Origin of the sequence: Parafrankia soli, assembly GCF_001854695.1 — a bacterium.
In the GTDB taxonomy this organism is placed as follows: domain Bacteria; phylum Actinomycetota; class Actinomycetes; order Frankiales; family Frankiaceae; genus Parafrankia; species Parafrankia soli.
The window spans coordinates 1-57,671 of record NZ_MAXA01000069.1; the positions used below are offsets into that span (position 1 = coordinate 1).

General features: G+C 73.2%; 56 protein-coding genes (1 of these 56 running past the window's edge). 3 read left to right on the top strand and 53 right to left on the bottom strand.

The window, feature by feature from the left end; genetic code table 11:
• The 11 genes from BBK14_RS41210 to rimP all read right to left on the bottom strand — a co-directional run.
• On the bottom strand, positions 1 to 87 hold an 87-nt coding region (locus BBK14_RS41210), incomplete at its 3' end, for a helix-turn-helix domain-containing protein (RefSeq protein WP_131802193.1).
• Positions 88 to 89: 2 nt separating this feature from the next.
• Positions 90 to 239, bottom strand: a complete 150-nt coding sequence (locus BBK14_RS34865) for a hypothetical protein (protein WP_198541206.1) — start codon at positions 237 to 239, stop codon at positions 90 to 92.
• Between the two features lie 96 nt (positions 240 to 335).
• Positions 336 to 1,265, bottom strand: coding sequence for a bifunctional riboflavin kinase/FAD synthetase (locus BBK14_RS07720; protein WP_071060550.1), 930 nt, complete (start codon positions 1,263 to 1,265; stop codon positions 336 to 338).
• 54 nt (positions 1,266 to 1,319) lie between these two features.
• The gene (gene truB, locus BBK14_RS07725) at positions 1,320 to 2,225 is read right to left on the bottom strand and encodes a tRNA pseudouridine(55) synthase TruB (protein WP_071060703.1); all 906 of its coding nucleotides are present in this window, start codon (positions 2,223 to 2,225) and stop codon (positions 1,320 to 1,322) included.
• A gap of 8 nt (positions 2,226 to 2,233) precedes the next feature.
• Positions 2,234 to 3,328 carry a DHH family phosphoesterase gene (locus BBK14_RS07730; protein WP_071060552.1) on the bottom strand — a complete coding sequence of 365 codons (1,095 nt, stop codon included), beginning with the start codon at positions 3,326 to 3,328 and terminating at the stop codon, positions 2,234 to 2,236.
• Entirely contained in the window at positions 3,325 to 3,909 is a 585-nt protein-coding gene (gene rbfA / locus BBK14_RS07735; RefSeq protein ID WP_071060558.1) for a 30S ribosome-binding factor RbfA, read from the bottom strand. The genes BBK14_RS07730 and rbfA overlap by 4 nt, the downstream gene beginning before the upstream one ends.
• Before the next feature lie 268 nt (positions 3,910 to 4,177).
• Positions 4,178 to 4,507 (bottom strand): DUF503 domain-containing protein, encoded by a 330-nt coding sequence (locus tag BBK14_RS07740; protein WP_071060706.1) that lies wholly within the window; start codon positions 4,505 to 4,507, stop codon positions 4,178 to 4,180.
• A gap of 77 nt (positions 4,508 to 4,584) precedes the next feature.
• Positions 4,585 to 7,713 carry a translation initiation factor IF-2 gene (infB, locus tag BBK14_RS07745; protein ID WP_071060560.1) on the bottom strand — a complete coding sequence of 1,043 codons (3,129 nt, stop codon included), beginning with the start codon at positions 7,711 to 7,713 and terminating at the stop codon, positions 4,585 to 4,587.
• A 231-nt stretch (positions 7,714 to 7,944) separates the two neighbouring features.
• On the bottom strand, positions 7,945 to 8,370 hold the full coding sequence (locus tag BBK14_RS39765; protein WP_241831279.1) for a YlxR family protein: 426 nt from the start codon (positions 8,368 to 8,370) through the stop codon (positions 7,945 to 7,947).
• Between the two features lie 34 nt (positions 8,371 to 8,404).
• On the bottom strand, positions 8,405 to 9,490 hold the full coding sequence (gene nusA / locus BBK14_RS07750; RefSeq protein WP_071060562.1) for a transcription termination factor NusA: 1,086 nt from the start codon (positions 9,488 to 9,490) through the stop codon (positions 8,405 to 8,407).
• Complete coding sequence (rimP, locus tag BBK14_RS07755; protein WP_071060564.1) at positions 9,487 to 10,428, bottom strand: ribosome maturation factor RimP; 942 nt, start codon at positions 10,426 to 10,428, stop codon at positions 9,487 to 9,489. Before rimP ends, nusA begins: the two co-directional genes overlap by 4 nt.
• A 295-nt stretch (positions 10,429 to 10,723) precedes the next feature.
• On the opposite strand from rimP, the gene BBK14_RS07760 reads away from it, so the two are divergent.
• Complete coding sequence (locus BBK14_RS07760) at positions 10,724 to 11,335, top strand: hypothetical protein (protein ID WP_241831281.1); 612 nt, start codon at positions 10,724 to 10,726, stop codon at positions 11,333 to 11,335.
• Positions 11,332 to 11,790 carry a DUF4439 domain-containing protein gene (locus BBK14_RS07765; protein WP_071060569.1) on the top strand — a complete coding sequence of 153 codons (459 nt, stop codon included), beginning with the start codon at positions 11,332 to 11,334 and terminating at the stop codon, positions 11,788 to 11,790. The genes BBK14_RS07760 and BBK14_RS07765 overlap by 4 nt, the downstream gene beginning before the upstream one ends.
• Before the next feature lie 98 nt (positions 11,791 to 11,888).
• Here the strand turns inward: BBK14_RS07765 and BBK14_RS07770 are convergent, their stop codons facing one another.
• From BBK14_RS07770 to rpsB, 16 genes are all read right to left on the bottom strand, one after another.
• Positions 11,889 to 12,908, bottom strand: a complete 1,020-nt coding sequence (locus tag BBK14_RS07770; protein WP_071060571.1) for an HAD family hydrolase — start codon at positions 12,906 to 12,908, stop codon at positions 11,889 to 11,891.
• Positions 12,909 to 12,919: 11 nt separating this feature from the next.
• Positions 12,920 to 13,375: an RrF2 family transcriptional regulator gene (locus BBK14_RS07775; protein WP_020458805.1), complete on the bottom strand. Its 456-nt coding sequence runs from the start codon at positions 13,373 to 13,375 to the stop codon at positions 12,920 to 12,922.
• 103 nt (positions 13,376 to 13,478) lie between these two features.
• Positions 13,479 to 14,564, bottom strand: a complete 1,086-nt coding sequence (locus tag BBK14_RS07780) for an ABC transporter permease (protein WP_071060573.1) — start codon at positions 14,562 to 14,564, stop codon at positions 13,479 to 13,481.
• The gene (locus BBK14_RS07785) at positions 14,554 to 15,315 is read right to left on the bottom strand and encodes an ABC transporter ATP-binding protein (RefSeq protein WP_071060575.1); all 762 of its coding nucleotides are present in this window, start codon (positions 15,313 to 15,315) and stop codon (positions 14,554 to 14,556) included. The genes BBK14_RS07780 and BBK14_RS07785 overlap by 11 nt, the downstream gene beginning before the upstream one ends.
• 230 nt (positions 15,316 to 15,545) lie before the next feature.
• Complete coding sequence (locus tag BBK14_RS07790) at positions 15,546 to 16,619, bottom strand: ABC transporter substrate-binding protein (RefSeq protein WP_071060577.1); 1,074 nt, start codon at positions 16,617 to 16,619, stop codon at positions 15,546 to 15,548.
• Positions 16,620 to 16,901: 282 nt separating this feature from the next.
• Positions 16,902 to 17,753, bottom strand: coding sequence for a GNAT family N-acetyltransferase (locus BBK14_RS07795; RefSeq protein ID WP_071060578.1), 852 nt, complete (start codon positions 17,751 to 17,753; stop codon positions 16,902 to 16,904).
• 16 nt (positions 17,754 to 17,769) lie between these two features.
• Positions 17,770 to 18,924, bottom strand: a complete 1,155-nt coding sequence (gene ispG, locus BBK14_RS07800; protein ID WP_071060580.1) for a flavodoxin-dependent (E)-4-hydroxy-3-methylbut-2-enyl-diphosphate synthase — start codon at positions 18,922 to 18,924, stop codon at positions 17,770 to 17,772.
• Between the two features lie 199 nt (positions 18,925 to 19,123).
• Positions 19,124 to 20,305: a M50 family metallopeptidase gene (locus tag BBK14_RS07805; protein WP_071060582.1), complete on the bottom strand. Its 1,182-nt coding sequence runs from the start codon at positions 20,303 to 20,305 to the stop codon at positions 19,124 to 19,126.
• On the bottom strand, positions 20,305 to 21,600 hold the full coding sequence (dxr, locus tag BBK14_RS07810) for a 1-deoxy-D-xylulose-5-phosphate reductoisomerase (protein ID WP_241831282.1): 1,296 nt from the start codon (positions 21,598 to 21,600) through the stop codon (positions 20,305 to 20,307). Before dxr ends, BBK14_RS07805 begins: the two co-directional genes overlap by 1 nt.
• A 250-nt stretch (positions 21,601 to 21,850) precedes the next feature.
• Positions 21,851 to 23,263 (bottom strand): CE1 family esterase, encoded by a 1,413-nt coding sequence (locus tag BBK14_RS07815; RefSeq protein ID WP_071060584.1) that lies wholly within the window; start codon positions 23,261 to 23,263, stop codon positions 21,851 to 21,853.
• Positions 23,264 to 23,265: 2 nt separating this feature from the next.
• The gene (gene rlmN / locus BBK14_RS07820; RefSeq protein WP_071060586.1) at positions 23,266 to 24,423 is read right to left on the bottom strand and encodes a dual-specificity RNA methyltransferase RlmN; all 1,158 of its coding nucleotides are present in this window, start codon (positions 24,421 to 24,423) and stop codon (positions 23,266 to 23,268) included.
• Positions 24,424 to 24,474: 51 nt separating this feature from the next.
• Complete coding sequence (locus tag BBK14_RS07825; protein WP_241831284.1) at positions 24,475 to 25,536, bottom strand: phosphatidate cytidylyltransferase; 1,062 nt, start codon at positions 25,534 to 25,536, stop codon at positions 24,475 to 24,477.
• 177 nt (positions 25,537 to 25,713) lie between these two features.
• On the bottom strand, positions 25,714 to 26,271 hold the full coding sequence (gene frr, locus BBK14_RS07830; RefSeq protein WP_020458794.1) for a ribosome recycling factor: 558 nt from the start codon (positions 26,269 to 26,271) through the stop codon (positions 25,714 to 25,716).
• The gene (pyrH, locus tag BBK14_RS07835; RefSeq protein ID WP_071060590.1) at positions 26,268 to 27,065 is read right to left on the bottom strand and encodes a UMP kinase; all 798 of its coding nucleotides are present in this window, start codon (positions 27,063 to 27,065) and stop codon (positions 26,268 to 26,270) included. The genes frr and pyrH overlap by 4 nt, the downstream gene beginning before the upstream one ends.
• 309 nt (positions 27,066 to 27,374) lie before the next feature.
• Complete coding sequence (locus tag BBK14_RS07840; protein ID WP_041253727.1) at positions 27,375 to 27,989, bottom strand: translation elongation factor Ts; 615 nt, start codon at positions 27,987 to 27,989, stop codon at positions 27,375 to 27,377.
• A 245-nt stretch (positions 27,990 to 28,234) separates the two neighbouring features.
• Entirely contained in the window at positions 28,235 to 29,146 is a 912-nt protein-coding gene (gene rpsB, locus BBK14_RS07845) for a 30S ribosomal protein S2 (RefSeq protein ID WP_071060592.1), read from the bottom strand.
• A gap of 1,036 nt (positions 29,147 to 30,182) precedes the next feature.
• Between rpsB and BBK14_RS07850 the strand changes: the two genes are divergently transcribed.
• The gene (locus tag BBK14_RS07850; protein WP_071060594.1) at positions 30,183 to 30,998 is read left to right on the top strand and encodes a M23 family metallopeptidase; all 816 of its coding nucleotides are present in this window, start codon (positions 30,183 to 30,185) and stop codon (positions 30,996 to 30,998) included.
• Between the two features lie 128 nt (positions 30,999 to 31,126).
• Here BBK14_RS07850 and BBK14_RS07855 read toward each other — a convergent pair whose 3' ends face one another.
• From BBK14_RS07855 to rsmD, 26 genes are all read right to left on the bottom strand, one after another.
• Entirely contained in the window at positions 31,127 to 32,011 is an 885-nt protein-coding gene (locus tag BBK14_RS07855; RefSeq protein WP_338045440.1) for a tyrosine recombinase XerC, read from the bottom strand.
• A 188-nt stretch (positions 32,012 to 32,199) separates the two neighbouring features.
• Positions 32,200 to 33,426: a DNA-processing protein DprA gene (gene dprA / locus BBK14_RS07860; RefSeq protein WP_071060598.1), complete on the bottom strand. Its 1,227-nt coding sequence runs from the start codon at positions 33,424 to 33,426 to the stop codon at positions 32,200 to 32,202.
• Entirely contained in the window at positions 33,423 to 35,012 is a 1,590-nt protein-coding gene (locus tag BBK14_RS07865; RefSeq protein ID WP_071060601.1) for a YifB family Mg chelatase-like AAA ATPase, read from the bottom strand. The genes dprA and BBK14_RS07865 overlap by 4 nt, the downstream gene beginning before the upstream one ends.
• On the bottom strand, positions 35,012 to 35,368 hold the full coding sequence (locus BBK14_RS07870) for a YraN family protein (RefSeq protein ID WP_071060603.1): 357 nt from the start codon (positions 35,366 to 35,368) through the stop codon (positions 35,012 to 35,014). The genes BBK14_RS07865 and BBK14_RS07870 overlap by 1 nt, the downstream gene beginning before the upstream one ends.
• A 197-nt stretch (positions 35,369 to 35,565) precedes the next feature.
• Complete coding sequence (locus BBK14_RS07875) at positions 35,566 to 35,862, bottom strand: DUF2469 domain-containing protein (RefSeq protein WP_011606858.1); 297 nt, start codon at positions 35,860 to 35,862, stop codon at positions 35,566 to 35,568.
• Positions 35,859 to 36,581 (bottom strand): ribonuclease HII, encoded by a 723-nt coding sequence (locus tag BBK14_RS07880; RefSeq protein ID WP_071060710.1) that lies wholly within the window; start codon positions 36,579 to 36,581, stop codon positions 35,859 to 35,861. Before BBK14_RS07880 ends, BBK14_RS07875 begins: the two co-directional genes overlap by 4 nt.
• Positions 36,582 to 36,586: 5 nt before the next feature.
• Positions 36,587 to 37,882 (bottom strand): signal peptidase I, encoded by a 1,296-nt coding sequence (gene lepB / locus BBK14_RS07885; protein WP_071060605.1) that lies wholly within the window; start codon positions 37,880 to 37,882, stop codon positions 36,587 to 36,589.
• Between the two features lie 192 nt (positions 37,883 to 38,074).
• A complete protein-coding gene (gene rplS, locus BBK14_RS07890) occupies positions 38,075 to 38,431 on the bottom strand; it encodes a 50S ribosomal protein L19 (RefSeq protein ID WP_020458783.1) in 357 nt (118 codons plus the stop codon).
• A 563-nt stretch (positions 38,432 to 38,994) separates the two neighbouring features.
• Positions 38,995 to 39,885, bottom strand: a complete 891-nt coding sequence (gene trmD, locus BBK14_RS07900; protein ID WP_071060609.1) for a tRNA (guanosine(37)-N1)-methyltransferase TrmD — start codon at positions 39,883 to 39,885, stop codon at positions 38,995 to 38,997.
• A gap of 100 nt (positions 39,886 to 39,985) precedes the next feature.
• Positions 39,986 to 40,723, bottom strand: coding sequence for a ribosome maturation factor RimM (gene rimM / locus BBK14_RS07905; RefSeq protein WP_241831287.1), 738 nt, complete (start codon positions 40,721 to 40,723; stop codon positions 39,986 to 39,988).
• Between the two features lie 57 nt (positions 40,724 to 40,780).
• Positions 40,781 to 41,014: an RNA-binding protein gene (locus BBK14_RS07910; RefSeq protein WP_006544182.1), complete on the bottom strand. Its 234-nt coding sequence runs from the start codon at positions 41,012 to 41,014 to the stop codon at positions 40,781 to 40,783.
• Positions 41,015 to 41,455 carry a 30S ribosomal protein S16 gene (gene rpsP / locus BBK14_RS07915; RefSeq protein ID WP_026240110.1) on the bottom strand — a complete coding sequence of 147 codons (441 nt, stop codon included), beginning with the start codon at positions 41,453 to 41,455 and terminating at the stop codon, positions 41,015 to 41,017.
• 256 nt (positions 41,456 to 41,711) lie between these two features.
• The gene (gene ffh, locus BBK14_RS07920; protein ID WP_071060714.1) at positions 41,712 to 43,277 is read right to left on the bottom strand and encodes a signal recognition particle protein; all 1,566 of its coding nucleotides are present in this window, start codon (positions 43,275 to 43,277) and stop codon (positions 41,712 to 41,714) included.
• A gap of 452 nt (positions 43,278 to 43,729) precedes the next feature.
• Positions 43,730 to 45,025, bottom strand: a complete 1,296-nt coding sequence (ftsY, locus tag BBK14_RS07925; RefSeq protein ID WP_071060611.1) for a signal recognition particle-docking protein FtsY — start codon at positions 45,023 to 45,025, stop codon at positions 43,730 to 43,732.
• Between the two features lie 196 nt (positions 45,026 to 45,221).
• On the bottom strand, positions 45,222 to 49,013 hold the full coding sequence (locus BBK14_RS07930) for a chromosome segregation SMC family protein (protein WP_071060613.1): 3,792 nt from the start codon (positions 49,011 to 49,013) through the stop codon (positions 45,222 to 45,224).
• Positions 49,014 to 49,535: 522 nt separating this feature from the next.
• Positions 49,536 to 49,733 carry a hypothetical protein gene (locus BBK14_RS07935; protein WP_018504552.1) on the bottom strand — a complete coding sequence of 66 codons (198 nt, stop codon included), beginning with the start codon at positions 49,731 to 49,733 and terminating at the stop codon, positions 49,536 to 49,538.
• Positions 49,734 to 50,251: 518 nt separating this feature from the next.
• Positions 50,252 to 50,563, bottom strand: coding sequence for an acylphosphatase (locus BBK14_RS07940; protein WP_071060615.1), 312 nt, complete (start codon positions 50,561 to 50,563; stop codon positions 50,252 to 50,254).
• 517 nt (positions 50,564 to 51,080) lie between these two features.
• The gene (locus BBK14_RS07950) at positions 51,081 to 51,857 is read right to left on the bottom strand and encodes a DUF2786 domain-containing protein (RefSeq protein WP_071060716.1); all 777 of its coding nucleotides are present in this window, start codon (positions 51,855 to 51,857) and stop codon (positions 51,081 to 51,083) included.
• A gap of 272 nt (positions 51,858 to 52,129) precedes the next feature.
• Entirely contained in the window at positions 52,130 to 53,023 is an 894-nt protein-coding gene (gene mutM, locus BBK14_RS07955; protein WP_071060718.1) for a bifunctional DNA-formamidopyrimidine glycosylase/DNA-(apurinic or apyrimidinic site) lyase, read from the bottom strand.
• A gap of 15 nt (positions 53,024 to 53,038) precedes the next feature.
• A complete protein-coding gene (rnc, locus tag BBK14_RS07960) occupies positions 53,039 to 53,980 on the bottom strand; it encodes a ribonuclease III (protein WP_071060617.1) in 942 nt (313 codons plus the stop codon).
• A complete protein-coding gene (locus BBK14_RS07965; RefSeq protein ID WP_071060619.1) occupies positions 53,977 to 54,963 on the bottom strand; it encodes a phosphate acetyl/acyltransferase in 987 nt (328 codons plus the stop codon). Before BBK14_RS07965 ends, rnc begins: the two co-directional genes overlap by 4 nt.
• Positions 54,964 to 54,970: 7 nt before the next feature.
• Positions 54,971 to 55,141, bottom strand: coding sequence for a 50S ribosomal protein L32 (rpmF, locus tag BBK14_RS07970; protein ID WP_020458770.1), 171 nt, complete (start codon positions 55,139 to 55,141; stop codon positions 54,971 to 54,973).
• Positions 55,141 to 55,725, bottom strand: coding sequence for a YceD family protein (locus BBK14_RS07975; RefSeq protein ID WP_020458769.1), 585 nt, complete (start codon positions 55,723 to 55,725; stop codon positions 55,141 to 55,143). Before BBK14_RS07975 ends, rpmF begins: the two co-directional genes overlap by 1 nt.
• A 237-nt stretch (positions 55,726 to 55,962) precedes the next feature.
• Positions 55,963 to 56,853, bottom strand: coding sequence for a hypothetical protein (locus BBK14_RS07980; RefSeq protein WP_071060621.1), 891 nt, complete (start codon positions 56,851 to 56,853; stop codon positions 55,963 to 55,965).
• A gap of 222 nt (positions 56,854 to 57,075) precedes the next feature.
• Positions 57,076 to 57,564, bottom strand: coding sequence for a pantetheine-phosphate adenylyltransferase (coaD, locus tag BBK14_RS07985; protein ID WP_020458767.1), 489 nt, complete (start codon positions 57,562 to 57,564; stop codon positions 57,076 to 57,078).
• On the bottom strand, positions 57,561 to 57,671 hold the 3' portion of the coding sequence (gene rsmD, locus BBK14_RS07990; protein ID WP_071060623.1) for a 16S rRNA (guanine(966)-N(2))-methyltransferase RsmD. Its footprint extends 447 nt past the window's final position; the window shows 111 of its 558 coding nt (coding positions 448-558); its start codon lies beyond the right edge, outside the window — the gene reads right to left on this strand; the stop codon is at positions 57,561 to 57,563. Before rsmD ends, coaD begins: the two co-directional genes overlap by 4 nt.

Consider the following 57,671-nt stretch of genomic DNA (forward strand, 5'->3'; position numbering starts at 1 on the left):
GAACCGCGCCGCGCCCGCGTGCCGACCCAACGCGACGAGCTGCGCCGGGGTCGGGCCGAGGGCGTACCGGTACGCCTGCAGGACCATGCTCACCCGACCTCCCCAGCGCCGGGGCCGGCGACGGCAGCGATCAGCCCGCCGACCTTGCGCGCCGAGACCGGCAGCTCGCCGGCCGCGAACCAGCGCCGGGCCGTCACGTACGCGACGCCCCGCGAGTCCGCCCACCGCTTGAGGCTCACATGAACATTACAGATCACCATCAGTCGCCATCGACCACTCGACACACAACAGTCGCCACCCCGGCAGACCCGCCCCTGTGGCGCCCGCGCGGGCACTCAGACGGGGAGCGTGGCCGCGCGGGTGGCGTCGACGTCCCGCGCCATCTGCAGGACGAGCTCGTCGACCGAGTCGAAGCGCAGCGTCGGGCGCAGCCGGTGGGTGAACTCGTAGACCATGTACTCGCCGTAGAGGTCGCCGTCGAAGTCGAGCAGGAACGCCTCGACCCGGCGGTCGCGGCCCTCGAAGGTCGGGTTGGTGCCGATCGAGATCGCGGCCGCCCGCCGCTGGCCGGACCACCGCGCGAAGCCCGCGTACACCCCGTCTCCGGGAACCGCCGCCCACGGCGTGCACTGCAGGTTCGCCGTCGGGTAGCCGATCAGCCGGCCACGCGCGTCCCCGTGCACCACCACGCCCTCGACCCGGTGCGGCCGGCCGAGGGCCGCCGCGGCGCCCTCGACGTCGCCGTCGGCCACCCGCCGGCGGATCGCCGTCGAGGAGAGCACCTGCTCGTCCGCGTGGACGAGGCCGATCCCCTCCACGGTGAAGCCCTCGGAACGGCCGCCGCGGGCCAGCGTCTCCACGTTCCCCGCGGCGCGGTGGCCGTAGGTGAAGTTCTCCCCCACGACCACGCCGGTCGCGCGCAGCTGCCCGGCGACGATCTCGTGGACGAAGTCCTCGGCGGTCATCCGACTGAAGTCGAGGGTGAACGGGGCAACGCACAGCGCGTCGACGCCGACGCCCTCGAGCAGCTCGGCCTTGTGTCGCAGGGTCGTCAGCAGCGCGGGATGGGTGCCGGGGCGCAGCACCTCCGCCGGGTGCGGGTCGAACGTCACCACAGCCGCCTGCTGCCCGCGCTCGCGCGCCAGCTCCACCGCCCGGCCGATGATCCGCCGGTGCCCGAGGTGGACGCCGTCGAAGAAGCCAATGGTGACGATTCCTCCCGGCCAGTCGTCCGGGGTGTTCTCCACTCCGCGCCAACGTCGCACCTGCCGAAGCCTAGGGCATCACGAGTCGATCTACGATCGCGATCGGGCGGGGCGCTACGCGGGCGCGAAGACGACGATCGGGCGGGCCGTGCCGTCCCGTTCCTCGAACAGCGCGAGGAGCGCTCCGTCCGGCCCGAACACGCCGTACGGCCCCGGGCTGCCGAGCATGGGCAGCCGCCGCCCGTAGGCGACATCCCGGGCCTGCTCCCCGTCCACGTCGCGGCGTGGGAAGGTCGCCGCCACCGCGGCCCCCAGCGGCACGACGGCCGCGTTCGCGGCCTCGGCGAGCGCGTCGAGGGTCACCGCCTCGGCCAGCCCGAACGGCCCGACCTCGGTGCGCCGCAGCGCGGTGAGGTGGGCGCCGCAGCCCAGCGCGGCCCCCAGATCCCGGGCGAGCGCGCGGATGTACGTCCCGCTCGAGCAGGCGACGACGACGTCCAGGTCGGTCTCGCCGCGCCGGGCGAGCAGCTCGAACCGGCTGACGGTGACCCGCCGCGGCGCGAGCGTCACCTCCTCGCCGGCCCGGACCCGGTCGTAGGCCCGCACCCCGGCGACCTTCACCGCGCTGACACTGGACGGGACCTGGTCGATCTCCCCGGTCAGCTCCGCCATCGCCGCTGCGAGCGGGCCGGCGCCGACATCGACCGGGCGGTCCGCCACCGGGTCGCCCTCGGCGTCGTCCGTCGTGGTGGTGCGGCCGAGCCGGATCGTGGCCTCGTACACCTTGGCGGTCAGCGCCAGCCGGCCGAGCAGGCGGGTTCCTCGGCCGACGCCGAGCACGAGCACACCGGTCGCCATCGGGTCCAGGGTGCCGGCGTGGCCGATGCGGCGGGTGCCCAGCAGGCGCCGGGACCGCGCGACGACGTCGTGTGACGTCCAGCCGGCGGGCTTGTCCACGACGACGAGGCCGTCGACGGCCGCGGGACGCTCGGCCGCCGTGGGACGTTCAGAAGAAGGCACGGGAGGGATCACCCGGCGAGGCGGGGAGCGCGGGTGAGCTCCTCGCGGAAGACACGCATCACGGTCTCCAGCGGCGCCGACGACGAGATGCCGGCCGCGAAGCGGTGCCCGCCGCCACCGAGCGCGGTGCAGACCGCTCCGACGTCCACCGCCCCCTTGGAGCGGACCGACATCTTCCAGACGTCGCCGTCCTGCTTGCAGACGACGGCGACCTCGGCCTCGGACACCGTGCGGACGGTGTCGATGACCGCCTCGATCTCGTCGTAGCCGATGCCCGCCACCCGCAGGTCGGCCTCGGTGCACCAGGTCCAGATGAGGTCGAACTCGGGTTCGAGGCGGGCGCGTTCCAGCGCCTGCCCAAGCAGCTTGAGGTAGCCGAAACGGTGCGTGTCCCACAGGGTCCGGCCGATCAGGTCGTGCCGGATGCCGGTCGCCAGCAGGCGGGCGGCCAGCTCGTGGACGGCCGGTGTCGTGGCGGCGAACCGGAACGAGCCGGTGTCGGTGACCAGCCCGGTGTAGACCGCGGCGGCGATGTCCTGGTCGAGCTCGACACCGAGCGCGTCGATGATGCGCACCACCATGACGCTGGTGGACGCCGCTTCGATGTCGATGACGTTGATGTCGCCGAACAGGGTGTTCGAGGCGTGGTGGTCGACGACGATGCAGCGCGGCACCGCGAGTCGGCGGGCCAGGCAGCCCAGGCGCTCCTCGCTGCCCGCGTCCAGGGTCACCACCAGCTCCGGGCTGTCGCCGAGGTCACCGGGCGCGACGAGCAGGTCCTGGCCCGGCAGGAAGCGCAGCGTCCGGGGCACGACGAACGGGTCGGCATCGAACGAGACCCGCGGGGACGCGCCGAGGCGGCGCAGCGCCAGCCCGAGCGCGATCGCCGACCCGAGGCTGTCGCCGTCCGGGTTGACGTGCGCGAGCAGGAGGATCCCCCCGCCCGAGTCGACCGCGCCGCGCAGCGCCCGCACCGCCTCGGCCAGGCTCTCGGCGACGTGCCGCGACGCGAGCTGGACCGCGGTGGGCGCCGAGGCGCCGCCCGACCCTCCGGCTGAAGCCGGGCGACCGGCGGGCTCCGTGCCCGTGGACATGACCGTCATGACGCCGACTCCTGCCGGGCGACTGTGGTGTCCCCACCGGCCTGCGGTCCGTCACCGCCGAACCCGTCACCGAATCCGTCAGTGAGACCGTCGCCGGGCCCGGCATCCGCCAGGGCGTCGAGCGGGTCGCCGTCCAGCGGGTCGCCGTCGAGCTCGTCGGCGTCCCGGGGGCGCCGGTAGGGATCGGGCTCGCCGGCGGGCGTCGCGTCCTGGCGCACCCGGGCGAGCTCCTCGTCGCGCCGGCGGGCGACGTCGAGCAGGTCCTCCAGGTGCCGCGCGTCGTCCGGCAGCCGGTCGTGCACGAACGTCAACGTCGGGGTGACCTTGATCCCGGTCGCCCGGCCCACCTGGCTGCGCAGCATGCCCTTGGCGGACTCCAGCGCGGCGGCGGACGCCTGCCGTGCCACGTCGTCGCCGTAGACCGTGTAGAAGACCGTCGCGTCCATCAGGTCCGGGGTGACCCGCGCGTCGGTGATCGTCACCATCCCCAGCCGGGGGTCCTTCACACCGCGTTCCAGCGTGGACGCGACGACCTCACGGATCCGCACCGCCAACCGGCGCGCACGAGCCGGATCAGCCACCGTCCACCTCCCTCGTCGCCCGGTCGACCCGGGTGGCGGACACCACGGTGCCCGGCCGAACCGGTCGACACCTCACTGTTTCTGCCCTTGCTGTTGTCCCTGCTCGGTGCCCCTGCACCATGCCCCCGGCCCGCGTGCCGGGCACCCTTGTTCCGTGTACCCCGCGGGAGCGGCGATGCGCCCGCGACGCGAGCCGGCCGGGCTGAGCAGCTCGGGGCTGCGCGGCTCGGCGGTGCTGGGTCACGCACACCGGACACCGATCCGCCGATTACGGCGAAATCACCTCAGGACGGGCCATGTCGTCGGCGTCGTCCTCGGAGAGGTACCGTACTCGCGCCGAGAGGATCTCCAACTCCGGCCGCCGCGCGACGAGCTCCTCGCACGCGCCGAGGACCTCCGCGCAGTGCGCGCGGTCCGCGGCGACCACCGCGACCCCGATCTCCACGCGGCGGTGCAGGTCCAGGCCGCCGGTCTCCGCGGCGCTGACCGCGAACCGCCGGCGCAGCTCGGCGACCACCGGCCGGACGACCGACCGCTTCTCCTTCAGGGAATGGATATCCCCGAGGAGGATGTCCAGCGTCAGGCTCCCGATCCACATGATCGTCTCCCGCCAGGGCGCCCGGCGCACCGGGGCCGGCCGGAATAGTCATCCGGCCGGCCCCAGGCGTTTCGGGGTCAGGTGCGGGGAACCTCCCGCTGCTCGAAGGTCTCGATCACGTCATCGACCTTGATGTCGTTGAACGAGCCGAGCCCGATACCGCACTCGTAGCCCTCGCGGACCTCGGTCGCGTCGTCCTTGAACCGCTTGAGCGACTCGACGGTGAGGTTGTCCGCGACCACGACGCCGTCCCGGATGAGGCGGGCCTTGGTGTTGCGGCGGATGATGCCGGACCGGACCAGCGAACCGGCGACGTTGCCCACCCGCGGTACGCGGAAGACCTCGCGCACCTCGGCGGTGCCGAGCTGCGCCTCCTCGTACACCGGCTTGAGCATGCCCTTGAGGGCGTTCTCGATGTCCTCGATGGCCTGGTAGATCACCGAGTAGTAGCGGACCTCGACGCCCTCGCGGTCGGCCAGCTCCGTCGCCTTGCCCTGCGGCCGGACGTTGAAGCCGATGATGACCGCGTCGGAGGCCGACGCCAGCATGACGTTGGTCTCGGTGATCGCGCCGACACCGCGGTCGATGATCCGAAGACCCACCTCGTCGCCCACGTCGATCTTGAGCAGGGCGTCCTCGAGAGCCTCCACCGAACCGGAGACGTCGCCCTTGAGGATGAGGTTGAGCTGGGTCTTCTCGCCCTCCTTCATCCGCTCGAGGATCGTCTCGAGCGTCGGGCGGCCACGGCTCAGCRCCAGCTCGGCGTTGCGCTCGCGGGCCTGTCGGCGCTCGGCGATCTGGCGGGCGACCCGGTCCTCCGGCACAACCAGGAAGTTGTCGCCGGCGTCGGGGACGCTGGTGAAACCGAGGACCTGCACCGGCCGCGCCGGCCCCGCCTCGGACACCTGGGCGCCGTTCTCGTCGAGCATCGCCCGGACGCGGCCGAAGGCCTCGCCGGCGACGACCGAGTCACCGATACGCAGCGTGCCACGCTGGACGAGCACCGTGGCCACCGGGCCGCGACCGCGGTCGAGACGACCTTCGATCGCGACGCCCTGAGCCTCGGTACCGGTCGGGGCGCGCAGGTCGAGCGAGGCGTCGGCGGTCAGGATGACCGCCTCCGTCAGCTCGTCGATGCCCGTCCGGTTGCGGGCCGAGACGTCGACGAACATCGTGTCGCCGCCGTACTCCTCCGCTACCAGGCCGTACTCGGTGAGCTGGCCGCGAACCTTCGCCGGGTCCGCGCCCTCCTTGTCGACCTTGTTCACCGCCACCACGATCGGCACGTTGGCCGCCTGCGCGTGGTTCAGCGCCTCGATCGTCTGCGGCTTCACACCGTCGTCGGCGGCCACCACCAGGACCACGATGTCCGTCACCTGCGCACCACGGGCACGCATCGCGGTGAAGGTCTCGTGGCCCGGGGTGTCGATGAAGGTGATCGGGCGCTCGGTCCCGTCCACCACCGCGCGAACCTGGTAGGCGCCGATGTGCTGGGTGATGCCACCGGCCTCGCCGCCGACGACGTCCGTGGACCGGATCGCGTCGAGCAGCTTCGTCTTGCCGTGGTCGACGTGACCCATGACGGTCACCACCGGCGGACGGGCCGACAGCTCGACGTCGTCGGCGTAGTCGCCGCCGAAGGACAGGTCGAAGCTCTCCAGCAGCTCCTTGTCCTCGTCCTCGGGGCTGACGATCTGGACCTCGTAGCCCAGGGTCACACCGAGCAGCTGCAGGGTCTCGTCCGTGCAGGACTGCGTCGCCGTGACCATCTCGCCGAGCTGGGTGAAGACCACCTGGACGAGGGCACCGGGGTTCGCGTCGATCTTGTCCGCGAAGTCGGCGAGCGACGCGCCACGCGGCAGCCGGATCGCCTGCCCGTTACCGCGCGGGACCATCGCCCCCATGCGCGGCGCCTCGAGCCCGCTCTCCCATTCCTGCCGCTTCGCGCGCTTGGACTTGCGCTGCCGGCCGGGACGCCCACGGCCACCAGGACCGAAGGCACCCGCCGTCGTCCCGCCGCGACCACGGCCACCGGCGGCCGGACGACCGCCGCCACCGGGACCGCCGCCACCGGGACGACCCGGAGCGCCACCGCCGCCACCGGGACGACCGGGGGCTCCCCCACGAGGAGCGAACCCACCGCCACCGGGACGCGGGCCACCGCCACCGCCACCGGGACGGCCGGGGCCGCCGCCGCCACCGGGACGGCCCGGGGCGCCACCCGCCGGACGGGGCTGGAACATGTTCGAGTTCGGCCGCGGGCCACCGGAGCCACCGGGACGCGGGGGCATCTGGCCCGGGGTCGGCCGGGGACCGCCGGAGCCGCCCGGACGCGGGGGCATCTGCCCCGGCGACGGACGCTGGCCACCGGGACCACCCGGACGCGGACCACCCGGACGCGGACCGCCCGGACGCGGCGCGCCGGGACGCGGCGGTGCCGAGGGGGAACCACCCTGACCGGACGCGGCACGCGGGCCGGCCGCCGGGGAGGTGTAGGGGTTGTTACCGGGTGCGGCCGGCCGCGGGCCGGGCCGGGGCCCGGGACGCGGGCCGCCGCCGGGGCCACCAGGACCAGCGGGGCCGCCGGTACGCGGACGACCCGGCGCGGCGGGACCCGGACGCGGGCCACCGGGAGCCGGCCGCTGCGGTGCGGCCGGCGGCGTGGCGGCCGTCGGGGCCGAGGTGACCGGAGCCGGGGCGGGAGCCGAGGGTGCCGGGGCCGGCGCCACGGGCGGCGCGGCGGATGCCGCGGCCGCGGCGGGGCGCGGAGCCTGCGACGGCTGCGGCGCCACCGGCTGGGACTGGGGCGGCTGGGGCTGAGCCGGCTGGGACTGGGGCGCGGCCGTCGGGGTGGACGGGCGCGATGCCCCGGGCAGCGGGGCCGGACCGGGGCGACCGGGAACCGGACGGCCACCAGGGCCGGGCCGGGGACCGGTGCCGGAACCTGGGCCGGGACGGCCGATGGCGGGCCCCGGACGGGGCGGCGGCATCGGTCGCGCGCCGTTGCCCGGACGACCGCCGGGACGCGAGGACGGAGCGGAGCCTTCCGCGGGGAAGGCCTCCTTCAGTTTCCGAACCACGGGTGCCTCGACTGTGGACGAGGCGGACTTCACGAACTCACCGAGATCCTTGAGCTTGGCGAGCACGGTCTTGCTGTCGACGCCGAGCTCCTTCGCAAGCTCGTGTACGCGGGCCTTTCCTGCCACGGTGCTCCTTCTTTCGGCCCGCGGTCCGTGCCCGCGTGACCTCGTTACCTGCCGGTCGTGATCATGGCTGCGTTCTCACTGCGCGGTCATCGCTGTCTCGACCTGCTTCCGTGTCGACGTCGATCTGGCGTCGCCTGCCGGCGCGGCCACCCGGGACCGATCTCTCGGCCCTGCCGCCGCTCCGCTGTCCCACCGGCCCCCGCGTCAGGACACGCGGGCCGTACCACTGTTCTACATGCACACGTTGCGCGTGCGCTGTTCCAGGTGCGCTCTGACCTGCTTCAGCCCGAGCGGCCCCGCAACCCTGAGCGCCCGCGGGAACGCCTTGCGGCGCTMCGCGAGATCGACGCAAGCCGGATCGGGGTGCACATGGGCGCCCCGGCCAGGCATCCGACGGCGAACGTCCGGAAGGAGCTCCCCGCCGATTACGACGATACGCAACAGGCTCGACCGCGCCGCCCGGGTTCGACAACCGACACAGGTACGAATCGGTCCAGAGTCCCGGAGAGAACCCCGCTCGGCGTTCGAACGTGGTGCTCGGTCGGGGGTCACTCGAGGACTCGGGTCTGCAGGACGACTGAGCTCTGCAGGACCACTGGACCCTCCAGGACCACTGGACCCTGCAAATCGACCCGGCAAAACGACTCGGCTCTGCATGGCAGTCGGCTCCGCACGGCGCGCCACATCAAGTCTATCCCGTTGCGCCCCGAGAGTGGCCGCCCGTCGCGGAGGACCTCCGGGGCCCGGTCCCCGTCCCCGGACGACGGGGGGCCTCCCCGGCCGGCCGCTCCGCACGCGGCTCGCTACCCTCGGTGTCGGAGTGGATGTCGATCCGCCATCCGGTGAGCCGGGCGGCCAGCCGGGCGTTCTGCCCCTCCCGGCCGATCGCGAGCGAGAGCTGGTAGTCGGGAACGACCACCCGCGCCGAACGGCTCGCCAGGTCGGTGACCTCCACCCGGGACACCCTGGCCGGCGAGAGCGCGCTGCCCACGAAGGACGCGGGATCCGCCGACCAGTCGACAATGTCGATCTTCTCTCCGTGCAGCTCCGCCATCACGGCACGCACCCGGCTGCCCATCGGGCCGATGCAGGCGCCCTTCGGGTTCACCCCGTCCGCCTTCGAACGCACCGCGATCTTCGTGCGGTGACCGGCCTCGCGGGCGATCGCGGCGAGCTCGACCGTGCCGTCGGCGACCTCGGGCACCTCCAGCCGGAACAGGCCCTTCACCAGCTCTGGATGGGTCCGCGAGAGGGTGACCGTCGGGCCGTGCATCCCGCGGGCCACGTGCACCACGTAGCACTTGATCCGGTCACCGTGCTCCAGGCGCTCGCCGGGAACCTGCTCGGCCGGGGGCAGCACGCCCTCCACCGTGCCGAGATCGACCAGCACGACGCGGGAACCGGCCCGCTGCTCGTGATGCTGGACCACGCCCGAGACCACCTCGTGCTCGCGGTCGGCGTACTGGCCGTAGGTGACCTCCTGCTGGGCCTCGCGCAGGCGCTGCATGATGACCTGCTTGGCGGTCATCGTGGCGATCCGACCGAAGTCCGCCGGGGTGTCGTCCCACTCGCGGGACGTCCCGTCCGGGCCGCTCTCCCGCGCGAAGACCGCGACCTCGCCGCTGGTCCGGTCGATCACCACCCGAGCGTCGTCGGCGGATCCGGTGGTGTGCTTGTAGGCGGTCAACAACGCGGTCTCGATCGCCTCGACGAGCGTGTCGAAGGCGATCTCCTTCTCGCGCTCGATTCCCCGCAGCGCAGCGACGTCGAGCTTCACCGGTTCATCTCCTTGCCGGGCCGGCCGATCAGGCCCGCTTCCGTGTCCACGGCACCATGATCTTCCACTACCTCGCCCGCCGCCGACGCGGCGGGGGCGCCACCGCCGGCGGCGCCGTACTCGTCCTCAGGACCGTCCTCATCGTCCTCGTCCTCGTCCTCGAGACCCTCGTCGTCCTCGAGACCCTCGTCGGGATCGACATCGCTCTCGGCGTCAAGGCCGAGGTCTGCGCCGGCGGGGAGCTCGGCGCCGGCATCGGCGTCAACATCGGTGTCGCCGTCGCCGTCGGCGTCGGTCGCCGACCCGAACTCGACCTGAACCGCCGCGCGTGCCACGGTCGCGTAGACCACCCGCTCGATCCGCCGGCGCACGGGACGCCCACGCCGGGCCGGGGCCGTCGGCACCGCCAGATCGGCGCCCTCGTCGTCGGCGGAGAGCACCCGGCCCTCGACCTCGACGCCGTCCGCCCGGCGGACCACCACCAGCCGGCCGACCGCGCGACGCCAGTGCCGCGGCTCCACCAGCGGCCGGTCGACCCCGGGCGAGGTCACCTCGAGCACGTAGGCCCCGGAGATCGGGCTCGCGCCCGAGCCACCCGCGGCGCCACCGCTGCCACCGGTACCGCCAGCACCGTCAGCACCACCGGTGCCGACGTCCTCGCCGTCCAGGACCGCCGAGACGAGCCGGCTGGCGTCCGCGACGGCGTCGAGATCGATGCCGCCGTCCCGGTCCACGACGACGCGGACCACGCTGCGTGCCCCGGCCCGCGTGACGGAGATGTCCTCAAGGTCGAAGCCGGCTGTCGCCAGACCGGGCTCCAGACGGCGGCGCAGCTCCGCACGCACCGCGTCCGCGGCGGCCCGCGCTCCGCCCGTGCCCCGGGACGGCGCCGTCGACCGACGGACCCCCGCCCGGCCGGACTCTCCCGCCCTAGCCACCTCGCCCGTTCCTTCCCGCGCCGACGCGGCGCCCGTGCCCGTGGACCGCTCGGCCCCACCCGGTGTCGCCCCGACCGGTGCCTTCGGTGACCGGCCGCGGCAGCGGCGGAGATCGACGGCACCGTCGTCCCGGATGCGCGTGCCCGTGGAAGCGGGCGTCGAGCGTCACACGGTCGAGATCCCTTAGCCTACGTCCGCCGGCGGAGCACTCCAATCGGGGCCCGGTCCGGCTCGCCTGCCGACCGGTGCCACCGGCGCGCCGACGGCAGCACGCCGATGTGCGAAGCTGCCAGCCGTGCCCACCGCCGCCGGTCCCGGTCCGTCCCGCCGGGCCTTTCTGGCCGTGCTGCCACTGGCCGGGACGGGCGGGCTGCTCCTCGCCGGGATGTCCGGCTGCACCACCTCGACCGGCGGCGCTTCCACCAGCCGGGTCACCCCCGCCGACGTCACCGCCGCGGGAGCGGCACACACCCGGGAGACCGCGCTGATCGAGGCCTACGACAGCGCGATCGACCAGCACCCGGGCCTCGCGGAGACGCTGCGGGCGATCCGCGCCCAGCACGCCGAACACGCCCGCGAGCTGGTCGCCCAGGGCCTGCCCGAGGCCGCGACCGCGACCGCGACCGCGGCGGGCACGCCGGCCACGACGGGCGCTCCGGCCGGGGCGGGCCTGCGTTCCTCCCCGGCCGTGGGCACTCCCCCGCCGGCCGGATCGGACACTCCGGAGACCCGGGCCACCACCCTGAGCGCGCTGGCCGAGCTTGAGCGGACGACCGCAGCGGCGCACCGCACCGGCTGCCTCGCCGCCGGTGCCGGCCTGGCGCCGCTGCTGGCGAGCCTGTGCGCGGCCGAGTCCGCGCACGCCGAACTCGTCGCGGCACTGGGCGCACCGGGGGCGGCCGGATGACCGCCGAAGACCCCGCGGTCGTCGCCCTGTCCTCGATGCTCGCGGCCGCGCACGCGGCGGTCTACGCGACGGCGACCGCGGGCGGGGTCCTCGCCCCGCTCGGGGCCGCCGCGGGACCGGCCCGCGAGCTCGCCCGGGTGGCACACAATGATCATCGGACGCTGCGCGACTCGCTGGTCGCCGCGCTGCGGGCCCGCGGGGCGACGCCGCCGGCCGCGCTCGCCGCCTACCGGCTGCCGGTCGAGCCGGCCGGCGTCGCCGGGTCACTCGACCTGCTCGCCAGGGTCGAGGACCGCTCGGCCGTGGCCGCCCACGACGCGGTCGGCGTCCTCACCGGCGCCGACCGCGAACTCGCCGTCGACGCCCTGGTGGCGATGACCCTCCGTGGCCAACGCGCCCGCCTCGCCGCGGGAACCCCACCGGGCTCCGCGGTCCCCGCGCTTCCCGGAAGCTGACCCGCGCCCGCCCCGAAGCGGGTCACACGAGCAGCACACAACCCGGCCCGGACAACACGCTCGGCGGCTCTCCCGCCGGGCGCGTCCGGAGAGGCCGTTCAGCGACGTGGGGCGGGTGACCCAGGCCCGGGAGCGCCGAGCAGGTCGAGGACCTCGAGCAGGTGGCCGAGGCGGCCGATCACCGCATCCGCGAACATCGACACGGACGCCCCGGCCGCGGCCCCGTCCGCACCGGGCAGATCCCGCGCGGCGGGGTCGCGGCCCAGGTCGGCCCGCCCCGCGAGATCGCGGCCCGCCACCGCCAGCCCAAGGGGATCACGCGGATCGAGGACCACCCCGTCGGGACCACCGCCGAGGCCCGCCGCGGCGCCGTCCGCCGATCCGCCGTCCGCGGAGCCACCGTCCGCGACCAGCACAGCCCGCATGCCGGCCGCCCGCGCGCCGCGGATGTCCGTCCGCAGCCGGTCGCCGACGAAGAGCACCCGGGACGGGTCGGTGACGCCCAGCGCGGCCAGCACCGCCTGGAAGGCGATCGGGTGTGGCTTGTCGAAGGGCAGGTCGCTCGTGTAGATCCTGGCGTGGAAGAGGTCGAGCAGGCCGTCGCGTTCGAGTAGGCGTTCGTGCCAGGCCCGTGGCCAGCGGGTGTTGGTGAGCAGGCCGACGAGCAGGCCGCGGGCACGCACGAGGTGCACGAGCAGCAGCGCCTCGGGATCGCACACCGTGTGCGGGGTCCAGGCGGCGAGGTCGCGCCGGCTGACCGCGCGCAGCACGGCCGCGGCCACGTCCACGCCGAGGGCCGCGGAGGCGGCCGCGAGCAGTTCGGTGACCGACCCGGTCATACCGCCCGCCGCGCCGTTGCCGGCCAGGCCGTCACTGCCGTCCCGGGCATGCCACCAGCTCGTCTCCAGGCCAGCCAGGATCGCGGTGATCTCGTCGGCGTGCGCGGACGAGATCTCCAGCGCGGTCATCCGCCACAGGTCGAGCAGGTCGACGTCGTGGAAGAGGGTGAGCGTCCCGCCCCAGTCGAACACCACGGCCGCGAGCGGCTTGCGGTCGTCCGGGAGGGATGTCCCGTCGACGGCCGGCACCGCGTCCGGGGCGAACCAGGAGAAGCCCACCGGCGCCCGCGCTATCGGGTGACCCAGGCGTCGGGCTCGTCCCTCAGGTCACGGACGATGTCGGGCAGCTTCCCGCTGGCGACGTCCGCGAGGGTCACCGACTCGAGCACCCGGCGCAGGTTGACCCGGACGGCGATCCAGACGTCCTGCAGGTGCTTGGCCGCGCCCTCGTACTGGGCGTTCTCCGGAGGGCGGCCGCGCACGCTGGCGAGCGGGCCGTCGGTCGCCCGGATCACGGTCGCGATCGTGATCTCCTCGGCTGGGCGGCACAGCTGGTAGCCGCCATCGGCACCGCGGCGGCTCTGCACGAGGCCRCTGCGGCGCAGGTCGGTGAGGATGTTCTCGAGGAAGCGCAGGGGAAGATCCTGGGCCGAGGCGAGCGTCTCCCCCTTCACGAGGCTGCCGTCCGACGCGGCGAGCGTGAGCAGGGCCCGCAGTGCGTAGTCGGCCCGGGCGGAGATCTGCATGTCCCCCATCTTGCCGTCCGCACTGCGGGCGGGCTTCCCGTGGGCTCCTCATGGGCGGCCGGACCGCCCGTCCGGYCGACACCGGGCGAGGGCCGGACGAAGGTCAGACCGCTGACGTGTCCGCGCCGGAGAGCGGTCCGACCGGCCCGGTCGGACCGGCCAGATCCTCCTTCGGACGACCGTTCCGAGGACCACGAGCCGCCCTCACCGCGTTCGAGCCCTCGGAGAGCAGGCCGCGGCGCTCACGCATCCGCCGGTCGAGGATGTTGAAGACCGCGTCGACGGCGACGCCGATCGCGAAGATCGTCAGCATCGACACCAGCACGCCGACGGTGTCCGACAGGTCCCGGGCGTTCTGCAGGTCGGCGCCGATCGAGGGGTGCCCGGGCACGATGACGATCAGCTCGCCGGCCATCAGGCTGCGCCAGGCGAACGCCCAGCCCTGCTTGAGCCCGGCGAGCACCGAGGGGAACGCCGCCGGCGCCACGACGTGGCGGTACAGCGAGAACCCGCGCGCCCCCATACTGCGCCCGACCCGCACGAGCAGCGGCGGGACGTAGTCGACGCCGTAGATGACGCCGTTCGCCACGGACGGGGCGGCGCCCAGGACCACGACGAACATGATCGCGGACTCGTTGAGCTTGAACAGCAGGATCGCGAGCGGGACCCAGACCACCGACGGCATGGTCTGCAACGCGGTGATGAACGACCCCACCGCCGCGCGCAGCAGGCCGAACCGGGCGACCACCAGGCCGACGACGCCACCGAGCACGACCGCCACCGCGTAGCCCTCGCCGGCGCGGGTCAGCGTGCGGCCGAACGCGTCCCAGAACTCGCCGGTGCCGAGCTGGTCGAAGAACTCCGGCAGCGTGTCGCCGGGGCCGGGCAGCACGTAGGTGGGCTTCCACCCCGACCAGACGACGATCTGCCAGACGAGCAGGAACAGCGCGAGCGCGGCGATCTTCGGCCAGGTCACCGACCAGATCCGGCCCGCGGTCGGCCGCCCGGACGAGACGGGGAGGTCGAGGGCGTCCAGGCCGGCGAGCGCCTCGTCGGACGTCCGCTGCGCCGGGGTGGCGGGATCGCCGGTGGCGGGATCGCCGCCGGGCCCGGGGCCGAGGTTCCGGCCATCGGTCCCGCTACCGGCTTCCAGGGAGCGGCTGGTGACCGTGTCGGTGTCAGTGGCCATGGCGGGCGACCTCCTGCCGCAGCCGCGCCGTCACGACGGAGGCGAGCTCGGATACCTGGTGTTCGTCGATGCGGCGGGGGCGATCCATGGCGACGTCGAAGATCTCCGCGACCCGTCCGGGCCGGGAGGAGAGCAGGACGATCCGGTCACCGAGGCGCACGGCCTCCCGGACGTCGTGGGTGACGAACAGGACGGTGACCCCGGTCTCGCGCCAGATCCGCTCCAGCTCGTCGTGGAGCAGGTCGCGGGTCATCGCGTCGAGGGCACCGAACGGCTCGTCCATGCAGAGGATGTCCGCCTCCTGGGCGAACGCCCGGGCGAGGCTGACCCGCTGGCGCATGCCGCCGGAGAGCTCGTGCGGGCGGCGGTCGCCCTGGCCGGCCAGGCGGACCATGCCGAGCAGCTCGTCGACCCGGGCCCGGCGCGTCGCCTTCGGCACCCGGCGCAGCTTCAGCGGCACCTCGACGTTGCCGCCGGCCGTGAGCCAGGGCAGCAGGGCCGAGTCCTGGAACATCATCCCGACCCGGCGGCCACCGGTGTCGACGGTGCCCACGGTCGGCCGGTCGAGCCCGGCGACCAGGCTGAGCAGGGTCGATTTACCGCAGCCCGACGCCCCCAGCAGACAGACGAACTCGCCGGGACGGACATCCAGGTGGATGCCGTCGAGGGCGTGGACCTGACCGGCGCCGGCACCGAAGACCCGGCTGACGCCGTCGATCCGCAGCGCCGTGTCCGTCGCGAGCGCGGTCACAGCTTGCTCCCCTCAGAGTATGTCGTGATCTGGACGCGGAACGGGCTGCGCGGCCGGTGTGGCACCGGCCGCGCAGCCTCGGTCGCGGCATCGCCGGGCTGGGGCAGAACCCGGATCGCGGCCCGGCGGACGGGAGGCGCCCACCGAGCCGCGGTCGATCGGTCGTTCAGTTGTGCAGAGGTTCAGTTGTGCGGAGGTTCAGTTGTGCGGAGACCTACCTGTGTGGAGGCCTACTTGTCCGAGACCGCGGGGTCGCCGGCGTCCGCCAGCAGCTCGTTGAGGATCTTCAGGTCGAAGATGCCGTCGAGCTTGGGGTCCTCGATGAGCCCGAGCTCCTCCTGATGCGCCGCCGAGAGGAACAGCGACTTGGCGATCGGGTCCGGGCCGAAGGTCAGCGTCTTCCAGGCCGAGGTGACGACGCCGTCGGCGAGCGGCTTGCCGGTGAGCTTGTCCAGCGCCTCGTTCGCGGCGGCCTGCCCGGCGGCCGGGTCGGCGTTGAGCTGATCGATCGCCGTGATGTTGGCGGCGATGAGCCGGCGGACGATCTCGGGGTTCTTCTCCAGGTACTCCGTGCGGACGATCAGGAGGGTGGTGACGAACTTCCCGTCGGTGTCAGGCCACTCGTCGGCCTCGTTGACGAGCACCTTGCCGCCCTCGGCGACCAGCCGGGAGGCGACCGGCTCAGGCACCCAGGCGCCATCGATGGCGCCGGACTTGAAGGCGTCGACCGTGACCGAGTTCTCCTGCGGGCGGATCGAGACGTCACCGCCGCCCTTGGTGTCCGTCACGAGCCCGTTCTTCTTCAGGTAGAACCGCAGCGCGACGTCCTGGGTGTTGCCCAGGCTCGGGGTCGCCAGCGTCTTGCCACGCAGCTGCTCGACCGAGGTGATCTCGGGCTTGACGACCAGGGCCGCCCCGCCGGAGGTGACGCCGGAGACGATCCGGATGGCCTCGCCCTTGGACTTGATGAACGTGTTCACCGCGGGGTTCGGGCCGATGAAGCCGGCATCGAGCGCGCCGGAGAGGATCGCCTCCGCCTCCGTGGTGCCCGAGTTGAAGGTCGACGGCTCCAGCTTCACGCCGGAACCCAGCTCCTTGGCGAAGATGCCCTGCCCCACGCCGACGAGCGCCGGGGCGTGCGTGAGGTTCGGGAAGTACCCCAGCCGCAGGGTCCCGGTCACCTCCCCGGACGCCGACACGGACTCCGTTCCCCCGTCGTCGCCCGAGCAGGCGGTGACCGCCAGCGCCAACGCACCGGCAGCAACCAGTGGCACGAACCGCTGCCACAGCCTCTTGGGCCTCATCACGTTCCCTTTCCCACACGCACGGCGCCTTGCACAAAGTCGATCGAGCGCATCAAGTCGATTGGATACATCGGGAAAGTAAGGATGCCAGACCAAGGGTCTTCCCGTCACCGGAATTCACACGGATGACACGATTTCCCACCATGCGTGAACGCCCGGTCGCGTAGAGCGCTCGCAGCTGGCGGGCGCCGGACGAAACCGGGCGGAAAGATGCGCGGAACGTGGCCGCTCAGTGCACGTCGGTCACCAGCGCGCTCTGGTCAGAACAGGAGCGTGCTCTGGTCAGAACAGGATCGAGGCGAAGGTGCCCACCTGCTCGAACCCCACGCGCTCGTAGGCGCGCCGGGCGGGATGGTTGAAGTCGTTCACGTACAGGCTGACCACCGGAGCGAACGTCGCCTGGGCGAGTGCCACGACGCTGGCCGTCCCGGCGGCGCCGAGGCCACGGCCGCGCAGGGCCGGATCGACCCAGACGCCCTGGATCTGGCAGACGTCGCCGGCGACCGCGCCGATCTCGGCCTTGAACAGCACCCGGCCGTCCTCGATGTGGGCGAACGAGCGGCGCTGGCCGACGAACTCGGCGACACGCGAACGGTAGAGCGCGCCGCCGTCCGCGCCGACCGGGGAGACGCCGATCTCCTCGGTGAACATGGCGATGCAGGCGGGGAGCAGCACGTCCAGCTCGTCCGGCCGGACCAGGCGGACCGCCGGGTCCGGCGCGATGCGCGGCGGGGCCTGGATCGCGAGTAACGGCTGGTCGGCACGGATCTCCCGGGCCGGGCCCCACACCGGTTCCAGGTGCCGCCACATGGCGGTGACGGCCGAGCCGACGCCCACGATCGACGAGCAGCGGCGGCCCTGCCGGCGGGCCCGCTCGGCGAAAAGCTTCGCCGAGGCCGGGCCCGCCGCCACGGGCCACAGGTTGGCGCCTGAGTAGCACAGGGCGGTCAGGGTCCCGTCGACCGTGTGGCCCCACACCTCGGCGCCCAGGCGCCAGGGGTCCAGACCGCACGCCGCCACCCGCGACGCGACGAAGACATCGGCTACCGGGTTGCGGCCCAGCAGCTGGGTGACCGCGGGCAGATCCCGATCGTCAAGCAGCCGGGTCGGAGCGGAGCGAAGCGGCAGACCCATCCAGCCCTTCCAGGTACTAGGCCACGGACACCGACGGCGAGCCGGAGGCCGCGCCGCTGGCCTCCATCTCCTCGGCCAGCCGCATGGCCTCCTCGATGAGAGTCTCCACGATCTGCGCCTCAGGCACCGTCTTGATGACCTTTCCGCGCACGAAGATCTGCCCCTTGCCGTTGCCGGAGGCGACACCGAGGTCGGCCTCACGGGCCTCGCCGGGGCCGTTGACGACACAGCCCATGACGGCCACCCGCAGCGGCACCTCCATGCCCTCCAGGCCGGCGCTGACCTCGTTGGCCAGGGTGTAGACGTCCACCTGGGCGCGGCCGCAGGACGGGCAGGAGACGATCTCCAGCTTGCGCTCGCGCAGCCCGAGCGACTCCAGGATGGCCGCGCCGACCTTGACCTCCTCGATCGGCGGCGCCGACAGTGAGACCCGGATCGTGTCGCCGATGCCCTCGGACAGCAGCGCCCCGAAGGCCACCGCGGACTTCACGGTGCCCTGGAACGCCGGGCCCGCCTCGGTCACGCCGAGGTGCAGCGGGTAGTCACAGGCCTGGGCGAGCAGCCGGTAGGCCTGGATCATCACCACGGGGTCGTGGTGCTTCACCGAGATCTTGATGTCACGGAAGTCGTGCTCCTCGAACAGCGAGCACTCCCACAGCGCCGACTCGGCGAGCGCCTCCGGCGTGGCCTTGCCGTACTTCTCCAGCAGCCGCTTGTCGAGCGAGCCGGCGTTGACCCCGATGCGGATCGGGACCCCGGCGCCCTTCGCCGCCCGCGCGATCTCGCCGACCTTGTCGTCGAACGCCTTGATGTTGCCCGGGTTCACCCGGACGGCGGCGCACCCGGCGTCGATCGCGGCGAAGACGTACTTCGGCTGGAAGTGGATGTCGGCGATGATCGGGATCGGCGACTTGCGGGCGATCGTCGGCAGTGCGTCGGCGTCGTCCTGGCTGGGCACCGCCACCCGCACGATCTGACATCCGGCGGCGGTGAGCTGGGCGATCTGCTGAAGGGTCGCGTTGACGTCCGAGGTCAGCGTGGTGCACATCGACTGGATGGAGACCGGGGCGTCACCTCCGACCGGGACGTTGCCCACGTGGATCTGCCGGCTGAGCCGCCGCGTTCCGACCGGACKAGGCGGAGCGGCGGGCATGCCCAGAGTTACGGTCACGATGTCCTCACTGGCGTGTCGGATGCTTGATCGTCAGATGGCGACCCGGCCAGGCCCGTCACGGACGGGATCGTCCGGGTCAGTCGGCGTCGTGCGGGGCGGCGCACTCACGACGGCCAGACGCGACGCCCGCACCGGAACTACCGGCGACCGGGACGTCCGCAGACCACCACCGCGCGCCACCGCGGGTACACGGCAGCTACTGATTGATGCGGATGGGGTTGACGATGTCGGCGGACAGAATGATCAGACTGAACCCGACGAGAACGACGACCGTGGCGTACGTGGCTGGTAACAGCTTGGCGAAGTCCACCGGCTGCACCGGGCCTCGATAGCCACGCAGCCGACGCAGGCCGTGTCGGGCCTGCTCGAAGCCGAGCACCGCGATGTGCCCGCCGTCGAGCGGGAGCAGCGGCAACAGGTTGAAGATCCCGATGGCGAGGTTGATCGCGGCGACGAGGATCAGGAAACCGCGGATCCGGTCGGTCCAGCCGTCGTCCGCCGCGGCCACCTCACCGCCGAGGCGGGCCGCGCCGACCACACTGATGAAACCGCTCTCGTCGCGGTTGTCACCGAAGATGCGGCCAATGTCATCGATCCGTTCGGTGAACGTCTCGTACATCCCGGTGAACCCGGAGCCGATGACCGAGAACGTCTCGGGAACCGCCGAGAGCGGGCCGTAGTCGACGGTCTCCTGACCGGGGCTGACCCCCAGGGCGCCGACCGGGTCCTTGCCCGCGAGGCCGGTCTCGCGGTCGCGCAGCACCTCGACGAGGTCCGGCCGCAGCGTGACGTCCGCGCCGTCGCGGGACACCACGAGCACCGCCGGGCCCGGCCCGTGATCGCGCACGAGCCGGGTGAACTTCTCCCAGGTGGTGACGGCCACACCGTCGAAGCTCACCACCCGGTCGCCGACCCGCAGCCCGGCTGCCGCCGCCGGCCCCGGGCCGGTGCAGGCGGACGTCGTCGCCACGCAGCTCGTGCGCCCGATCATCGTCTGGCTCTGCTGGGTGGTGCCGATGGTGACCAGCACCCCGTAGATCAGCACGATCGCGATGACGAAGTGCACGAACGACCCCGCCGACATCACCACCAGCCGGGCCCGCGCCCGCGCCTTGTAGAAGGCACGGGGCTCGTCCGCCGGGTCGATCTCCTCGAGGGAGGTCATCCCCTCGATCTTGACGAACCCGCCGGCGGGGATGGCCTTGATGCCGTACTCGGTCTCCCCGCGCTGCTTCGACCACAGGGTGGGGCCGAAGCCGACAAAGAAACGGGACGCCTTCATCCCGAAGTAGCGGGCGGTGACGAAGTGCCCCGCCTCGTGCAGGACGACGGAGACGAACAGGGCGAGGACGAAGGCGACGATGCCCAGAGTTGCCATCAACCATGTCCTCCGGCCGCCACGGGATGCCCGCCGGCCTTCTCGATCAGGCGGTTCGCGGCGGCGCGGGCCTCACGCTCGACGGCGAACACCTCGTCCAGCGTCGGACGGGCGATCACCTCGTGTGCCTGCACCACCTCGGCCACCAGGTCGACGATACGGACGAAGGGCAGCTGCCCGGCGAGGAAGGCCGCGACGGCCTCCTCGTTCGCCGCGTTGAACACGGCCGGCGCGGTCCCGCCGAGGCGGCCCGCCGTCCGGGCGAGGTCCACCGCGGGGAACGCGACGGTGTCCAGGGGCTCGAAGGTCAGCGACTGGGCGCGCGTCCAGTCCATCGGCGGCTGGGCCAGCGGCACCCGGTCCGGCCAGCCCAGGGCCAGCGCGATCGGGAGCCGCATGTCCGGCGGCGACACCTGCGCGATGGTCGACCCGTCGTTGAACTCGACCATCGAGTGGACCAGCGACTGCGGGTGGACGACGACCTCGATGTCGTCATACGGCACGCCGAAGAACAGGTGGGCCTCGATCAGCTCGAGGCCCTTGTTCATCAGCGTCGCCGAGTTGATCGTGACCAGCGGGCCCATCGCCCAGGTCGGATGGGCCAGTGCCTGCTCCCGGGTGACCCCGGCCAGGTCGTCCCTGCTCCGGCCACGGAAGGGCCCGCCGCTGGCGGTCAGCACCAGTTTGTGGACTTCCTCACGCCGCCCCCCGCGCAGGCACTGCGCGAGCGCCGAGTGCTCGGAATCCACCGGGACGAGCCGGTCCGGGTTGCCGCCGAGCGCGTCGAGCACCAGCGGGCCGCCCGCGACCAGCGACTCCTTGTTCGCCAGCGCGACCGTCGCGCCGGCCCTGAGGGCCGCCAGCGTCGGCGCGAGCCCGACCGAGCCGGACACCCCGTTGAGGACGATGTCCGCCGGCCAGGACGCGATCTCGCTGGCCGCATCGGGCCCGGCGAGGATCTTCGGGACGGCGAACTCGCCACGGCGGTAGCCGCGCTTGGACGCCTCCGCGAAGAACGCGAGCTGAAGGTCCTGCGCCGACGAGGCCGCGGCCACACCGACCGCCTCGACCCCCAGGTCGAGCGCCTGCGCCGCGAGCAGGTCGACCCGCGACCCGCCTCCCATCAGCGCCACCACCCGGAACCTGTCCGGGTTGCGGCGTACGACATCTATCGCCTGAGTCCCGATCGAGCCGGTGGACCCGAGCAGAACAACCTCACGCTGGACCGAAGCCTCCGCCACGCTGCCTATTCTCGCAGGCCCTTCGACGCTTCGACCGAGGCCTGTTCGGTTCATGACAGGTGAGGCCCGAAGGTGCGCAATGGGTGTAGCCGCGCCTACGACTGGTCAACACCCGGAGCATCCGGGCGTGACCTGCCCGCCCCTGTCCGTACCCCCCGGCGGCGGATGTCTCACCGGGCGCGACGTGCCCGTCTGTGCCCCTACCCGGCGCCCGCGGAACCGTCACGAGGAGCGACGTGCCCGTTCGTGCCCCTGCCCGCCGCCCGACGAGGCATCACCAGAAGCGACGTGCCCGTCCGTGCGACTACCCGGCGCCTGCGGGCGTCTCACCGGTCGGCGTCGCGCTCGTGGACGGGCCGGGCGGCGCCGACGGCGCCGGGTCGGGATCGTCGCTCGCCCCGGTCGGTGTGGGCTCGGGCTGGTCACCGGGTGCCGCCGAGGCGGGCGGGGTGGTCGCGGGTGCCCCCGCCGGCGGCTGGGTCGGCGCGGTGGCGCCGCCCGTGGCCGCGCCGCCCGTCGCGGGCGCGCCGCCTCCCGAGCCGCCACCGGTCACCGTCCGGCCGTCGGCCGGGTGGCCGCTGAAGAAGGCCAGCGCCACGACGGTCGCGCTCAGGTTCGTCACCGTGCCACCCAGCTCGGGCCGTGGTGCCGCGCCCGGCCAGGTGTGCCCGCCGCCCTGCATCGCCAGGGTGCCGACGTCCTTGCCGGCCGGGCAGGTCGTCCAGCTCGTCCGCGCGACGTGAGTGAAGTCCTGCGTCGTCGAGTGCTCGCCGCCGCAGCCGAGAGCGCGCGCGTACCTGTCGGTGCGGGCCTCCACCGGTTGGGCGACGAGCCCGTTGTAGGGGGCGGTGCGGGCCTGGCCCCCGCCGTTGAACGGCGCGATCCGATCGTCGGTGCCGTGCAGCTCGAGCAGGCTGGCCCGTGGCGCGGCGCAGGCATCCGGCAAGCGGCTCGACGCGACCGTGACCACCGCCGCGAAGCGCTCGGGCAGCGCGCAGGCCAGCGCGAGGACCATGTCGGCGCCGTCGGAGAAGCCGCTGGCGAACACCCGCTTCGGGTCCAGGCACATCCGGCCGGTCAGGTCGTTGAGCAGCGCGCCGACGAAGAGAACGTCATCCGGGCCCACCTTGGCCGAGCGGGTGAAGTTCCACCGGTTCGACGCCCCGACCGGGACGGCGACGGCGTAGCCGGCCCGGGTGCCGCTGTCCGCCATCTGGGTGTACTGCTCGAGCTCCTGTGCGGGCTGCCCGTAACCGTGCAGGTTCAGCACCAGCGGCAGTGCGGTACCCGCCCCGCCGCCCTGCGGGACGGCCAGCAGGAACTGCCGGTCGACGTCGCCGACGTGGATGGTCTCGGTGGTGACGCCCGCCGGCAGGCTGCTGCCGGTCTCGCAGCCGCTGCGCGGTGGCGGCGGGACGGTCGGTGCCGCCACGGCGGCGGGCCCGCCGGAGGCACCGCCCGCTCCGCCCAACGCGGACGCGACCGGGGACGAGGAACCGGTCGCCTCCCCGGGATCCTGCGACATCGCGTACCAGACCAGGAGCAGGAGCACCCCCGCCGCCGCGGTGAGCGGCAGCCACAGCGTGTTCGCCGGACGCGACCCGTGCCGCAGCGCGCTCGACCGGGCCAGCCCCTGCCGGGCGGCCCCCGACCGCGCGGAGCCGGCCCCGGCCCGGCCGTGGCTACGCCGACGACCGGCGGAGTTCCCGGTGGCCACGACTACCGACCCGTCCTCGAGCGCACGGGCGGCTCCGCGGCGAGTTGCCCGCAGGCCGCGGCGATCTCCCGGCCCCGGGTGTCCCGGACGGTGGCCGCCACCCCGCGGGCCCGCAGGCGCTCCACGAAGACACGCTGGCCGCGCGGGGCGCTCGCCTGCCAGGACGAGCCGCCCGTCGGGTTGAGCGGGATGAGGTTCACGTGCGCGAGCTGGCCGGCCAGCAGGGCGGCCAGCGCGTCCGCGCGCTCGGGCGAGTCGTTGACGCCGTCGATCAGGGCGTACTCGATGCTCACGCGCCGCCCCGTCACCCGGGCGTACTCCCACGCGGCGGCGAGCACCTCGGCCACCGGCCATCGGGTGTTGATCGGGACGAGCTCGTCGCGCAGCTCGTCATCCGGGGCGTGCAGGGACACGGCGAGGGTCACCGGCAGCCCCTCACCGGCGAGGCGACGGATCGCCGGGACCAGGCCCACCGTGCTGACCGTGAGCCCGCGGGCGGAGAGGCCCAGCCCGTCGGGCGCCGGGTCGATGAGGCGGTGCAGGGCGGCGAGGAGGGCGGCGTAGTTCGCCAGCGGCTCCCCCATGCCCATGAACACCACGTTCGACAGCCTGCCGGGACCACCGGGCAGGCCACCCTCGGCCGTCGTTCGGGCCGCCATCGTTCGAGCCGCGTCCACCACCTGTTCGACGATCTCGGCGGTCGAGAGGTTGCGGGTCAGCCCGCCCTGGCCCGTCGCGCAGAACGGGCATCCCATGCCGCAGCCCGCCTGGCTCGAGACACAGACCGTCGCCCGCTGCGGGTAGCGCATCAGCACCGACTCGATCTTGGCGCCGTCGACGGTACGCCAGACGGTCTTGCGAGTCTGGCCACCGTCGCAGTCGAGGGCGGTGGCCGGCGTGAGCAGCCTCGGCAGCATCGCCTCGACGAGCGCGGGGCGGACCGAGGCGGGCAGGTCCGTCATCAGGTCTGCGTCGTCGGCACGCAGGTGGTGGGTGAAGTAGTGGCGGGCCAGCTGGTCGGCGCGGAACGCCGGCAGGCCCAGTGACGTGGCCACGGCCCGCCGCTCGTCCCGGGAGAGGTCCGCGAGGTGGCGCGGCGGCCTGGACCGCCCTGACACCAGTGGCAGGAGGTTTCCGGATTCGGCGGTCGTGGCTGTCATGGCCAGTCCAGTCTGCCAGGAGCCCCGGGCACGCGACGAATCGGTGATCGGTCAGCCGAGGAACGCGGTGATGAGCAGCCAGGCAACGGGCGCGGTACACAGCAGCGAGTCCAGCCGGTCCATGAGGCCGCCGTGGCCGGGCAGCAGGTTGCCCATGTCCTTGATGCCGATGTCCCGCTTGAGCAGCGACTCACCGAGGTCGCCCACGGTCGCCGTGCAGGCGACGGCGGCGCCGAGCAGCGCGCCCTGCCAGATCTCGGCGCCCAGCGGCCACGCCATCAGCACGCTGGCGACGACGACGCAGCCCACCACCGATCCCGCGAACCCCTCCCAGGACTTCCCGGGCGACACGCTGGGCGCGAGCTTGTGCCGCCCGCCCGACAGCACACCCGCGGTGTAGCCGCCGATGTCGCTGGCCACGACGGTTCCGAGGAACGCGATGGTGCGCCAGTGGCCGTCCGGGGCGGAGGTGAGCAGCGTGGCGAACCCAGCCGGAAAGCCGACATACGCGGAGGTGAACGCGCAGGCCGCGGCGTCCCGCAGCCGCGCCTGACGCCCGCCGCCGTGACGCCCGCCGCCGGCCGGGTCGCGCACCGCGCGGACGGCGACGGCGGCCAGGGTCGTGCCCGCGAGCGCGAGCGCGAGCCCGTTGGTGCCGGACGTGTAGGCGGCCACGGGCATCGCGATCGCCCCGGCGGCCAGCGGGACGAGCGGCACGCTCATCCCCGCGACATGCAGGGCACGGACCACCTCGTAGGTGCCGACCGCCACGGCGGCGCTGACCACCGCGACCCAGATCGGGTACAGCGTGAACAGCGGGACGAGGATGACCGCGCCCAGCACGACCCCGACGGCGATCGCCGCGGGCAGGTCGCGCCCGGCCCGGATCACCCGCCGGCCGTTCCGCGGGGCCCGGCCGCCGCGCGGCGGCTCCGAGGCTGTCTCCGGGGGCGCAGCCGCGTCCGGCGTTGCCGCTGTGCCCGAGGCGGAGTTGGCCGGTGCCGGACCGGCCGGAATGGGGCCGGCCGGGGCCAGGTCGACCGGGCGGGTATGCACCGGCACGTCGCCGGCGTTCCCCCGCCCCCCGTCGGGGGTGTCCGCGCGGTCAGTCACGGAGGCGTCCTCGGGAGGAACCCCCAGGGCCGAGACGCTCACGGCGCCGCGAGGTCCGCCGTCCACCGGCCGCCCGCCAGCTTGCCGACGAGACGGAGACGGGGACGGGAACCCGGGCGCAGGGGCCGGGACAGCGGATGGGCACGGCGTCGCACGCGGACGGGCGCTGGTCGAGGGTCAGACCGACAACAGGTCCGACTCCTTGATGCGAAGCAGTTCGTCGACCTGGCTGACGTAACGGTGGGTGGCCTCATCGAGGTCCTTCTCCCCGCGGCGTCCCTCGTCCTCGCCGGCCTCGCCGTCGCGGACGATCCGGTCGATCGCGTCCTTCGCGTGCCGGCGGATGTTGCGGATGCTGACCCGGGCCTCCTCGGCCTTGGTGCGGGCCACCTTCACCAGGTCACGACGGCGCTGCTCGGACAGCTCCGGGAAGACGCACCGAATGATCGTCCCGTCGTTGCTCGGGTTGACCCCGAGGTCGGAGTCACGGACGGCCTTCTCCACCGCGCCGAGCGACGACTTGTCGTACGGGGTGATGATGACCATGCGCGGCTCGGGGATGTGGAACGAGGCGAGCTGCTGCACCGGCGTGGGAGCGCCGTAGTAGTCCACCAGGACCTTCCCGAAAACCGCTGGCGTGATCCGCCCCGTGCGGATGTTGGCGAAGTCGTCCTTGGCGACCGAGACGGCCTTGTCCATCTTCTCCTCGGCCTCGAGGAGCGTGTCGTCGATCACCGCGCACCTTCCGTTCCGTACGTCTCGACTCCGACCAACGTGCCGATCTTCTCACCCCGGACGGCGCGGGAGATGTTCCCCTCGGTCAGGAGGTCGAAAACGACAATGGGCAGGTCGTTGTCCATGCACAGGCTGATCGCGGTCGCGTCCATGACCTTCAGGCCGCGCGCGAGGACCTCGCTGTAGGTGAGGCTGTCGAACCGGACGGCGCCGGCGTTCGTCGCCGGATCGGAGTCGTAGACCCCGTCGACCTTCGTCGCCTTGAGTACCGCCTGCGCCTTGATCTCCAGCGCCCGCTGGGCGGCGGTGGTGTCCGTCGAGAAGAACGGTGCCCCGAGGCCGGCGCCGAAGATGACCACGCGCCCCTTCTCCAGGTGCCGGATCGCGCGCAGGGGGAGGTAGGGCTCGGCGACCTGGCCCATGGCGATCGCCGTCTGCACGCGGGTGACGATCCCCTCGCGCTCCAGGACGTCCTGCAGGGCCAGGCAGTTGATGACCGTACCCAGCATGCCCATGTAGTCGGCGCGGGCGCGGTCCATGCCCCGCTCGGCGAGCGCCTGGCCGCGGAACATGTTGCCGGCCCCCACGACTATGGCGACCTCGATGCCCGAGCGGCTCACCTGGGCGATCTGGCGCGCGATCGTCGCCAGCGTCACCGGGTCGATCCCGAGCGGCTCACCACCGGCGAAGGCCTCGCCGGAGAGTTTCAGCAGGAGGCGGGTCCACCGCGGCCCGGGCTCGGTGCGGGCGGCGGGATCCACCCCTCCAACGGCACTGTCGGCGTCATCGGTCACAGGCGGCTCCTTCGCCGGCGGCCGGGATCAGCGGCCAAGGATGTTCATGCTGACAGCAGTCTGCCGCACGACTCCGGCACGGCTGCCCGTGGCCCCGCGTGGCGCGTCGACCAGCGCGAACCGTGGCGGGCTCAACCGCCGCGGTCACCCGCCGGCGAGCACGGACGTCGCTCGCGCCCACAGCCCGGACGTCGCTCGCGCCCACGCGCCGCACCCGGGCCCCGCACGGACTCCGGCCCGACACCCGCGGAGGTCCTCCCCCACCGGGTGCCCGGCCGTGTCACGTCGCCCGGCGCGGTGCGCTCGCGCTCAGGCCTGCTTGATGTTGAACCGGGCGAACCGGCCCACTTCAATCTTCTCACCCAGCGCGGATCCGGCCTGCTCCAGCAGCGCGCGGATCGTGAGCTTGCCGTCCTTGACCCAGGGCTGGTCCAGCAGGACGACGCTCTTGACGTAGCCGTTGACCCGACCCTCGACGATCTTCGGGATGGCCTTGTCGTTCTTGCCCTCTTCGCGGGCGGCCGCCTCGTAGATCTTCCGCTCCTGCTCGAGCACCTCGTTCGGGATCTGCTCGGCGGTCACGTACAGCGGGTCCGCCGCGGCGATGTGCTGGGCGAGGTCCCGCGCGAGCTGCTTGAAGTCGTCGGTCTTGGCGACGAAGTCAGTCTCGCAACGCAGCTCGATGAGCACGCCGAGCGTCGGCGGGAGCTGCGGGTCGGTGCGGTGCAGGTACGACTCGACCAGCCCGTTCGCCGTGCTGCGGCCCGCGCGCTTGGCGACCTGCGCGAGGCCCTTCTCGCGCAGCCAGGACTTGGCCTTCTCGAAGTCACCGTCGTGGTCGACGAGCGCCTTCTTGACGTCGCTCATCCCCGCGCCGGTCAGTTCCCGGAGCTTGCGGATGTCGGCGGCTGTGATGTCTGCCATGGTGCTCTTCTCGTCAGTTCCGATTGCTGGCGATGGTGGGCGTTCTGTCTCGGCGCCGAAACACACGCGACGCCGCCGCGCGGAGGCGCCCCCGGGGCCGCTCGTCGCCCGCCCGCGGCGGTCGACGTCCGTCCTCCCAGGGGTCGCCCGCCCCGACAGTCGCACGGACGGCCCTACCGGGGCTGGAACGGGTTCTCCGGGGACGTGGTCACGCCCCCGGAGAACCCGCGTGAGACCAGGATGTGTCAGACGGCGGTGCCGACCGCGTCCGGCTGGGGCTGCTCCTCGGTGGCCGTCTCGACAGCCGCGACCGCCTCGGTCGGCTCGGCGGCCTCGGCCGCCACCGGGGCGGCGGGGGCGGCAGGCGCCTCGGCCGCGGCGTCCCCACGCAGCAGGGCCTGCTCCCACTCGGCGAGCGGCTCCTCGCCGGTGGACTGCTCCGGCTTGGCCTCGGCGTTGCTCGACGCGCCGGCCCGCGACATCAGACCCTCGGCCACCGCGTCGGCGACGACACGGGTCAGCAGCGCCGCGCTGCGGATCGCGTCGTCGTTGCCCGGGATCGGGTAGTCAACCTCGTCGGGGTCGCAGTTGGTGTCGAGGATCGCCACGACCGGGATGCCCAGCTTGCGGGCCTCACCGACGGCGATGTGCTCCTTCTTCGTGTCCACGACCCACACCGCGCTCGGCACGCRGGCCATGTCGCGGATACCACCGAGGGTGCGCTCGAGCTTCGCCTTCTCCCGGGTCAGGACGAGCTGCTCCTTCTTGGTGCGCACCTCCGTGCCRCCGGTCAGCTCGATCTCCTCAAGCTCCTTGAGCCGCTGGAGCCGCTTGTAGACCGTGGAGAAGTTGGTCAGCATCCCACCGAGCCAACGCTCCTTGACGAAGGGCATGCCGACCCGCTGGGCCTGCTCCTCAATCGCCTCCTGTGCCTGCTTCTTCGTCCCGATGAAGAGGACGGTGCCGCCGTGGGCGACCGTCTCCTTGACGAAGTCGTAGGCGCGGTCGATGTACGACAGCGTCTGCTGGAGGTCGATGATGTAGATGCCATTGCGCTCCGTGAAGATGTAGCGCTTCATCTTCGGGTTCCAGCGCTTGGTCTGGTGCCCGAAGTGCACGCCGCTCTCGAGGAGCTGCTTCATGGTGACGACGGCCATGATCCGTCGCTCCCTTCCCGCCCGGCCCGCGGGCCGGGACGCCTCGGTTGTGACGGCCCCGGCGGAAAACCGGAGCCCCTGACGCCCGGATGGCCGTGGCCGCCGCGAGGCGACGGACCGAGGAGGCCCTCCCGGTCAGTGCCGGGAGTGGGCGTGCGAACTGAGCCCGCGAGCGGTGGGAGATCGACCGAACGACCGCCACCCGACCGCCATCGGAGACGCACCTGGCGCCGACGGCGCTGTAGAAAACCGTGAAACACCACAGCGCCGAGAACACCTCAGCATCAGGAACACCGCGACGAGACCGCGACACGGCACAACTGCGCCGCAGGACCACCGCGACGTCCAGGAAGCCGGGAACGCACCGACCAACGGACTCCGTGTCGATGATACCCGGCCGCCGTGGCCACTCCCCACTCCCCGAATCCCCACTCCCCGAACCAGCGACGCCGGCCCCCGCCCGGCCCAGCTCAGCATGGGGCACGGCCGGATATGCCACGCGGCACTGGGCCGGGGCGGGGCGGGTGGGCACGGACCGGAGCGGTCCGGGACGGCGGAACAAGGTGCGGGCGGGACACCCATGGCGGTGCGGTCCATCGATCACAGACCGGCCGCGGCTCGCCCACGGAAGGCCGGAGCGGCCCCTCGGCCCGCATGGTGGAGCCCGCTCTCGGCGGCCGGCGATACCCGGCCATAAGCGCCAAGAGACACCCGAAGACACCGTCTTCGCTCTTTCATTTTCAGTTATCCACATTTGCCGTTGGGTAGCTGCATTTGCCGCCGCATGCACGCATCCTGATGTTGCTGGCAAACCGAGCCCCCGCGAGCCAGCAAGGCGGCGGCCGGGCCCACCCCCGACCGGGCCCGGCCGCCGCCCCCACACCGTCCACGGAGCCTCGCTCCCCCACCCCGCCCGCGGCGACGACGCCGGCCGGCGCCGATCGCAGCCAGCCGATCACTGTCGGCCATCAGCGGTCACTCATGGCCGCCGTGTCGGGCTGCCGCGGTCGGCTGCCGAATCCGGAGGCGAACCGCCGTGCCCCACCCGCCGCGTTTCGACCCGCACTGGCTCGTGATCCCCGCTCTCGCGCTGATGATCGCCCTGGGCTGTCCCGGGCGGGTACCGATCCGCGGGTCGTTCGGCGCGGGCGCACCGGACGTGCTGACCGCTCCGGCAACCCCGGCACCGCCCGTGACGGCCGCGATCCCTGCCGCACCGACGAGCCCGGACGCCACGACCTCAAGGTCACCGGCGGACACACCCGCGACGACGGTGGCGATCCCCCGAACGGCCTCCTCCGAGCCCACCGCGGCTCCGGCGGTCAACGACTCCCCAGGCGGGCTCACAGCCGCGGCGCCGACTGAACCCACGCCCGACGCCCCAACCTCGTCCCCGGCGCAGGCCCCGGCCCCGGCCCCGGCGCGGGCGCCGGACGGCGACCAGAGGTGGCGTTGGCCGCTGCCGGAGCCGGTCACGGTGGCCGGGATCTTCCGCGCTCCCACGCATCCCTACGGCCCGGGCCACCGCGGGGTGGATCTTCGTTCCGATCCCGGTGTCGGTGTCCGGGCAGCGCGGCCGGGTGTCGTCGGGTTCGCCGGATGGGTCGGTGACAGGTGGGTCGTGACGGTGGTCCACGGCGCGCTGCGTACCACCTACGAGCCGGTACGCCCCCTCGTCCACGAAGGCCAGACGGTTGGCGGTGGCGATCAGCTCGGGCTTCTCGAGGCCGGCCACCCGGGCTGCCCGGGTGCCGCCTGCCTGCACTGGGGCGTGCTGCGCGGCTCCGAGTACCTCGATCCCCTCTCCTTCTTCCACCGGGTCCCGCCACGGCTGCTGCCGCTGGATGGCTGATGCCCCTGAACCGCCGATGCCCCTGAACCGCCGATGGCAGGCTGGCCCGGTACTCGGGGACGCCACCGAACGGGAGCACTCCGTCATGCGGCTCGGTCCGCTACGGGGATCGGTCGGTGGCGCGGACGTCAGGCCCGCGGATGGGCCTGGTCGAAGGCGGCGCGCAGCCGCTCCGGGGTGACATGGGTGTAGATCTGCGTGGTCGACAGGCTGGCGTGTCCCAGCAGTTCCTGCACGGAGCGCAGGTCCGCGCCGCCTTCGACCATGTGGGTGGCCGCGCCGTGGCGCAGGCCGTGCGGCGTCAGACCGGTGGGAACCCCCGCGGCGGCGCCGCGCGCCTGGACGAGCCGGCGCACGGAACGCGGGTCGAGCCGGCCGCCACGGGCACCGAGCAGCAGCGCCGCCTCGACGCGCGTCGCGAGGTAGGGCCGGCCCCTGGTGAGCCAGACGTCGAGCGCGCCCGCCGCGGGCACGCTGAACGGCACACTGCGCTGGCGGCCGCCCTTGCCGTGCACGCGCAGGAGGCGCCGCTCGTGGTCGACGTCACCGATGTCGAGCCGGCACAGCTCGGAGACCCGCACCGCGCTGCCGTAGAGGATCTCCAGAACCAGATCGTCACGCAGGTTCAGCGCGACGTCGCGCGGCTCCTGCGCACGATCCCCCCGAGGCCGTGTCTCCAGCAGCCGGTCCGCCTGTGCCGCGGTGAGTACCTGGGGGATCCGCCGCGGCGCCCGGGTGGTCGCCAGCCGCGCCCCGACGTCATCGGGGAGGAATCCCCGCCGCGCGGCGAAGGCGGAGAACACCCTGGCGAGGGACGCACGGCGGGCGATGGTGGCCGGTGCCGCTCCGGCGGAACGCATGCCGGCCAGCCACCCGCGGAGCACGGCGAGATCCAGGTCCAGGAGATCCGTACGGCCGGCCGCGGCGGCGTGCGCACGTAGGCCCGCGAGATCTGCGCGATAGGCCCGGACGGTTTCCGGCGAACGATCCCGTTCGGCGACCAGATGGCGCACGAAAGCCTCGACGGCACCCGCCCAGCCGTCGCCGCCACTGCCTCCATCACCATCACCGTCACCAGGACCTGCGCCAGCGCGACCGCCGTTGCCGCCACCAGCGCTGTCACCACGGCCACCGCGGGCCGTGGCCGCGGGATCGCCACCCGTCCCCATTGCGCGACCTTGGCCGCCGGAATGGCGAGGCGTCAAGGCGGCGTGAAGCCGGACGCCGCCGGCGGCGCGCCCTCGGGCGAGGTTGGCTGGCCTCGGGGCGGGGACGAGGAGGAGCGGCCGAGCGCGGTCAGCCGATACCCGGAGTGGGTCGCCTCCACCAGCCCCTCGACCGCGAGCGGGCCCAGCAGGGCGAGGATCGCCCCAGGCTGCCTGCCGACGCGGCGGGCCAGCTCGGCGACGCCGATCGTGGAGCGGGCCGGCATCACGTCGAGCAGTTCCAGCACGAGATCCGCGAGACCGTCGCGCGCCCGGGCCGGGCCGGTCGAGCGGGGCTCCAGCTCGCCGATCGGGCCGATCTCCTCGCAGATGTCACCGGCGCTGGTGACCAGCACCGCCTCCTCGCGATGGTCCCGCAGGAGGCGATGACAGCCGGCGCTCATCGCGCTCGTCACCGGCCCGGGCACCACCATCACGGTGCGGCCGAGCCGCCGGGCATGGCGAACGGTGTTCAGCGCACCGCTGCGGAGCCCGGCCTCAACGAGCACCGTCCCCGCGCACAGCGCGGCGATGACCCGGTTTCGGGTGAGGAACCGCCGCCGGTAGGGCGGGCTGCCCGGTGGGGTCTCGCTGAGAACCAGGCCGGAGGCGGCGATCTCGTCGAGCAGGTCGGTGTGCGCGGCAGGGTAGGGCACGTCCACACCCCCGGCGAGGACCGCGATTGTCGGCCCCGCGGCAGCGAGGGCGCCTCGGTGTGCGGCGGCGTCGATTCCGAACGCCGCGCCGGAGACCACCGTCCAGCCGCGCCCGGCGAGCCCGTACCCGAGCTCCTCCGCCTGGTGGACGCCGTACGCCGTGGCCGCGCGGCAGCCGACGACGGCCACGGCCCGCTGGCTGAGGTGATCGAGCCGGCCCGCCCCCCGAGCCCACAGCACGAGAGGGGCGCCGACCTCCCGGCCGCCGCCACGGGCCTCATCGAGGGCGTCGACACAGGAGGGCCACTCCGGGTCACCTGGGCAGATGGGACGCGCGCCGACCTGCGCGGCGGTCTCGACGTCCTGGCGCGGGTCGACACCGGGGTGCTGCGGCCTCAGGCGCTCCCACAGCGCGATATCTCCGAGCCCGTGCAGCTGTTCGGGAAGCGAGGAGAGATCCGGGCCGGCGATGCGACTCAGCCCGATCCGCGCAAGGCGCCGTGGCTCGTCGCCGCCGGGCGCAGGAGCACCAATCGGGGACGACACCTCGCCCGCCCCGGCACTCACGCTGATCCCCCGGGAAGGCGTAGGTCCAGGGCGAGCCCGATCTCGTCGGGGCCCGGCCGGTCCTCGCCCTTGAGGTCCGCCACCGTCCAGGCGACGCGCAGCACCCGATCCAGCCCACGCGCGGTGAGCAGGCCCCGCTCGAAGGCACGGTCGGCGAGCCGGGTCGCAGCCGGCCGCAGCGGCCACTGTCGGCGCAGTGACGGGCCGGGCACCTCGGCGTTACGCCGCCACGGCGTGCCGGCGAGTCGGCGCCGCATCGCGGCCCGGGCCGAAGCGACGCGCTCGGCGACGACGCTCGAGGAGGTGCCAAGCCCCCGATCGGCCCGCAGCTCGGCACGGCTCGGCGCGGTCAACGCCACCTGGATGTCGATCCGGTCGAGTAGCGGCCCCGACAGCCTCGCCAGGTAGCGCCGGCGCACCGTGCTCGAGCAGTCACAGGTGTTGTCACGGGGGCCGCGGGCCCGCGAGCAGGGACACGGGTTCGCGGCCAGCACGAGCAGGAAGCGGGCGGGGAACCGGGTGGCGGCCCGGGCCCGCGCCACCTCGATGACACCGCTCTCGAGCGGCTGGCGCAGCACGTCCAGGCTGGTTCGGCCGAACTCCGGTGCCTCGTCGAGGAACAGGACGCCGTGGTGCGCCTGGCTGGCCAGCCCCGGGCGGATCACCGCGGAGCCGGAGCCGACAAGCGCCGCCGGCGTGGCGGAGTGATGCGGGCTACGGAAGGGAGGCCGCGTGACCAGCGGGCGGCCGACGGGAAGAACGCCCGCCACCGAGTGCACGGCGGTGACCTCCAGCGCGGCGGCGGTGTCCAGCGGCGGAAGCAGCCCGGGCAGCCGCTCGGCCAGCATGGTCTTGCCCGAGCCGGGCGGGCCCTGCATGAACAGGTGGTGTCCGCCCGCGGCGGCCACCTCCACGGCCAGGCGCCCCCGGCTCTGGCCGGCGACGTCCGCGAGATCAGGCCCGATCGGCTCCGGCTCCCGCTCCGGCGGCGCCGCCGATGCCGACACCGATGCGGGCTCCGACACCCGTGCCGGTGCCAATGCCGCGGGGAACCGTGCCAGGCCGAGCCGTGGGCGGCCGCGCAGCAGGCCGAGCACGCTGGCGAGGTCGGGCATGGACTCGACGACCGCGCCCGGGACCAACGACGCCTCGCCCGCGTTGGGTTCGGGCACGACGATGTTCGCCAAGCCGGCCTCGACCGCAGCGAGAACGGCTGGCAGCACCCCGCGCACCGGCCGAAGCCGGCCGTCGAGCGCGAGCTCACCGATCAGGACCCTGCTACCGAGGGCGGCTGCGGGGACCACGCCGGCGGCGCCCAGGATCGCGGCGGCCATGGCCAGGTCGAAGCCGCTGCCGGATTTGGGCAGGGTCGCCGGGAACAGGCCGACCGTGATCCGGTGGTCCGGCCAGCGCTCACGCGAGTTGACGACAGCGGCCCGCACCCGGTCCCGGGCCTCGTGGAGTGCCGCGTCCGGAAGGCCGATGAGCGTCAGCCCGGGCAGGCCGCGGGCCAGGTCGGCCTCCACCTCGACGAGATGGCCCTCGATACCGACGACCGCGACGGCCAGCGACCGCGCAAGCGCCATCAGAAGGCACCCCGCCGGTGCTCCACCCGGACGGACCCCTGCCGCTCCCGGTAGACCGACAGCACGTCGAAACGGATGATCGCCGGTGGATGCGGGTGCTCGGCCAGCCACCGCACGGCCAGCCGCCGGATTCTCGCCGCCTTGCGGCCGACCACGGCGTCCGGGCCGCTCCCGTAGTCCGCGCCGCTGCGCGTCTTCACCTCGCAGAAGACGAGCGTGTCGCCGTGGCGGGCGACGATGTCGATCTCGCCGTCCCGGCAGCGCCAGTTCCGGGCAAGGATCTCCGCACCGTCGGCGCTCAGGTGGCGCGCGGCGACGTCCTCACCAAACTTGCCGAGCCGCTGACTGACCCGCATCCGAGGCTCCGTCCCACCGGGGGTCGGTCGCCCGCCGGTGAGATCAGGTTCCGCGTGCGCGAGCCGCCGGTGGCCGCTGAAGGGAGACCTGTGGACAAGGTTTTCTCGTCCACAGGGTCACCCGGAGCGGTCCGCGCGACGGGCACCACGGGGCACCACCGTCCGCGACGGCACGCGAACCGGTGGCGCACCGTCGCTCAGAGCTCGGCCTTGGTGAGCTCCTCGACGTTGATGTCCTTGAAGGTGACGACTCGCACGTTCTTCACGAATCGGGCGGGACGGAACATGTCCCACACCCAGGCGTCCCGCAGGGTCAGTTCGAAGAAGACCTCGCCGTCCGTACTGTTCCGGACCTCGATCTGATAATCGTTCGCGAGATAGAAACGACGCTCCGTCTCGATCACGTACGAGAACAACCCGACCACGTCGCGGTACTCGCGGTAGAGCTGGAGCTCCATCTCGGTCTCGTACTTTTCGAGATCCTCCGCGCTCATGCGGTCTCCGTGACGCCACGCAGGCTGGTCATAGCAACCCTGTCCTCCAGCCGCAACGATCGTGTTTCCCCTGCCGGCGCCGCCAGCGCGGCGACGTTGACATATGACAGTCGGTGCTGCTCGCACGGCCCGTACCGCGTCATCGCGGCGGTGTGCGCCGCTGTGACGTAGCCCTTGTGCTGCGCGAAATCGTACTCGGGATACCGCTTGTGCAAACTACGCATGATCCGGTCCCTGGTCACCTTGGCCACGACCGACGCCGCGGCGATGCACCCGACCATCAGGTCGCCTTTGATCACCGCCAGCGACTCGGCCCCAAGACCCGCGACCGCGAACCCGTCGGTGAGCACATACCTCGGCCGGACGTCGAGCGCCGCCACCGCCCGCCGCATCCCCATGATGTTGGCGACGTGCACGCCGTTCCGATCGATCTCGGCGGCGGGGATGACGATGGTCGACACCGCCGCCGCCGCTGCCAGAACATCCGCGTGGACCTCCTCGCGGACCCGCTCGGTGAGGAGCTTCGAGTCGGCCAGCCGCCTGAGCAGCCCCAGACGACGCTGATCCAGGACGACGGCGGCCACCACCATCGGCCCGGCGCAGGCTCCCCGGCCGGCCTCGTCCACACCCGCGACCGGCCCGAGCCCGCGCCGGACGAGCGCCCGTTCGTAGCCGAAGAGGCCGGCGTCGGAGCGGATCGCCGTGCCACGCACGTCCATCGCGATCAGGGTGAACCGCCCATGCCGCGCCGTCTCGCCCACCGCCTGCGCGGGCCGCAGCGCCGCTCCCCGCTCGCCCGCGTCGACCAGCCGATGGACCGCCCGCCGGTCGACCGCCGCCCGCCCGAGCGCCGCCGCCGGCTCGCCGGAACGGCGAGGGCGAGCGCGCCGACCGGGGCGATCAGCAGATCCGCGGATCCGGTGCTTCCGGGCACGCCGACCGCGCCCGGCGGCGAACTCGGTGCCGTCTCGTCGGACGTCGGAGCGGGCGTCCGAGCAGGCGCGGCGGAGGCCGATGGGATGCCGGAGAACGTGCCGGGCACCGTGAGCAGGCCGAACCGGCCGAGCGGCCACACCCGCACGAACGCCCGGCCGATCACCTTGTCCTGCGGGACCGGTCCGTTCTGGCGGGAATCCGACGAGCGAGAGCGGTGATCGCCCATCAGCCACAGGTCCCCGTCAGGGACCGTGAACGGCCCGAACGCCTGGAAGTCGTTCTCGTAGACGTACGGCTCGTCCAGCGCCTTGCCGTTCACCGTCACCCGCCCGGCGGCGTCGCAGCACGCGACGACGTCACCGCCTACGCCGATCACCCGCTTGATGAAGTCCTTCTCGCTCGGCGCGCCGAGGCCCAGCAGCTCCTGTGCGCCGCGGATGAACCTGCTCAGGCCGTTGGCCGGCGGGGCCACGATCGATTCCCGCTCGAAACCGGTGCCCTCGCCGTTGAACACGACGATCTCGCCCCGGTGCACGTCCCGGAAATGGTAGATGACCTTGTTCACCAGGACCCGGTCGTCGATGAGCAGCGTCCGCTCCATCGACTCGGACGGAATCCAGAACGCCTGGACGAACACGGTCTTGATCAGCAGCGCCAGCAGGAACGCGACCAGCACCAGGACCGGCAGCTCGCGCAGGAAGGAGCCGCGCCCGCGGTCCCGCCCCGCCGGCGGGCGCGAGATCCGCCGGCCCGTCGCCGCAGGCTCACCGCCCCCGGCCGCGCCCTCGTGCCCGGCCGTTCCGGTAGGCCCGTCCGGCCCGTTTGGCGGGTGCACGGCGTCGCCCGTCAGGCCACCGCGCTCATCCCGGCCGCGGGTGTCCGAGGCCAGCCCGGAATCGGCCAGGCCGGAATCCGCAGCGCGCCGGGAGTCCGAGACGTCGGTGCCGGTGTCCCAGGGGAGAGCCGCGTCACCGCGCTGCCCGTGACCACCCGCCGCAGCGCCTGAGGCCGGGCCGCCGGACGGCGGACCGCCCTGCGCCTGACCACCGAACGGCTCGGGCGTGCCCCGGTCCGATCCACTCACTGCGCCACCTCGCGAGGTCGGCCGTCATTCGTCACGGAACGGGTCGACACCCGCCCATGGCCGTGGCCTGACCGGTTCGACCCACGACCTGACCATCCTGCTGCACCGCTCACGCGGCGAAGTGGTTTGGTGAGCGGCCAGTCGCCGGAAGTCCTGCGACGAGGTCACCGGGCTGCCGGCCCGCGCGCGGGATCAGCGGCCGACCGGCTCGCGCTTCTCCTTGATCTTCGCGGCCTTGCCGCGGAGCTGGCGGAGGTAGTAGAGCTTCGCCCGGCGGACGTCACCGCGCGTCACGACCTCGACCCGCGAGACGATCGGGCTGTGGAGGGGGAAGGTCCGCTCCACACCGACACCGAAACTCACCTTGCGGACGGTGAACGTCTCGCGCACGCCGCCCCCCTGGCGGCGGATCACGACGCCCTGGAAGACCTGGATGCGCTGGCGGTTACCTTCGACCACACGCACGTGGACCTTGAGCGTGTCGCCCGGCCAGAACTCCGGCACGTCGGTCCTGCGCGACTCGGCGTCGAGGCTGTCCAGGGTGTGCATGGCAGTCGCTTCCTCAGAGGTTGTCACAGTCAAATGCATGAACGCCGGAACGTGCCCGGCGGGCCGCGTCGACCGGCACGCCACTCGACGCGGGGCACCGCACCGACCCAGGGCCGGGCGAGCACACGCCGGGACGGCGGAAACCGGAACAGCGGCTACGCCGGGTCGGCGAACCGACCGGGGCGCCGGATCGGCGGACCGACAGCGCCGATCACGATATCGCGTATCGCTACGACGCCGCTCACGACAACTCCGATCGCGGCAGGGCCGGTCACAGCTATGTCGATCATCAAAGCATCGGTCACGACCGCATCAGTCACGACAACGTCGGCCAGAGAACCGGCGGACACCGCATCCTACTGTGCCACACGATCGCGACGTCCGGTCGCCAGGCCCCTCCCCAGTACCACGCGCGGCGCGGCCGACCCGGCCACCGCGGGCCGGCTCACGCCCCGCCCCGTCCACACCTCGCGGCCAGGCTGGTCGGCGGCTCGATGTCGGCCGCCCGGCTCGGCGATGGCGGAGGACGGCGAAGAAGTCAGGCGACGGAGCACTCAGGAAGCTCAGGAACAGTGGCTCGACGCACAACCCGACGGAGCCGGCCCGTCACCGATCGTGCCTCTCTCGGCAACCGTCACCGCGTCCTCGACAACCCCCGCGGCCCCGGCGGCCGTCACCGCGTCCTCGACACCCGTTACAGGGGGGTCGTCCCCGCCGCCATGGGCGGCCACGATGGTGCTCGCCACCACCGCGCGGTCGGCGTCCGACAGCTCGATCCGGTCGAGCAGCTCCGGGCGCCTTCGGCGGGTCCGGCGCAGCGCCTCCTCCCGCCGCCACCGGGCGATCGCCGCGTGGTCGCCGGAGCGGAGGATCTCGGGCACCGCGCGGCCCTCCCACACCGGGGGCCTGGTGTAGACCGGCCCCTCGAGCAGCCCGTGGGCGAAGGAGTCATCGATGATCGACTCCGCGTTGCCGACGACGCCGGGAAGCAGCCGCGTCACCGCCTCGACCATGACGAGTGTGGCGACCTCGCCGCCGGCGAGCACGTAGTCGCCGATCGAGATCTCGTCGTCGGCCCAGGCGTCCACCACCCGGCCGTCGATGCCCTCGTAGCGGCCGCAGCAGAAGATCAGCCAGTCCTGTTCCGCCAGCTCGGCGGCGTAGCTCTGGGTGAACGGAACACCGGCCGGGGTGGGCACCACGACTCGGGGACGACGCGACGGATCACGGGCCACGATGTCGCGCAGCGCCGCGTCCCACGGCTCCGGGCGCATGACCATGCCCGGCCCCCCGCCGTACGGGGAATCATCGACGGTGCGGTGGACGTCGTGCGTCCACGCGCGCAGGTCGTGGGTCTGGATGTCGACGAGGTCCCGGGACGCGGCGCGGCCCACCAGGGCCAGCTCCAACGGGCGCAGATAGTCCGGGAAGATCGTCACGACGTCGATGCGCATCCGCTGCCTTCGTCAGAGGGAGGTGGGCCGCACCCGGTGGGCGGCGCCTCGAAACGGGGCGGTGACGGAGCCGGGAGCGCCGGCCGGGCGGAGCGCCGAATCAGTCGAGGTCGAGCAGGCCGGGAGGCGGGTCCACCACGATGTGCCCCGCCGCTGGGTCGACGGTGGGCACGATCTCCCGGACGAACGGCACCAGGTACTCCCCGCCCTCGGGACGGCCGATCGCGAGGATCTCCCCGCCCGGGGAATGGATGACGTCGACGACCTCACCGAGGACGTCCCCGGCAGGCGTGCGCGCGTGCAGGCCGACCAGGTCGCGATCCCACCACAGCTCGCCGTCGTCGTCCTCGTCGTCGGGGTCGACCGCCGGGCCGCACTCGTCGGAGTCGATGGTGAGGAAGCTGCCCCGCAGCGCCTCGGCGGCGTCACGGTCCGTGACCCCGTCGAAGCGGACCAGCAGACGGCCGGAATGCCACCGGGACGCCACGACGGACAGCACCGTCGCGCCCGGCGGCCCGGCGGCCCGGGCGGCGCCGGAATCGCCCGCCGAGCCAGGACCAGCCGCCGTGCCGACGGCATCAGCCGCACCCGCGGCGTCCGCCGCACCCGCGGCGTCCGCCGCACCCGCGGCGCTCGCGGCATCAGCTGTACCTGCGGCATCAGCCGGGCCGGCGGCGCCCGCGGCCGGCCGCGAGGCCGGCCCATCGGCCACCTGGCGAACCAGGCGGGCCCCCGGCGCGAAACGGCGCTCCGGCAGGTCGGTGCGGACGTCGACGGTCACGTCGCCACGAATGCCGTGCGGACGGCCGACCCGCCCGACGACGACAGGCTCACCCATGGGACGCGGCCACGTGCCCATGAAGGCGATGGGCACGGAGACGATGAGCGCACACGGCTACCGGTCCACGTCGACGACGTCGATCCGCAGACCGCGACCGCCCACACCGCCCATCACGGTGCGCAACGCCCGAGCCGTCCGGCCGCGCCGGCCGATGACCTTGCCGAGGTCGTCGGGGTGCACCCGGACCTCCAGCGTCCGGCCGCGCCGGTTGCTCGACAGATCCACCCGGACATCGTCGGGATAGTCGACGATGCCTCGGACGAGGTGCTCGAGGGCCGCTTCGAGCACTTACTGCCCCGCGGCGGACTCGGCGGGCGCCGACTCGGCACCGTCGGCCGCGGCCGACTTCTTCGCCTTCTTCGGAGTGGTGGCGGGCTTGTCGTCCGCCGCGGCCGCGGCGCGGGCCGCCTCCGCGAAGATCTCCCGCTTGTCGGGCTTGGGAGCCGCGACCTTCATCGGCGGGGGAGCGGGCAGGCCCTTGAACTTCTGCCAGTCGCCGGTCACCTTGAGGATCGCGAGCACGGGCTCGGTCGGCTGGGCGCCGACGGAGAGCCAGTGACCGACGCGGTCCGGGTCGACCTTGATGATGCTCGGGTCGGACTTCGGGTGGTACTGCCCGATGGCCTCGATGACCCGGCCGTCCCGCTTGGTGCGGGCGTCGGCGACGACGATGCGGTAGTGCGGCTCGCGCATCTTGCCGAGGCGCTGAAGTTTGATCTTTGTTGCCACGGTGGTCGTACGGCTCCAGACATATCGATGACCACCGGAACACACGGACTAGCCGTGACGCCCCGATGGCGGGAGAACACCGCCGACGACCAGCCACCACGGAGGTCCCTGAGGGAACTCACCTGAGAGCGGCCACGCCGACGCCGGCAGGCAGGGCCTGTATGACCTTACAGTCTGCCAGATCACCTGCCGACGCAACGCCCGGGGCACCCGGGTCTTCGCCAGGGCCCCCGCCGGGCGGGTGGGTTCGCGCGGGTCAGCGGCCTGGGCGGGGACGCCGCGGCGGGGTGTCGCCGCCCCCGAAGCCACCCTGCTGGATGAGCGAGGACAGGTCAGGCATGCCCTGCAGGCCGTCGCCCCCGAGGCCGAGCGCCGGCGGGCCGTCCTGGGGCGCGTTGCGGCGGTCCTGCGCCTGCGCGGCGCGTGCCGCCGGGTTTCCGCTGCGCCGCGCGCCCTTGCCCTTCTTGGCGGCCTTGCGGGCCTGGGCCGCCTTCGCGCGTGCCATTCCCGCCGGCAGGCCGGCGCCGCCGGCCATCTGCCGCATCATCTTGCGCGCCTCACCGAAGCGGTCCAGCAGTTGGTTGACCTCGGTGACGGTCACGCCGGACCCGCGCGCCACCCGGGCCTTGCGGGAGGCCTGGAGGATCTTCGGGTCCCGCCGCTCGGCCGGCGTCATGGACCGGATGATGGCGACGACCCGGTCGAGGTCACGGTCGTCAACCTGGGCGAGCTGGTCCTTGATCTGCCCCATTCCGGGCAGCATCCCGAGCAGGTTGCCGATCGGGCCCATCTTGCGAACGGTGAGCATCTGCTCGAGAAAGTCCTCGAGCGTGAACTCCGAGTTGGCCATCTTGACGGCCATCGCCTCGGCCTGCTCGACCTCGAACGCCTTCTCGGCCTGCTCGATGAGCGTGAGCATGTCGCCCATGCCGAGGATGCGCGAGGCCATCCGCTCGGGGTGGAAGACGTCGAAGTCGTCGAGGGTCTCGCCGGTGGAGGCGAACATGATCGGCGCCCCGGTCACCCGGGCCACCGACAGCGCGGCACCACCGCGCGCGTCACCGTCAAGCTTGGTCAGCACGACACCGGTGAAGCCGACTCCGTCGGCGAACGCCTGGGCCGTGGAGACGGCGTCCTGGCCGATCATCGCGTCGAGGACGAAGAGGATCTCGTCCGGCGAGACGGCGTCGCGGATGTCGGCGGCCTGGCGCATCAGCTCCTCGTCGACACCGAGGCGGCCGGCCGTGTCGACGACCACCACGTCGAAGACGTGGCGACGGGCGTGGGCGAGCGCGTCGCGGGCGACCCGCACCGGGTCACCGACACCGTTGCCGGGCTCCGGGGCGAAGACCTCGACCCCGGCCCGCTGGCCGACGACCTGGAGCTGGTTCACCGCGTTCGGGCGCTGCAGGTCGGCGGCGACGAGCAGCGGCGTGTGCCCCTGGGCCCGCAGCCAGCGGCCGAGCTTGCCGGCGAGGGTCGTCTTGCCGGTTCCCTGCAGGCCGGCGAGCAGGATCACGGTCGGCGGCGTCTTGGCGAAGCGCAACGTGGTCGTGCCGCCGCCGAGAATGGCGACGAGCTCCTCGTTGACGATCTTGATGACCTGCTGCGCCGGGTTGAGCGAGGTGCTCACCTCGGCCCCGCGGGCCCGCTCGCGGATGGCGGCGACGAAACCGCGGACGACCGGCAGCGCGACGTCGGCCTCCAGCAGCGCCACCCTGATCTCACGGGCGGTGGCGTCGATGTCGGCGTCGGTCAGCCGCCCCCTGCCACGCAGCGACGTGAAGACCTTGTCGAGGCGGCTGGAAAGGGTGTCGAACACGCGCACACACTCCGAGATCGCAGACGGACCGCAGGCACCAGCGTACGCACCCCGCGCCGATCCGGAACCGGGACCCGGGACGACGTGAGGCCCGCCGCGGACGGGACGCCCGGCCCGGCGAGGCGTGCCCGCACGGATCCCGGCACGACGCCGGCCGGCTCCGCCCTCTGCGCTGAGGAGGGCGAGACACCTCGCCGGAGGCTCACATGCCCGACCGATCAAGACCCGGTCGCGGCCTGGGGCGCGGCTGTCCGCGGATCCCGATGGATCCGCACAGGCGGAAAGACTAGATCAACCCAGGTCCGAGCGGAAGTGGCTCGAGCGGCCGGAGCTGTGGTCCTCCGGTGCCCCCTCGCAGTGAGCAGGCGCGCCGCGGTGCGGCCGCGGTTCCGCGGAACCGCGGCCGCACCGCGGAGGCCACGTAAAGGCGCGGCCTGACGGTCGCGCGGCCGTCAGGCCGGCTCGCCCAGCAGCGCGTCGACGAACGCCTCCGGCTCGAAGGGCGCCAGGTCGTCCGGGCCCTCGCCGAGGCCGATCAGCTTGACCGGGACACCGAGCTCCCGCTGCACAGCGATGACGATCCCGCCCTTGGCGGTGCCGTCCAGCTTGGTCAGCACGACACCGGTGATGTCCACCGCCTCGGTGAACACCCGGGCCTGGACGAGGGCGTTCTGCCCCGTGGTGGAGTCCAGGACCAGGAGGACCTCGTCCACCGGGCTCTGCTTGCCGACGACCCTCTTGATCTTCGTCAGCTCGTCCATCAGGCCGACCTTCGTGTGCAGCCGCCCGGCCGTGTCGACGAGCACGGTGTCGGCACCGTCGTCGATCCCGCGCTTGACGGCCTCGAAGGCGACCGACGCCGGGTCCGCCCCCTCCGCGCCGCGCACGGTCGTCGCCCCGACCCGGCCGCCCCAGGTCTCCAGCTGGTCGGCGGCGGCCGCGCGGAAGGTGTCCGCCGCGCCCAGCACGACCGAGCGGCCGTCCGCGACGAGCAGCCGAGCGATCTTGCCGCAGGTTGTGGTCTTTCCGGTGCCGTTGACGCCGACGACAAGGACCACGGCGGGCCGGTCCGGCGCGGACGTCCGCAGCGACCGGTCGGTGGTCGTGCCGACCTGGGCGAGCAGTTCGTCGCGCAGCATCAGCCGGGCGTCGGCCGCCGTGCGCGCCCCGAGCACCCTGGTGCGCTCGCGCAGCGCCTCGACCATCTCGGCCGTGGCCGTGACTCCGACGTCGGCGACGAGCAGTGTCGCCTCGACGTCCTCCCACGCCTCCTCGTCCAGGTTGTCCCCGGACAGCAGCGCCAGCAGACCGCGGCCGAGCGCGTTCTGCGAACGGGCGAGCCGGGCGCGCAGCCGTACCATCCGGCCCGTCGCGGGCGCGGGCACTTCGATCGGGGCCCGCGGGGCGACGATCTCGGGCCCGGTGACCGGCACGCTGTCCGCGCCCGCCGTGCCCGCCGCGCCGGCGGGGGCCGGCCCGCCCTGCCCGACCAGCCCGGCCGGCGAGTCCGCCGTCTCGCCGGGCAGGCCCGACCGGCCGGGTGGGGCCGCACCGGTCTGCGGGGATGTCGGCGGGATCGTCGGTGTGGCGACACCCGACCGAGCGGACGGCGCAGCGCCCGCGTCCGGCCGGTCCGCGTCCCGCGACCCGCCCCGACGGGAGCGTGAGCGCAGGGCGGTGCCGGCCACGAGGCCGACCATGCCGACCAGGACCACGGCGATCACAACGATGAGGATGACCAGCTCCACGACACGATCCTTACAGATCGCCGGGCAACCATCGCTCGCCCACCCCGTGACCACCGCAAGCGGGGCGGCCCGGAGGAGTGGTCACGCGCCCTCGTTACCGGCTCGCGGTGTGGTTTGGCCGTCCGGCGGCCCGCAGCGGGGCCGGCGACAGGGCACAGCCCCCGGCTCGGCGGCCACTACCAGCCGTCACCGGCTGTCAGGCGGAGGCGCGCTGGCGCAGCCGCTGACTGATCACCGTGGTGACGCCGTCACCGCGCATCGACACACCGTAGAGGGCGTCAGCGATCTCCATCGTGCGCTTCTGGTGCGTGATGATGATCAGCTGCGACTTCTGCCGCAGCCCCTCCACGGCGTTGAGCAGGCGGCCCAGGTTCCGGTCGTCCAGGGCCGCCTCGACCTCGTCCAGGACGTAGAACGGCGAGGGCCGGGCCCGGAAGATCGCGAGCAGCAGCGCGAGGGCGGTGAGCGAGCGCTCCCCGCCGGAGAGCAGTGACAGCCGCTTGACCTTCTTCCCCGGTGGACGCGCCTCGACCTCGATCCCGGTGGTCAGCATGTCGTCCGGATCGGTCAGGACAAGCCGTCCCTCACCGCCCGGGAAGAGCGTGGCGAAGACCACCTCGAATTCACGCGCGGTGTCGGCGAACGCCGTCTCGAACACTTCCCGGACCCGCGCGTCGACCTCGTCGACCACGAGCAGAAGATCACGCCGGGTGCTCTTCAGGTCGTCCAGCTGGGTGGAGAGGAAGGCTGCGCGCTCCTGCAGCGCGGCGAACTCCTCCAGGGCCAGCGGGTTGATCTTCCCGAGCCGGGCGAGCTGCTTCTCCGCCCGGCCCGCCCGCGCCACCTGCTCGGCCCGGTCGAACGGCGTCGGCACGCCGTCCGGCTCGTCGGGCGGCACCGGGACGTCCGGGCCGAACTCGGCGATCAGGTCGTCCGCCGCGACGCCGTGCTCCTCGAGGGTCTTCGCCTCCAGGGTCTCGACCCGCAGGCGCTTCTCGGCCCGCGCCAGCTCGTCGCGGTGCGCGGCGTCGCGCAGCGCGGCGAGCTCGGTCGCCTGGCCGCGGACCTGCTCACGCACCGTGCCGAGCTCGGCCTCGGTGTCCCGCCGCGCCGTCTCGGCCGTCTCCCGCTCGGTCGCGGCGGCGGCGAGCGACCTCTCGAGTGCCTCCAGCGCGACGCCCGCCGCGTCGGCCAACGCGGCCGCGGTCGCGGACTGGCGCTCGCGGACCTCCCGGCGCCGGGCCGCGGCGGCCCGGGCCGCCCGCTCGTTGGCCGCCGAACGCATGAGCGCGTCGGCCCGACCGTGCAGGCTGCGGGCGCGCTCCTCACTGGTCCGCACGGACAGCCTCGCCTCGACCTCCGCCGCGCGGACCGCGGAGGTCGCCGCGACCAGCCGGTCGCGTTCCGCGGGCGAGCGCTCCCCGACGTCCGGTTCGGACGAGCTGGCCGCCAGCTGCGACTCCAGCTCGGTGAGCGCCCCGTAGGCCTGGTCGCGGGCCGTCTCCGCGGCGAGCCTGGACCGCTCGAGCCGGCTGATCTCCCCGGCGGCGGAGCCCCTGGTCCGCTCGATCTGGGCGAGGTGCTCGGACAGGGCCCGGTGGCGCGCGTCGGCGGCATGGCGCTCGGCGAGCGCGGCGTCGATCGCGGCGCGGGCCCGCTCGACCTCGGCCCGCGCAGGGCCCATCTCCTCACGGGCCGCCTCGCGGCGGGCGGACGCCTCGGTCGCGCCGCGGTCGGCCTCGTCCGCGGCGGTCTGGATCTCGAGCACCGACGGTGGCGTGGCGCTGCCGCCGACCGCCGACCGGGGCCCGACGACGTCCCCGTCCCGGGTGACGACCCTGGCCTCCGGACTGTGCTCGATCACCCGCCCGGCGACGTCGAGGTCGTCGACGACGACCGTGTCGGCGAGCAGCTCCCGCAGGGCCGGGGCGTACCGGGCGTCGACCACCGTGACCAGGTCGAACGCGTACACGGCGCCGGCCGGCAGGTCCGGCTTCCGGTCCGCGGGACGTCCCTGCGGGGAACCACCGCCCGCGTCGGCCCGGTCGGCCCCGTCCGCCTGATCGGCCGGGTCGACCCCATCCGTTTGATCAGCCCGGTGGGGCTGGTCCACGCGGTCGGCCGGGACGAGGGCGGCTCGGCCGGCGTCGGCGGTACGCAGCCAGCGCAGGGCGGCCAGCGCGTCGGCGGGCGTACCGACGAGCAGCGCGTCGGCGGCGGGGCCCAGCGCCGCCGCGATCGCCGCCTGCGCACCCGGCGCGACGGTGACGAAGCTGGCGAGCCGGCCGATGACCTGGACGGAGGGCTCCAGCGGCGGAAGCTGCGCGGGAACCGCCTGCCGCGGGTCGTTCCGCCCGCCACGGCCCGGCCGGCGCTTGCGGCCACCGCCCCCAGCCCCCTCTCCCGCGCTGTTGCCGCCATCGCCGGCGGCGCCGGTACCAGCGTCGGCCGGTGTCGTCTCCCCTGCCGCCGCGCGCAGCAGGGCGCTGGCCCCGTCCGCCGGCTCGAGGGAGAGCTCCAGCGCGTCGCGGCGCGCCTGCCAGGAGGCACGGTCGCGCTCCGCCGCCCGCTCGGCGTCGCGCAGGACCTCCAGGCGCTCGCTCGCCGCCTCATGGACGGCGACGGCCTCGCTGTGCCGCTGCGCGACCTCGTCGCGGGCGGTCTCGATCCGCGCGAGCTCCGTGTCGAGCGCAGAGCGGGACCCGGCAGTCTCGGCGTCCCGGGCGCGGGCGGCATCCAGTGCCTCGGTCATCCGCACGATGTCCGCCTCAGCGGCCCCCGCACGGGACCTGGCGGCCTCGACCCGCCCGCCGAGCCGCGCGATTCCCTCCCTGCGGTCCGAAGCCGCCTTCGCCGCGGCGAGAAGCGCCCTCTCCTCCCGCGCAAGCTCCTCTTCCAGCGAGCCCCGGCGGGCGACGACCTCCTCGAGGGTCTCCCGGTCCAGCTCGAGACGCTCGGTGAGCGCGAGCTCCTGCTCTCGGACGGCCGTCGCCTCCTGCTCCAGCTCCTCCGGGTCGCGACCGCCGCGGCGCTCCTCCGCCGAGCCCAACAGGCGGGAGCGCTCGGCGGCGAGCGACCTGCTCCCCCGCAGCCGTTCCCGGATCGAGGCCAGGCCGTACCAGGTCTCGGCCGCCGCCGCCGCCCGGGGGACGACCGCGGCAAGCCGCGCCTCGAGCTCAGCCTCCCGTCGCTGCCCGTCGGCCAGCGCCTTCTCCGTCTGGGCGACCCGCAGCCGCAGCGCGTCCTCGTCGGCGGCGTCGGAGGCGATCGCGCAGCGGGCGGTGGCCAGATCGTCCGCGAGCAGCCGGAGCCGGGAGTCGCGCAGCGCCGCCTGGATCACGCCCGCCTTGCGCGCGATCTCCGCCTGGCGACCGAGCGGCCCGAGCTGACGCCGCAGCTCGGCGGACAGGTCGGTGAGGCGGGTGAGGTTCGCGGCCATCGCCTCGAGCTTGCGGAGCGCCTTCTCCTTGCGCTTGCGGTGCTTCAGGACACCGGCCGCCTCCTCGATGAACGCGCGGCGGTCCTCGGGCCGGGCGTGCAGGACGGCGTCGAGCTGGCCCTGGCCGACGATCACGTGCAGCTCGCGACCGATGCCGGAATCGCTCATCAGCTCCTGGATGTCCAGGAGCCGGCAGGTGGTGCCATTGATGGTGTATTCGCTCTCACCGCTGCGGAACATCAACCGCCCGACGGTGACCTCGGAGTACTCGATCGGCAGCGCGCCGTCGGTGTTGTCGATCGTCAGCAGGACCTCGGCACGGCCCAGTGCGGGGCGCGACGGCGTGCCGGCGAAGATGACGTCCGACATGGTGCCGCCGCGCAGGGCTTTGGCGCCCTGCTCACCCAGCACCCAGGCGATCGCGTCGACGACGTTGCTCTTGCCCGAGCCGTTGGGACCCACGACACAGGTGATACCGGGCTCGAGATGCAAGGTGGTCGAGCTCGCGAACGACTTGAAACCCCGCAGGGTAAGGCTCTTGAGATGCACCGGGCTCCGGGCGGCGGAGGGAACGGCAACCCCCGCTACCGGGCCGGYGACCACCGACCCGGACGAAGATCGACCGACATTCGTCCCGCTCATGGTACCGAGGGACGCCCGGCGCCCCGGCGAGCGTCGTCCTGCCCCGCACGTCGCCGCGGGACCGCGCCGACCGGAGAACCGGCAGCCCGATCCGTGTGTGCGGCCGCAGTCATACGGCCGCTGTCGTGTGCGCGAAGGCGGCACGCCAGCCCACGAGGGCCCCGTCCACAAAGGCGGAGCCAGCGGTGGATCAGCACCCGAGCACACCAAATAGACTCAAGGCTACATAACGCCTACCCTGAGCGATGGAAATCGGGCATGATCGCCCACGGGCGCACCTGGGTGTGCCCGTGGGACACTAGGGCACACCCGAGTGGGACGCACGCAGGCGCGACGGAGCCTGCCCGGCTGATGGACCAGGGGGGTCCGTGCCGTGCTGGACACTGCATATGGGGCACACAGGGTGCCCGGATGTCGGGGCTCGGGGGCTCAGGTGAGCGCAGGCTCCACGTCGAGCGCGCGCACGTCGGCAGGGACGTCGACACCGTCCACGAGTGCCTCGTTCACCGCCCGGACGCGTGCAAGCTCTGACTCGAGCTCAGCTACTCGGGCGCGAAGACGGCGTACCTCGTACGAGAGACGCATGTCGCTGCCGGAACCGACGTGGCCGAAAAGGGCCTTCGCCATGGTGATGGTCCTCCACGATGAGTGACCTAGCGGGATGTTGGGCGCGACGGGACCAGAAAGATCGGAGCGCGGCCCAGAGAATGACCTAAGAATCCCACGTCAGGCGACCGAAAGTCAAGAGCATGCCACAAGGCCCCTGCCCGGTCCGCCGAACATCGGAAAATCCTCGCCGGCGTACACCCGACGGGACACATGACCCGGGACCAGTTGCAGCACGTTCACCCCCGCTCCGCCATGTGGCGAGTTCGACAGGTGGCTTGTTCCTCATCCCCTTCCTCCCACGTTCGGGCCTGCCACCAGCCACGATCATGCGATGCCGCAAGGGAAGCAGGGCGGCGCGAAGTGACAGCGGACAGCATTGATCAACAATCGACGCGGTGACGGCGTGGTCCCACCGGGCAAAAACGCACTCACGCCGCCGAAGGCTTCTCCGCGAAGTTCGCCGCCGTTCGTACACGCGTCGCCGCAGATTGCGCGTCTGTTCAATCGACGCGTTCGCGCCCTTCGTCCGACGCGCTTCAGCGCCGCAGGAAGCCAGCCAATCCGCCTCGCGGCTCGCCCCAGACATGATCGACCCGCTCGGTGTGCCCCGGGGTGTGACCGGTCACCAACAGCTCGAGCAGCGCCTCGCAGGCGCCCCGCTCACCCTCCGCGATCACCGCTACGGCACCGTCGGGCAGATTGGTGGCAGAGCCGACCAGCCCGAGACGACGGCCCTTGGTGCGCACGTAGTCACGGAACCCGACTCCCTGGACAAGACCTTCGACCCGGGCGGTGAGGCGGACCACGTCCCCGCCGGAGGCGTCCTTCGTCGCGCGAACCTCGTTCATCGGGGCGGTAGGGTACTAGCCATTGTGGACACCATGTGCATCGAGAGCGCGCAGCTCAACAGGGACGCCCAGGCCACCGTTCAGGCCGGGCCGCGACGTGGGACGCCGTCGAGCGAGACCACCGTTGGTGACCGCGTGCACACGCCGAGGCGATCTGCGATTCGGCGATCTCTCGCGTGTGCCGCCGCCGCGGGCTCGATAGGTGCCGCACTCCTCCTCTCCGGTTGTGGTCAGGACTTTCATCAGGACGGTGGGGTCACCCCGGTTCCGCACGCCAGCACCGAGGGCGTCCGCACTGTGACGCCGGCCCCGGCACCCTCCGAGGAGGTGATCGGGCCGGGCTACGCGCCGCCTCGCGGCGAGCGGCCGACTCAGACCGCGGTGCCCAACCTGCCCGGCGGCAAGCTGTAGGTATCTGACGAGTCGGTGCGGCCGGGTCCTGGTCGCACCGACTCCTGGCGCCACACCGACTCCAGGTCAGCCCTCGGGCGGACCTGCGCACGGCCCCGTCATCCGGTCAACTGATCTGCCGCCGCGCCCGCCGCTGCGACGGCACCCGCCTGCCCTCCCCGAGGTCTGCCCGCTGGCCGGCCTGATAGCCGTCCCGACCGCCGGATCCGGAGAGCTGCCTCGTTCGGGTCGTACGCAAACGCGGATAGACGCGGGCGAGATGTGCCTCGACCAGGCCCTCCCGACCGGCCAGCACGACCGCGACCGAACGCCGGGCGGCCGGCCCGGCGGCGGCCGGGTCGGCCGCCCGGCTCTCCTCCGCTCTGCGGCGCGCCGCCTCCTCGGCCTGGGCGAGCCTGTCCCGGACGGCGACGGCGAAGCCCGCCATCCAGGACCGGCGGAAAGCTCGCGGATCCTCCCAGGTCGGCGGACGGGCCGCCGCGAGGCCGTGCGCCTGCTGCACGAGCAGCGAGGTGTAGATCATTTGCACCCGCTCGATGTCGACCGCCATGCCGAACAGATGCGCGGAGTGCAGGGTTGCTCCGCCGCTGCCCGCCGGAGACGGCGCCGTGCGGTGCACGAGCCGGCAGCCCAGGGGGTCGGCGACGCTGGCGAGCAGAGAGATCTTGTCCCGCGCGTACGGCGCGTCGATGCCCATCACGACGTCGCCGGCGGCCGGGCCGGTGGGAGAACCGTCCTCGATCAGTGCCCGGTCGATGCCGTACTGGGCGATGAGCTCCGCCGCCTTGGCGTTGTAGCTCTCCCGGGCCGCGTCAGGCAGGCCCTCGGCCTCCGCCATCGCCAGCAGCTTGCGCACGCGGCCGAGCAGAGCGTCGGGGTTCATGGCGCCTCCGTCCACGGTCCTCCTCCGGAGTGGATACCAGAAGAGAACACAGTCTGTGAGGCCCCGCCGGACCGGGCATGGCTGTCATCGCCAGCGCCCCCGGTCACGGCCACCGACGAGGCTGAGTCGAATACCTGCGGGATCCTGCTTCCCGCCCGACCGCCGCGTGCCGGACCGACCTGTGCCGGACCGACCTGTGCTGGACCGGCTTGCTCCCGATCCGACGCGAAGCGATTCGACGCGAAGCGATTCKAACGTGTGTTCGAAGAATATCACCGGACCCGACGGGGCCGGGGCTGGCACGCCGGGCAGCTGAAGCTCGAGCGGTTCATGAACGCGTCCCGGCGGATGGTCGAGGCACAGCGGGAGCACGCCTGGCCGCCGCGTCCGTAGACCTCCAGCGAGCGTTCGAACAGCCCGCTGACGCCCTCGGTCGAGACGTAGAGCCGGTCGAAGGAGGTACCGCCGGCGGCCAGCGCCGCCGTCATCACCGTGCGGACCGCGTCAAGCAGCCGCAGCGCCTCGGCGCGGGTCACCGTCTCGGTCGGGCGGGCGTAGTGCAGGCGCGCGGCCCACAGGCCCTCGTCCGCGTAGATGTTGCCCACGCCGCTGATCAGCGTCTGGTCGAGCAGGGCGCGCTTGAGGCCGGTGCGCCGGCGGCGCAGCGCGTCGACGAAACGCTCCGGGTCGAAGTCGACGGAGAGCGGGTCGGGCGCGATGTGGGCGATCGGGGCAGGCAGCTCCGCCCCGCCCGAGACCACAGCAAGACCACCGAACGTCCGCTGGTCCACGAAGCGCAGCTCGCGGCCCTCGTCGGTGAACCGGAAACGGACCCGCAGGTGTACCTGGTCCGGGCTGTCCGCCGGAACCACGAGGAGCTGGCCGCTCATCCCGAGATGACCGAGCAGCGCGTCACCGACCGCCGGGCCGCCCGGTTCGGACGGCTCGGCCGGTTCAGACGGCGTGAACCCGAGCCACAGGTACTTGCCGCGCCGGCGCGCCGTGGCCACCGTCTGCCCGACAAGCGAGGCGGCGAAGTGGTCGGCCCCGGCGAGATGGCGGCGGACCGCCCGCGGGTGATGGACCTCCACCTCGGCGACAGTGCGGCCGACCACCCCGCGCTCGAGGCCCCGGCGGACGACCTCGACCTCGGGCAGCTCAGGCATCACCAATGGCGAGAGTCATCGGGAGTCCCGCGCTGCCGGCGTCGAGTCGCCCTGGGCGGCGCCGGCCCTCACCGCCACGTCCACGTCCACGTCTGCCTCGCTCGCCGGCCCCGTTCCGTCCACCGCGGACGCCCGGCCCGACGCGGCGCCGTTACCCGGAGCGGAGGCGCCTTTGCCGGAAGCGGTGGCGGTATCGCCCGGATCGGCGGCCGCGCCGGCCGTCAGCTCGTCCTCGGCGTTCACCGCCGAGCGCTTCTCGAGCACCGCGAAGGCGGCGGCCGCGGCGCGCTGCTCGGCCTCCTTCTTGCTACCGCCCTCACCCTCGCCGAGCACCTCGCCGGCGACCCGCGCGAACGCGGTGAACCGCTTCGCGTGATCGGGGCCGGCCTCGGTGACGGCGTAGTCGGGCGGGCCGAGGCCCAGCAGAGCCGTCTGCTCCTGCAGCGAGGTCTTCCAGTCCAGCCCGGCGCCGCGCCCGGCCGCCTCGTCGAGGAGTGGGTCGAAGAGCCGGTGGACGAACCCGGAGGCCACGTCGAGGCTGTTCGAAAGGTAGACGGCCCCGATCACCGCCTCCAGCGTGTCGGCCAGGATGCTGGGCTTGTCCCGCCCGCCGGTCGCCTCCTCGCCGCGACCGAGGAGCAGGTACGGCCCGATACCCGCCGTACCGATCAGCCGCGCGACGTCGGCCAGTGCCCGCATGTTCACCACCGAGGCACGCTGCTTGGCGAGCTGCCCCTCGGGGAGGTCGGGATGCCGGCGGAACAGCGCGGCCGTGACGATCAGACCGAGCACCGCGTCGCCGAGGAACTCCAGCCGCTCGTTCGTGGGCAGCCCGCCGTTCTCGTACGCGTACGAGCGGTGGGTCAGCGCGCGGTCGAGCAGCTCGGGGTCGATGTGGACGTCGAGCGCCTCGACCAATCCGTCCCGCGGCGGGGGAACCGACTGCGACCGGCTCATCGGGACAGCCCCGCCAGTTCCCGGCGGCGGTCGACGAGCGTCGCCATGGCCTGCCGCACCGCCCCGGAAAGCCCGGCGCGCGCGGCGCCCACGGCGGCGCGGACAGCCTCCGGCAGCGCTCCCGGCCCCACCGGGGCCGTCGCGGCCGGCCCACCCGCTCGGACGGCCGTACCGTCCACTCCCAGCACGATGATTCCCCCCTGAAGGTCCGAACTGTTCGCCTGCCAGCAGGCCGGGTCCGTCTCGGGCCGTGCCCGGCGCGCGCTGGGGTACAGCGCGGAGAGCACCACGTCACCGGTGTATCCGTCAGTGACGACGACGTCGACGCCGGTTCCGGTCCGGAGCCTGTCGGCGGTTACCGGACCGACGAGGTCGAGGCCCAGCGACGCGAGCAGGTCACCGGCCGAGCGGCGCAGCGGGTCCAGGAGGGCTGGCCGCGCCGACAGCAGCCCGACCGCCGGAGCGCCGACACCGTGCCGGACGCGCGCCAGGCATGCGCCCGCGAGGGCGAACTGGGCCAGCTCGTCGGCGGTCACGTCGACCGAGCCGCCCGCGTCGCAGAGGATCACCGGGGACTCGGCCGGCCCGACGACCGCGGCCGCGGCGGCCCGGGTAGCGCCGGGCACCAGCCCGAACGTGAACCCGGCCGCCGCGATGACCGCTTCGAGCGGGGCCACGGAGACCATCGCGTCGGCGTGGCCGTCCCGGACGAGACGGGCCGCGACGCGGACCCCGGCTTCACGCAGCGCACGTACCTCACGCAGCGCCTCGGGGCCCGGCGCCACGCCACGTGACGCGTTCACCAGCCGGACGCGGCCGCCCTCGAGCACACCGTGCTCGGCGAGCACGGGGGCGACCGTGTCCGTGGGCGCCACCACGGTCAGGGTCACCCGCGGATCGGCATCGAGGACGGCGGTGATCTCGCCGAGCAGGTCGCCCGGCGGGGAGCCCRCTCCGATCAGGTCGACAGCGACACGTGCCATACCGTGGTCAGACGTCGAGCACCTGGCGATCGTTGTAACGGCCGCAGGTCGGGCACATGGTGTGCGGCCGGATCGTGTGCCCGCGCGAGCACTTGGCCAGCGCCGGCGCCTTGGCCTTCCACTGCGCCCGACGGGACCGGGTGTTGCTGCGCGAGGTGCGCCGCTTCGGGACTGCCACTAGTCCTTCTCCTTGTTATCGGTGGTGGCAGGGGCCTCGGCAAGGCCGGACAGAGCCGCCCACCTCGGGTCCTGCTGGGTGTGGGAATGGTCCGGCCCGAGATCGTCGAGCCGCCCACCGCAGTCGACGCACAGGCCGGCACAGTCGGGACGGCAGACCGGCGACAGCGGGAGGCTGAGCACGACGGCGTCACGCACCACCGGCTCGAGATCGACGTGATCGTCCACGAGGACGCTGGTGTCGTCCTCGTCCTCGGTCTCGACGGCCCGCTCCGGGTAGTAGAACAGTTCGAGGATCTCCACGGACGCCGAGTCGGAGACCTCGTCGAGGCAGCGGCCGCACTCGCCGACGAGGGGGACGGTGACCACCCCGCTCACGAGGACGCCCTCCATGACGGACTCGAGCCGCAGGTCGAGCTCGACGGCGGCACCGGTGGGCACGCGCACCAGCTCGGTGCCGAAATCCGACGGCTGGATGATCGTCGTCTCGACACGCCGCAGCGAGCCCGGCCGGCGGCCGAGCTCTCGGGTGTCGAGGACGTAGGGCCCCCTGGGGGCGCGCCGACGGGCTCGTTGTGTGGTCATGGCTGTCACAGCAGATGTTCTCACGTCGCGGTCGGTGTCGGAGTGACCTGGGGACGGGCACCGGTCGTACGGACCCGGAATGCACCCGCCCCGAGCCTCCCGAATCGCCGCCACCCGGCCGGCCGTGAACCGATCGGCGTGGACGCCGGCCGGCCCGGCCCGGAGGCCGAACGACCTGGGTGACGACCTGGATGTGTCGAGAGGACGCGCCCACGTCACCGGGCACGGACCACCAGACTATCCGATCGGTGCTCCCGCGCCGGAGGTCAGCCGGACATGGCCCGTCATGCCACCGCGCGCGGCGGGTACACCGGCCCACCGCTCGCCGTCCTCCGGCCGGTCGGGGTCCATCCGCTGCCCGGGCGCGGCGGCGGCGTTCAGCGGCCCACCGAGACCGGCCGGGCCGGCGCCGGCGGCGTTGACGCCAGCCGGATCGATCCCACCGCCGCGCATCCCGTCGGCGTGCGGAGCGCCAGCGTGCGGAGCGCCAGCGCCGGAGAAAGCCGCCTCCGGGCCCGCCTGGCCGCCGGAGACCGCCGGGTGGAGGTCCGTTCCGCCGGCGCCGACCGCCGCCGACCACGAACCCACCGGTGCGGCCGCCGCCGGCCCCACTCCCCCGAACTGGTGCGGGCCGGCCGGACCGCCGGCCCCGCCGTGGGCGCCGGCCCCGCCCGCCACAGCGCCACGGGAGGCCAGCCGCTCACGGCCCCGGGCGACCGAGGCGAGCGTGCGGTCGAGGACCTCCTCGAACCCGGCCAGCTTGCCGTCGACGTAGGAGTCGATCTGGCTGCGCATGTCGTCCGACGCCTGGCGGGCGGCCGCGATGATCGCCGCGGCGTCGGCCTCCGCCTGGGCGACCACCGCGCTGCCCGAGGCCAGTCGGACGCCCTCGCGCCGGCCGTCGGCCACGATCGCGGCGGCCCGCCGGTGCGCGTCGTCGATGATCGCCTCGCTGTCCGCCAGTACCCGGTCGGCGTCGGCCAGCCGCTCGGGCAGCCGCGCCCGCAGGTCCTCCAGCGCCTCGAGCATCTCGGCGCGGTTGAGCACGCAGGACGTCGTCAGCGGCATCGCCCGCGCCCCCTCGACCACAGCGATGATCAGGTCGAGGCGCTCAGCGAGATCATCCATGACCGGTAGGTTACGACCGGCCGACGGAGCACCCGGCAGCGACACTCCGCTAACCGACACGGACCCGCCAGGACGACCCGGAAGCCCGATATCGACGCGACGCGACGATACGACCCCGCCGCGCACACGCCATCACAACAGAAACACAACGACCACTTGATGGCAGACTCCCGCCGGCGGCGCCCACAGGGTGCCGCCGGCGATCGGTCCACACTCGGGCGGCTAGGGCGCGGAGCGGTCCCGCAGGCCCTTGAGGACGACGTCCGGCACCAGCCCGGAGACGTCGCCGCCGTAGCGGGCGACTTCCTTGACAAGGCTCGAGGAGAGGAACGCGTACTGCGGGTTCGTACTCATGAACAGGGTCTCCACTCCGGCCAGCGAGTGGTTCATCTGTGCCATCTGCAGCTCGTAGTCGAAATCACTGACGGCCCGCAGGCCCTTGACAATGGACTGGATGCCGCGCACCCGGCAGAAGTCGACCAGCAGGCCGTGCGACGAGTCCACTACGACGTTGGTGGGTGCGTCGGGATGGCTGCGCACCGCATCCCGGATGAGGTCGATCCGTTCTTCGATCGTGAACAGATGTGCCTTCGATTTATTGATCAGAACGGCGACGACGACCTCGTCGAAGAGCTTGCTCGCTCTGACGATGATGTCGAGGTGACCGTTGGTGATGGGGTCGAACGATCCGGGACAGACTGCCCTCCTCATGATCGATTACCGTACCAGAGGACCCCCTCTCCGTACCTGCGCTCACGCAGTGCTATGAGGCCGTCCGGCCAGGTCACGGGACCGCTCCGGTACGCGCGCTCGACCAC

What these genes read in the sequence shown, in the direction of transcription:
- BBK14_RS07940 (WP_071060615.1), bottom strand. Translation starts at nt 50,563, where the DNA reads ATGAACGAGGTTCGCGCGACGAAGGACGCCTCCGGCGGGGACGTGGTC.
- BBK14_RS07865 (WP_071060601.1), bottom strand. Translation starts at nt 35,012, where the DNA reads ATGGCGCTTGCGCGGTCGCTGGCCGTCGCGGTCGTCGGTATCGAGGGC.
- rnc (WP_071060617.1), bottom strand. Translation starts at nt 53,980, where the DNA reads ATGAGCCGGTCGCAGTCGGTTCCCCCGCCGCGGGACGGATTGGTCGAG.
- BBK14_RS07790 (WP_071060577.1), bottom strand. Translation starts at nt 16,619, where the DNA reads ATGAGGCCCAAGAGGCTGTGGCAGCGGTTCGTGCCACTGGTTGCTGCC.
- BBK14_RS07935 (WP_018504552.1), bottom strand. Translation starts at nt 49,733, where the DNA reads ATGGCGAAGGCCCTTTTCGGCCACGTCGGTTCCGGCAGCGACATGCGT.
- rplS (WP_020458783.1), bottom strand. Translation starts at nt 38,431, where the DNA reads ATGCACACCCTGGACAGCCTCGACGCCGAGTCGCGCAGGACCGACGTG.
- trmD (WP_071060609.1), bottom strand. Translation starts at nt 39,885, where the DNA reads ATGCGCATCGACGTCGTGACGATCTTCCCGGACTATCTGCGCCCGTTG.
- BBK14_RS07840 (WP_041253727.1), bottom strand. Translation starts at nt 27,989, where the DNA reads ATGGCAGACATCACAGCCGCCGACATCCGCAAGCTCCGGGAACTGACC.
- BBK14_RS07765 (WP_071060569.1), top strand. Translation starts at nt 11,332, where the DNA reads ATGACCGCCGAAGACCCCGCGGTCGTCGCCCTGTCCTCGATGCTCGCG.
- BBK14_RS07875 (WP_011606858.1), bottom strand. Translation starts at nt 35,862, where the DNA reads ATGAGCGCGGAGGATCTCGAAAAGTACGAGACCGAGATGGAGCTCCAG.
- BBK14_RS07975 (WP_020458769.1), bottom strand. Translation starts at nt 55,725, where the DNA reads ATGACCACACAACGAGCCCGTCGGCGCGCCCCCAGGGGGCCCTACGTC.
- BBK14_RS07980 (WP_071060621.1), bottom strand. Translation starts at nt 56,853, where the DNA reads ATGGATGATCTCGCTGAGCGCCTCGACCTGATCATCGCTGTGGTCGAG.
- coaD (WP_020458767.1), bottom strand. Translation starts at nt 57,564, where the DNA reads ATGAGGAGGGCAGTCTGTCCCGGATCGTTCGACCCCATCACCAACGGT.
- dxr (WP_241831282.1), bottom strand. Translation starts at nt 21,600, where the DNA reads ATGAACCGAACAGGCCTCGGTCGAAGCGTCGAAGGGCCTGCGAGAATA.
- BBK14_RS07795 (WP_071060578.1), bottom strand. Translation starts at nt 17,753, where the DNA reads ATGGGTCTGCCGCTTCGCTCCGCTCCGACCCGGCTGCTTGACGATCGG.
- BBK14_RS07950 (WP_071060716.1), bottom strand. Translation starts at nt 51,857, where the DNA reads ATGAACCCCGACGCTCTGCTCGGCCGCGTGCGCAAGCTGCTGGCGATG.
- BBK14_RS07805 (WP_071060582.1), bottom strand. Translation starts at nt 20,305, where the DNA reads ATGGCAACTCTGGGCATCGTCGCCTTCGTCCTCGCCCTGTTCGTCTCC.
- BBK14_RS07880 (WP_071060710.1), bottom strand. Translation starts at nt 36,581, where the DNA reads ATGGACGTGCGTGGCACGGCGATCCGCTCCGACGCCGGCCTCTTCGGC.
- BBK14_RS07730 (WP_071060552.1), bottom strand. Translation starts at nt 3,328, where the DNA reads ATGACGGTCATGTCCACGGGCACGGAGCCCGCCGGTCGCCCGGCTTCA.
- rlmN (WP_071060586.1), bottom strand. Translation starts at nt 24,423, where the DNA reads ATGACAGCCACGACCGCCGAATCCGGAAACCTCCTGCCACTGGTGTCA.
- mutM (WP_071060718.1), bottom strand. Translation starts at nt 53,023, where the DNA reads ATGCCTGAGCTGCCCGAGGTCGAGGTCGTCCGCCGGGGCCTCGAGCGC.
- BBK14_RS07740 (WP_071060706.1), bottom strand. Translation starts at nt 4,507, where the DNA reads ATGTGGATCGGGAGCCTGACGCTGGACATCCTCCTCGGGGATATCCAT.
- rimM (WP_241831287.1), bottom strand. Translation starts at nt 40,723, where the DNA reads ATGGGTGAGCCTGTCGTCGTCGGGCGGGTCGGCCGTCCGCACGGCATT.
- BBK14_RS07780 (WP_071060573.1), bottom strand. Translation starts at nt 14,564, where the DNA reads ATGGCCACTGACACCGACACGGTCACCAGCCGCTCCCTGGAAGCCGGT.
- BBK14_RS07870 (WP_071060603.1), bottom strand. Translation starts at nt 35,368, where the DNA reads ATGCGGGTCAGTCAGCGGCTCGGCAAGTTTGGTGAGGACGTCGCCGCG.